We start from the raw sequence: 57,671 nt of genomic DNA, 5'->3' as shown, positions 1-57,671 counted from the left end.
CTGGCTGCGCGACAAATATATCATTAGATCAACAGGATGTAATTTAACATAAATAATTCAGTGGCGCAGTTATATCAGAGCAAGCCATCAAGGGCATGATCGGAGAATTTGTGGGCGTCATCGAAGTACTCCTGCAGGGTTCGCATATCCTTGTGGCGCGTCACCTCGATGATCTTGTTCATCGGCTTGCCGGCTGTTACCGCCGAGGTGATAAATCCGCGCCGCAGGCTGTGGCCACTGACGTAAAGATCGTCGATGGTTTGGCCGGTTCGGCGCTTGATCATCAGATTGATGCCCTGGGGGCCGAGTGGTTCGGCCATCAGTTGACCCCAGCGGTTCATGCGCCGAAATAGCGGCCCCTCGCTGATCCGGCTTTTGCTCAGCCAGTTTTGCAGTGCCGACACAGGACAATAGTGCTTGCCCGGGATCAGGGCGATCTCGGTCTCATGGAGTTGATGCTTGCTAGGTTTGAGGCGAAGGCGGATCCCCTGCCCCATAAAATCGAGGTCGCTCACCTCAATTCGGGCCGCTTCCGAACGGCGCAAGGCGCCACTGAACATCAGCAGTAGCAGGGTGTGATCACGCAAACCCGCGAGGTCACTGGTGTCGATGCCATCGAGCACCTGGGTCAAAGGCTGCAGCGTCAGGGCACCGGTTTTGCGCTTGCGGTTATCCCCCAACCTGACAATACCGCGCATCATCTCCTTGATTTCGGGATGTTCGGTGGGCATGGGGTGAATTCCTTTCTGCTTGAAGGCATAACGGATCCCGGCAAGCCTGCGTACCAGAGTTGCCGGTTTACGCGGTTCACCATTACGCAGCTCTCCTCTCCCTTCTTCTTTATTGAGCCATACCCAGTCAGCCAGTACCCCGTCGGCCTGATCTGCCAGAAAGTTCATGATGTCGTGATGAGTGGTTTGTAGCGGATCCAACCCGTGCAATTGGCACCAGAAGACAAAAATACGGGTGTCCGCCTGATAGGCATTGAGGGTGGAATCCGCTTTTGCACTGCGCAAAAAGCGGCGTGCCCGACTATTTAGCTGTGCATCGAAAACAGTCTGTAGTGACTTATGAGCCGGATTGGACAAGGATGGATATGCCACAGAACTCTATGATTCATATGAAGTTTGAGAGGATCTTACAGGATCCTTCTCATACATCAAGTATCGATAATGAATATTATCGATACTTATAGCCTGATGTTTTTTTTTATACCCTTTGGCCTCATTTGATAAACGAAACATCGGAATATCATTCGACTCCAGTTTGTATGTATGAACAGGTTACATTGGCCGGAAAAAAGTGAGAGATAACGCAAGGCGGTGTTGATATTCAGGTGGGTAATCAGCTTGGTATTTGAAATATAAAAAGCCCCGAGCAACGGGGCTTCTGTGTTATTTTTTCGCCAGTTTGAATAGTTCAAAGAAATTCCGGCTAGTGGCTTCTGCCAATTCGTTAAGCGGAATATGACGTAGGTCAGCAATAAACTGCGCAACGTCTCGCACAAAGGCGGGTTCGTTCTCCCTCCCCCGATGCGGAACGGGAGCAAGATAGGGCGAGTCGGTCTCGACCAGCAATCGGTCGAGGGGCAGTGCCTTGACCACCTCTTGCAGGGCGGACGCATTTTTGAAGGTGGCGATCCCGGAGATGGAGATATAGAACCCCATCGCCATCGCCGCTTTTGCCATCTCGAGGGATTCGGTGAAGCAGTGCAGCACACCGCCAACCTGATCCGCGCCCTCTTCACGCATGATCTGCAAGGTATCTTGCTGGGCATCGCGAGTGTGGATGATCAGCGGCTTGTTCAGGGCGCGGGCAACCCGGATATGTTCGCGGAAAGAGGCTTGCTGCACCTCTTTGTTCTCGGGGGAGTAGAAGTAGTCGAGACCGGTCTCGCCGATGGCGATTACTCTCTCATCTGCCGCCTGGGTCAGCAACAGGGCGGCATCCACACCGGGTTCCTGATTGAGCGGGTGTACCCCGCAAGAGGCAAACACCTGGGGATAGGGGGCAATCGCCTCGAGCATGGTCGGAAATTGTGCCTGAGTGACACTGACACAGAGAAAATATCCCACATCCAGTTTCGCGGCCTTGGCCAGTACATCGGCCATGCTGGTCTGCTTGCTGCCATAGCTGAGGCGATCGAGATGACAGTGGGAATCAACGAGTAACATATAAAACCTTTCTGCTTGTCGGTACTTATAACCAGCGACTGAGCCAGTTCATCAAATGGATGGTGGGATTGGAGAGCTGCCCCGGCTGGCAAGCGGCCTTGAGGGCAACCAACTGCTGCTCCGCTTCGAGCAGTTTTTCGCTGGAGTGCTGCTCCGCCAGCCGCTGACTCAAGATTGCCAGATCCGGCATAGCCAGCTGATGGTGACCACATCCGGCCTGAGTTTTCAGGGCATCGCACAAGAAGAGCTGCAACCAGTGCAACCTGACCTGCGTCTCCTGACCCAGCTGGCTGCACAGTGCAGTCGCCTTGACCGGACTTTGACTCAGAGCGACAAACTGTTCCAGCAGTTCGCGGCGAGTACCGTCCTGTTGCTGCTCGATATAGTCGAGTACCCGCAGCGGGGCCCCCTGACAGATCCGCACCTGAGCCAACGTGGCCTGATGACCCTGCTCGGCCAGCCAGCGTACCGTTTCCCCTTCCGCAGGCAACTGACAGACATGTTTATGACAGCGACTGAGAATGGTGGGGAGCAGCCGCGAAACCTGGGAGGCAATCAGCAACAGCAAGCTGTCGCCGGCCGGCTCTTCCAGGGTTTTCAGCAAGGCGTTGGCCGCCGATTCGGTCATCCGCTCCGCATCAGGAATGATCACCACCTTGCCGCGGCCGAGCTGGGCAGAGCCCTGCAGCCGGGTGCAGATCTCGCGAATGGCTTCGACCCCGATGGTCTTGCTATCGCGTGTGATGGTGCCGAGATCCGGGTGGTTGCCCTTGTCAAACAGCTGGCAAGAGTGGCAGTGACCGCAGGGTTCTCCGCGATCAGGCTGCTGACAAAGGTGCAAGCGCGCCAACCGCTCGGCCAGTTGCTCCTTGCCAAGACCGGGATCGCCGAGCAGCAACCAGGCGTGGCCGAGACGACCTGACTGGGCCGTCAGGCTCAGGGCATGCCAGTCGGGGATCAGCCAGGGATACATAGCGGCTCGTTCGACAGATAGTGATCCAATGCACGCTCGATGGCTGTTTTGACCAGATCCGGCGTTTGCGCCGCATCGATCACCACAATGGAATCATCCTCGGCGGCCAGTTCGAGATAACGCGCTCGGGTACGCTCGAAGAAGCTCAGTTGCTCCAGTTCGATGCGATCCAGCTCGCCACGATGGCGAGCGCGCTGCAAGCCAAGGGCGGGATCGATATCGAGATAGAGGGTGAGATCCGGCTTGAAGTTGCCGAGCACTGCCTGCTTGATGGCACCGATGAGCTGGGCATCGATACCGCGACCACCGCCCTGATACGCCTGGGAGGAGAGATCGTGGCGATCTCCCACCACCCAGACACCATCGGCCAGCGCGGGCTTGATGCGGGTCTCCACCAGTTGTACCCGGGAGGCATACATCAGTAGCAGCTCGGCTTCGATGGTGAGACGCTCGTCGTGCACCTCTTTGACGATGGCACGCATCCGCTCGGCCAGCGGCGTACCACCCGGCTCGCGGGTGCACTCGATCCGGTCGATGCCGTGGTGTTGCAGATAGTCTGTGACGTAACGTACGGCAGAGCTCTTCCCTGCCCCTTCCAAACCTTCAATAACAATAAATTTAGACATCAGGATTTCTTCAATATGTATTCGCGAACCGCCCGATTGTGTTCATCGAGGGTCTTGGAGAAATAGTGGGCACCGCCCCCCTTGGCGACAAAGTAGAGATAGTCAGTCGATTTGGGGTTGAGCGCTGCTTCGATGGATGCCTTGCCCGGCATGGCGATAGGCGTGGGCGGCAGACCGTCGATCACATAGGTGTTGTAGGGATTCTTGTCGGTCAGATCACTGCGGCGAATGTTGCCATCGTAGCGATCCTTCACCCCGTAAATGACGGTTGGATCAGTCTGCAACTTCATGCCCAAACGCAGACGGTTGACGAATACGGAGGCGATCTGCGCCCTCTCGTCCGGCTGGCCGGTCTCTTTCTCGATAATAGAAGCCATGATCAACGCCTCATAGGGCGTTTTGTAAGGCAGGTTGGCCTGACGTTTCTCCCAGCTCTGCTGCAGGAAAGTCTCCATATCCTGATGGGCGCGGCGCAAGATCGAGAGATCGCTGGCATGGGTGGTATAAGCGTAAGTTTCCGGCAGGAACCACCCCTCCAGCTTGCCATTCTCGATGCCGAGTTCCTGTGCCAGATCGGCTTCGGATTGCTCAACGGTCAACCGCTCGAGATAAGGGGCGCTGGCGAGCTGCTTCTGCCAATCCTCGAAACGGGAGCCTTCAACGAAGGTGAGGCTGAAGTGAAACTCCTTGCCCGATGCGAACAGAGAGAGGGTCTCCTTGAGGGGGGCCCCTTCCTTGATCTCGTAGGTGCCCGATTTGATGGCCACCAGTTCGGGATGGCCGCGCAGCCAGAGCCGCACCGCCCACGGGCTAGTTTCTCCCTCCCCCAGTTCGGCGATCAGGCGCGCCGCATGGGCGCCTTTCTCCACCGTATAGAGTCGGGTCGGCCCCTTGTTGGTGAGCGTCTCCACCTGTTGCCATTTGTGATATACATAGCCCCCGGCGACGGCCACAGTCAGTGCCGCCCCCGCGAGCAGGGTGTAAAGCCGATTAAACTTCAATGACCAAACGCTCCTGTAAACGGCGACTCAATACCGCTGCGGGATAATGAATATCCTCGATGCCGTTGACCGGCACCACCCCCATCAGGGTATTGGTGAGCCACACCTCTTCCGCCTGCCATAGTGACTCCAGCGGAGCCTCTACCACACGCAACTCAATACTCATCTGTTTCAGCATCGCCATCACCTGGCGGCGCATGATGCCATCGACACCACCGCGGGCCAGATCCGGCGTAAACACCGTCTTGCCCCGACGCCAAAACAGATTGGCACTGACCCCTTCGGTCAGAAAACCGCGGCTGTTAAGCACTATCCCTTCGACTGCATCACGGCTGACAAGTTCGCTTTTCAGCAACACCTGCTCCAGACGATTCAAGGTTTTAAGCCCGGCCAGCATGGGCGCATCGCCGATCCGCTGGCGGCACACCACCATCTCAATACCCTGCTGTTGCCACTGGCCATAGTGGGTAGGAAATGGCGCCAGGCTGACAATGCGGGTCGAGTGCTGACATCCGCTGCCATCATAGCCCCTGCCACCCTCGCCGCGGGTCAGGATCACCTTGGCCACGCATTGTGGCTGGTTGGCCACCATCTCTTCAACCTCCTGGCTCAACAGATCCCAGTCAGGATCAGCCAATCCCAGCCGGTTGTTGGCCTGCTGCAGCCGTGCCAGATGGGCAGGCCACTGCAACACACGACCATCCCTGACCGCCATGGTGGTGAAATGACCGTCACCATAGGCCAGCCCCCGATCATGAGCCGAGATGGAATCAAGCTTCATTCCATTGATAAGCAAAGGGATCCCTCCGATAAAAAAGGCCCGATACCGGCAGTATCGGGCCTGTGTCTTTGCCCTGCGGCAAATTATACGCGTTTGAAGATCAGCGAGCCATTGGTGCCGCCAAATCCAAACGAGTTGGAGAGGGCGTACTCGAAGCTACCTGACTTGGCCACGTGGGGCACCAGATCCAGATCGCACTCTTCATCCGGGTTGTCCAGGTTGATGGTGGGCGGTGCCACCTGATCACGCAGGGCCAACACTGTGATGATCGCCTCGATGGCACCGGCGGCGCCCAGCAGGTGACCGGTCATGGACTTGGTGGAGCTGATCATCAGGGATTTGGCGTGCTCGCCAAACACCGACTTCATGCCACGCAGTTCGGCCACGTCACCCAGCGGGGTGGAGGTGCCGTGGGCGTTGATGTAACCAATCTGCTCGGGGGCAATACCGGCATCCTTGATGGCATTTTTCATGGCGCGGGCGCCACCGTTGCCATCAGCGGGAGGCGCAGTCATGTGGTAGGCGTCGCCACTCATGCCAAAACCGACCAGCTCGGCGTAAATCTTGGCGCCACGGGCCTTGGCATGTTCGTACTCTTCCAGCACCAGTACACCGGCACCGTCACCCAGCACAAAACCGTCGCGATCCTTGTCCCACGGACGGCTCGCCTTTTGCGGCTCGTCATTGCGGTTGGAGAGCGCCTTGGCCGCGGCAAAACCGCCCATCCCCATCGGGGTGGAGGCTTTCTCAGTACCGCCGGCCACCATCACGTCCGCATCACCGTAAGCGATCATCCGACCCGCCATGCCGATGGCATGGGTACCGGTGGTACAGGCGGTGGTCACGGCAATGTTCGGCCCTTGCAGACCTTTCATGATGGAGAGATGACCGGACACCATATTGATGATGGTGGACGGTACGAAGAAGGGGCTCAGCTTACGCGGACCACCGTTGATCAGGCTGCTGTGGTTCTGTTCAATCAGACCCAGACCGCCGATACCGGAGCCAATCGCCACGCCGACACGCTCGGCATTCTCTTCATTGACGGTCAGGCCGGAATCATCCAGCGCCTGGATCCCCGCCGCCACGCCGTACTGGATAAAGAGATCCATCTTGCGGGCTTCTTTGCGGTTGATGCCGTATTGCTCGGGATCGAAATCTTTGACCAGACCTGCGAAGCGGGTTGCGAACTCGCTGGCATCAAAGTGATCGATAAGGGAAATGCCGCTCTGCCCGTTGAGCAGTGCTTGCCAGCTGGATTCGGCAGTGTTACCCACCGGGGAAAGCATCCCCAAGCCGGTCACCACGACTCTGCGTTTTGACACTGAGGTAGTCTCCGAGAGGTGATTTGAAAGGAAACAAATACAAAAGAAGCGGCCCTTGGGCCGCTTCTTTCAGAACAGGAACTTATTCCTGATTAGCGGTGATGTAATCGATAGCCGCTTGAACAGTGGTGATCTTCTCGGCTTCTTCATCAGGAATTTCGGTATCGAATTCTTCTTCCAGCGCCATTACCAGTTCAACGGTATCCAAAGAGTCAGCGCCCAGGTCGTCGACGAAGGAGGCAGCGTTCTTGACGTCTTCTTCTTTAACACCCAGTTGTTCGATGATGATTTTCTTTACGCGTTCTTCGATGTTGCTCATGACCTGAATTTTCCTTTAAAAATACGCTATTTGCGTCTGGTTGGGGTAGTTTATTCAATTGACGTGAGTTTGCAAGTAGCTTGCCGCTGGTCAAACCACGAAATGTGCCAAACTTCGGCGTACTATCGCAAATTTGAACAGATCTCACGACAAATTGATTACACCATGTACATCCCGCCATTAACATGCAGGGTTTCGCCGGTGATATAGGCTGCTTCATCAGAAGCCAAGAATACCACAGCTGCGGCAATTTCTTTTGGATCACCCAAACGGGCGGCAGGCACCTGACTCATGATGCCGGCACGTTGATCGTCATTCAGGGCACGGGTCATGTCGGTTTCGATGAAACCGGGGGCAACCGCATTCACTGTGATACCACGGGATGCCACTTCCCGCGCCAACGATTTGGTAAAACCAACCAGACCCGCCTTGGCGGCAGCATAGTTGACCTGACCCGCATTGCCCATGGTGCCTACCACGGAACCAATGCTGATGATACGACCGTGACGTTTCTTCATCATGGCACGCAACACCGGTTTGCTCAGACGGTAGAGCGAGGTCAGATTGGTATCGATGATCTCGTTCCACTCATCATCTTTCATCCGCATCAACAGGTTGTCACGGGTGATCCCCGCGTTGTTGATCAGAATGTCGATGTCGCCAAAGCGCGCCTTGATGGCGGCAAAGACGGCTTCGATGGATTCCTGGCTGGTCACGTTCAGCGCCATGCCGCAACCCTGTTCACCCAGATAGGCGCTGATCGCCTCGGCACCGCTCTCGCTGGTCGCCGTACCAACCACTTTCGCGCCACGGGCCGCAAATGTTTCGGCAATCGCACGGCCGATGCCACGACTGGCACCTGTCACCAACACAACCTTATCGGTAAAACTCATCACTTGCTCCTGTTTACTTGATCTGGGCCAGCGCCTGCTCGAAAGAGGCGGCATCGTTGGCGTGAATACCTTCCACGCGCTTGTCGATGCGCTTGGCGAGCCCGGTCAACACTTTGCCCGGTCCCATCTCGATCTCGAGGGTAACGCCCTCATTGGCCATCCGCTCGACAGTCTCGGTCCAACGAACCGGGCTGAACAGCTGACGTACCAGCGCTTGCTTGATGGCGGCCGGATCCTGTTCACAGGATACGTCGACATTATTGATGACCGCGATGGTTGGAACCTTGATCTCGATCCCGTCCAGCGCAGCTGCCAGTTTTTCTGCAGCAGGTTTCATCAGCGCGCAGTGAGACGGCACGGAGACCGGCAGCGGCAATGCACGCTTGGCGCCCGACTCTTTCATCAGTACGTTGGCACGTTCAACGGCCTCTTTGTGACCGGCGATAACCACCTGGCCCGGGGAGTTGAAGTTGACCGGAGAGACCACCTGCCCTTGCGCTGCTTTTTCGCAGTTGGCGGCGATGGATTCGTTGTCCAGACCGATGATGGCAGCCATGGCGCCGGTGCCTTCCGGTACGGCTTCCTGCATGGCCAGGCCACGCAGCTCGACCAGTTTGATCGCATCTGCAAAATCGAGTGCGCCGCTGCAAACCAGCGCGGAGTACTCACCCAGGCTGTGGCCCGCCATCAGAGACGGCGTTGCCCCACCCTGCTGTTGCCACAGACGCCACAGGGCGACAGAGGCGGTCAGCAGCGCAGGCTGGGTGCGCCAGGTTTTGTTCAGATCTTCAACCGGACCATCCATCACCAGGGCAAACAGGTCATAACCCAGCACCTGGCTCGCCTCGGCGAAGGTCTCCTTGATCACGGCATGTTGTTCGGCCAGCTCGGCCAGCATGCCAACGGACTGGGAACCTTGTCCCGGGAAGGCAATGGCAAATTGGGTCATCATTGATTCCTTTTAGATAAGACAAAAATGAAATCGGTGACGGGATGATGGGCACACCATCCCGCCGAAGATCAGAGGCGAACCAGCGCCGAGCCCCAGGCAAAACCGCCGCCAAAGGCTTCCAGCAGTACCAGCTGACCCGGTTTGATCCGGCCATCCCGAACCCCTTCGTCGAAGGCAACCGGAACGGAAGCGGCTGAGGTATTGCCGTGCTTGTCGAGGGTCAGCACCACTTTATCGAGGCTCATGCCGAGCTTCTTGGCGGTGGCACTGATGATGCGGAAGTTGGCCTGATGAGGCACCAGCCAGTCCAGCTCGCTCGGTTCGATACCGGCAGCGGCCAACGTTTCGGTGACGATCTCGCTCAGACGGGTAACCGCCACCTTGAAGACATCGTTGCCCTTCATATACATGTAGGCTTCGAGCTCGGCACCCGGCATGCCGCGACGGGGGTGAGGCAGCTTGAGCAGCTCGCCATAACGGCCATCGGCATGGAGATGGGTAGAGAGGATGCCCGGCGTCTCGCTGGCACCGACAATCACAGCCCCAGCCCCGTCACCAAACAGGATGATGGTGCCGCGATCTTGCGGATCGCACATGCGGGAGAGCACATCGGCCCCGACGACCAGCACATGGCGGGCGGCGCCGGATTTGACGAACTGATCGGCAATGGAGAGTGCGTAGGTGAAACCGGCACAGGCCGCAGCCACGTCAAAGGCAGGAATGCCCGGTACGCCGAGCAACCCCTGCAGCTCGCAGGCAGCAGCCGGGAAGGCATTTTCAGCACTGGTGGTGGCCAGCACTATCATATCGAGATCGGCAGCGGTCAGACCGGCTGCTTCCAGGGCCCGCAGGGCGGCCTGGTAAGAGAGGGTGGCAACGGTTTCGTCAGCCCCGGCAATACGGCGCTCACGGATACCGGTGCGTTCCACAATCCACTCATCACTGGTCTCAACCATCTGCTCGAGATCGGCGTTGGTACGCACTGAACTCGGCAGGTAGCTGCCAGTACCCAGAATTTTGCTATGCATAGAGTTCTTATAGATCCCTGTCAGAGAAGACAGCTTCAAGGCGATCTGCTATTTGCAGTGGAAGTTGATGTTTGGCCTCTTGTGCGGCCAGCAGGATCGCATTACACAGGGCGCGCCGTTCGGCCCGCCCATGACTTTTTACCACAATGCCGCGCAATCCTAACAGACTTGCCCCGTTATACTGGTCGGGGTTCAGGTAAGAAAAACGCCGTTTGAACATAAATCCGGCGATCCGGCCAAGAAAACTGCGTTTCTTGCGGGGATATCCGGCCAGCTGGGCCATCATCCGCACTACCCCTTCTGCCGTCTTGAGGGCGACATTGCCGACAAAACCGTCACAGACAATCACGTCGCTGTCACCGCTGAATATGCGATCCCCTTCGACGAACCCGACATAATTGAGCGCGTGGCACTGGCGCAACAATTCGGCGCTGTGACGCACCAGATCGTTGCCCTTGATCTCCTCCTCGCCGATGTTGAGCAAGGCAACACGGGGTGACGCAATGCCTTCGACCTTTTCGGCCACGACGGAGCCCATCACGGCAAACTGCAGCAAGGTATCCGCATCGCAACTGACATTGGCGCCGAGATCCAGCATCACGGTGCGTTTGCCGCTCAAGGTCGGTAACGCCTTGATGAGGGCGGGTCTGTCTACCCCGGGCAGGGATTTGAGCACGCACTTGGCCATCGCCATCAGCGCGCCGGTATTGCCGGCACTGACGCAGGCATCGGCCTCACCGGCTTTCACCAGATTGAGCACCACCCGCATGGAGGAGTCTTTCAGAGTACGCAACGCCACGATCGGTTTATCGCCCATGCCAACCACCTGGGATGCATGTACGAAACGAACGCGGGGATGATTCAGCAAGCCATGTTGCTGCAGCAAAGAAGAGGTCTGGTGCTGGTCGCCGACCAGGATCAGTTTTAGCTGGGGTAAAAGAGACAGTGCCTGCACGGCGGCAGGCACTGTTTCCGAGGGGCCAATATCTCCCCCCATGATGTCTAGCGCGACAGTTTGCGTAGACAAAGGCAATCCTTAAGCGATTACCTTTTTACCGCGGTAGAAACCATCGGCAGTCACGTGGTGACGACGATGAATTTCGCCACTGGTCTGATCAACAGTCAGGGCAGCGGTGGTCAGCGCATCGTGGGAACGACGCATGCCACGCTTGGCACGGGTTTTACGGTTCTGTTGTACGGCCATTGTAGGCTAACTCCTAAATTCACTTACGTTTAAGCTCTTCAAGAACTGCAAAGGGATTCGGCCGCTCATCAGCAGGTTCGATTTCACCCCACGTCATCTCCATGTTTCCTCTCGGGCAGGCATCCATAGGATGCATTGCGACTTGAGGCAACGAGAGGATAAGTTCATCCTCTAGGATTTTATGAAGATCTATCTCGCCGTTTTCGTCCAACTCAATGGGCTCATAAGCTTCCGGCAGTTCTTCCTCGTTTGTTCTTTCGAACAGCGGAGTGTAGATAAATTCAGCTTCACAGAGGTGTTCGAATGTCTCTCCGCAACGTTGGCAAACCAGGTCAACCTTGGCATGGGCAGTGCCTTTCATAACGGTCAACTTCTGGACATCTTTGCCAAAGTGCAGTGATACATCGATATCACTCTGCAAGCCAGCGGTTGATTCCTCCAGCCTGGGCATCTGCGACTTTTCCACTATCCCGATGTAATCGAGCAGCTTCAAGGCACTACGGACTGGATCAACCTTAACGGGCAACTTCACCTTTTGCATAGGGCGCGAATAATATAGGTCCAACAACTGATAGTCAAAGGAAAAAGTCCTTACCGCCGATGATTTTAACGTCACAAGTCCCTAGAATGCCGGTACTCGCTTTCATCGGTATTCGGATTATGCCACAGAATCTTATCCTCGCCTCAACTTCTCGCTATCGCAAAGCCCTGCTGGAGAAGCTTGGCCTCCCCTTTGAATGTGCCTCGCCCGATGTGGATGAGCGCCCGCTGGCTGGCGAATCTGCCGACGCGCTGGTAGCCCGACTGGCCCGTGCCAAGGCTGATGCCATCGCCGGGCAACGTGATCACGGCTTGATCATCGGTTCTGATCAGGTGTGTGTTTGCGATGGTCGCATCCTCGGCAAACCTGGCACCATCGACAATGCCATCGCCCAGCTGATGGCAGCCCAGGGGCGCATCGTCACCTTCTATACCGGTCTGTGCGTAGTGAATGCCGCAACCGGGGAGGCTCATCAACTGGTGGAACCCTTCACCGTCCATTTTCGCAACCTCGATGAAGCCGCCGTGCGCCGCTATGTAGAAGCAGAATTGCCCCTCGATTGTGCCGGCAGCTTCAAATGTGAAGGGATGGGGATCGTGCTGTTCAAAGGGCTGGAGGGGCGTGACCCCAATGCCTTGATCGGTCTGCCACTGATCGGCCTGATCGAGCTGCTGGATCGCCACTGCATCGCCCTGCCCTGATGTTCGGTTTGTCGACAACCCGCCGTCTCGCTGAGATGCCTGCCGGACAAGTGCTTATGACGGGTGGCGCACTGGTGCGCCGCTTCAACCCTATCAACCAGGATCCGGATTGTGCGTATAGATGATTTGAGGCTTTTTCTCTCTGTGGTCGAACTGGGCAACTTTGCTGCCGTGGCGCACTCACTCGATGTGCCACGGGCCCAGGTCAGCCGACGCATCGGCGATCTGGAACATGCGCTGGGTTGCAAGCTGTTTACCCGCACCACCCGCAAGCTGACCCTGACGCCAGCCGGCACCGACTATTTTATGCAGTTGCAGGAGATCATTCCGCGACTCGAGACCCTTAACCAGAGCATCAAGAACCAGAGTTCGGCCCCCACCGGTTCGGTCAAGCTGGGGCTGATCGGGGATGCCGACATACTGGCCCACGACTTGCTGGTCAATTTTCTCGACAAGTATCCCCTCATCACCCTGGAGACCCACGTCAGCAACCTCGGTTATCACGACATCATGAACTACGGGCTCGATGCCTGCGTCCATATTGGCGAGATGAAAGAGAGCTCGTTTGTCGCCCGTCCTCTGACCACGGTCTCGCGCAAACTCTACGCCAGCCCGGCCTATGTGGCCGCCCACGGCATGCCGCAACAACTTGACGATCTTCATCAACACGCCCTGCTGATCCATCGCCTGGCCAGCGGCGAGCTGGAGGATTGCTGGAACTTCAATACCGGCCCGCTCAAGGTCAGCAGCCGGCTCATCTCCAACAGCAGCCACTATATCCGCTACGCAGTGCTCAAGGGGGCCGGGATCAGCCTGCTGCCCGAGCTGAGTGTCAAAGCACAGGTCGCCAGTGGCGAATTGCTGGAGATCCTGCCGACCCACAAGGTCTATCTCGATGATGCCTGGCTGGTGTATCCCAGCCGCAAGGGAATGACCCATGCCGCCCGTCTGCTGATAGAGAGTCTGTTGGCTGAGTCGGCGTTGTTACTCGGCTGATTGTCACAAATTACGAGACATAGAAGCATTGATAGACGGGATTAATCACAAGAAGTGATTCAATTAGACTGACGCCATTTGATAACGCTTGTCTAAAGGAATCCTCTGATGACACCTCCCCGCTTCAAAACAACACTGCTCGGCAGCGCTATCCTGCTGCTGTTGAGCGGTTGTGGCGCCGACGCCACCACGCCAGCTGCGCCGCAACCACCGCAACTGCGCGCCGTCCAGGTCATGACCCTGAAAGCCCCCGTCGCCACCCGCCAGCACACCTTCAGCGGCGTGCTGAAATCGGCCCGCACCACCGATCTGTCGTTCCGGGTACATGGAATGTTGCAGGAGCTGGTGGTGACCGAGGGGACACGGGTCAACAAGGGGGCGCTGCTTGCCCGCCTCGATCCCCACGATTTCCAGGTCTCTGTCACTCAGGGAGAGGCCCAGCTGGCCGAAGCCCGTGCGGCCCATCGGCTGGCGCGCATTGAGCTGCAACGGATCAGGCAGGCCACCGCCGACAACGCCATCGCTGATGTCAATCTTGATCGGGCCATCAGTGCCGAAGCACGCGCCGGCGCGGCGGTCGAGATGGCCAGCCAGGGACTGCAAAAAGCCCGCGATGCGCTGACCTACAGCGAGCTGCGCGCTCCCTTTGACGGAGTGATCGGCAAGCGACACATCGATAATCACGAGTTTGTGCTGCCCGGCGTCAAGGTGCTGACCCTGCACCAGCCGGAGCGGCTCAATGTGGTGATCGACGTACCGGAGCGCCAGGTTGCCAGGATCACGCCCGGCCTGCCTGGCCACCTCGCCTGGGGTCAGCGCCAGCAAAATATCGCGGTGACGGTGACCGATATCGCCTCCATCCCCGCCCCGCTCAAACGCACCTACGAGGTGACGCTCTCCCTGCCGCGGGCTCAGAACAATCTGGTGGCGGGCAAGTCGGTCAATGTTAGCCTCGACCTGCCGCAGCAAGCGGACACCCGCCTCTTCTGTCTGCCCGCCATGGCTGTCAACAGTCAGGATCGCCAGTGGCATGTCTGGCGGGTGGATGCGGATCGGGTGGTCCGGGTGCCGGTGTCGCTTCATGGCCAGCAGCGGGATGCCCTCTGTGTCAGCGGTGAGCTGGCAACGGGCGATCAGCTGGTAGTGGCAGGCAGCGCCTTTGTCAGCGAGGGTGAACAGGTCGCCATCATGGCAGACCTGTCGCTGGAACGGGTGGCCAAATCATGAATCTCTCAACCTTTGTACTGCGCCAGAAGACCTTCGTGATCTTCTTCACCCTGCTCTGCACCCTGGCCGGGCTGGTCTCCTACTTCCAGCTCGGCAAGCTGGAAGATCCTGCCTTCACGGTCAAGAGTGCGGTGATCGTGACCCTCTATCCCGGCGCTGATGCCGGTGAGGTGGAGCGGCTGGTCACCGATCCCATCGAAACCAGATTGCAGGAGATGGAAAATCTGTGGAAGCTGCGCTCTCTCTCCCGTCCCGGCAGCTCGATGATCTTTGTCGATCTGCAGGAGCAGGTGAACTCGGCCGAACTGCCCCAGCAGTGGGATCTGCTGCGCCGCAAAGTCAATGACGTCAAGCTCTCGCTGCCTCCCCAGGCCCAACTCACCATAGTGCAGGACGAATTTTCCGAAGTGTATGGCATGCTCTTCTCCCTCTATGGTGACAGTGTCGCCATGGCCGAGCTCAAGGATCACGCCCGCGAGCTGCAACGCCGGCTCAAGGCCATCGAGGGAGTGAAAAAGATACAACTGCACGGTATTCAGGAGCAGGTGATCAACATCGATGTCGATGATGAGCGACTGGCACAGGCCACCCTGACCACCCTGCAGTTGTTCGAACAGCTGGGTAGCCAGAACCTGCCGCTGCACAGCGGCGATTTCGCCATGGGCATCGAGCAGATCCGCGTCGAACAGGCCGGGGCGTTCGGCAGTGTGGAAGATATCCAGAACCTCAGCATCAAAACCGGCATCAATGGTCTGGAAAGCGCTACCGTGCGGCTGGGTGATATCGCCAACGTCTACCTCGACTATCAGGATCCCGCCATGACTCTGAGCCGTTTCAACGGCCAGCAGGCGATCACCCTGGCAGTCAGCCCGGTCAACGGCATCAACGTGGTCAGCATTGGCGATACCCTCCGCCAGGAGTTGGCACAATTCGAAGCCACTCTCCCGGAAGGGGTTCATGTCGGCGTCGTCGCCTATCAACCGGAAGAGGTAGCCAAGTCCGTCAACAACTTCATCATCAACCTGGCCGAGAGCGTGATCATCGTGGTGATCGTGCTGCTGATCTTCATGGGTTGGCGCAGTGCCGCCATCGTCGGGGTCAGCCTGTTGCTGACCATCCTCTTTACCCTGATCTACCTCAACCTGACCCAGGTTGATCTGCAGCGGGTCTCGCTCGGTTCATTTATCCTGGCGCTGGGTATGCTGGTGGATAACGCCATCGTCATCGTCGATCTCGTTGAGGCCAAATTGCGTCAGGGGATTGCCCGCAATCAGGCGGTGAGCGACAGCATCCGCGAAATGGCACTGCCGCTGTTGGCGGCGACCCTGATCGCCGCGCTGGGTACGGCGCCCGTGCTCTTCTCCCAGACCGATGCGGCCGAATTCGCCCTCTCGATTGTGCAGGTGCTGTGCAGCTCGCTGCTGCTCTCCTGGCTCATCGCCATGACGGTCACCCCGCTGCTCTGCTGGTATTTCATTCCCGCACCGACCCAAACCGATGAGCCGATCCCGCCTTCACGGCTGGCAGCGCTCTACCAAAAAGCGGTGTGCTGGTCGGTGGATAACCCGGTCAAACTGCTGCTCGGGGTCGCCCCGGTACTGCTGCTGACCCTGGCGATCATTCCGTTGCTGCAGGTCAACTTCATGCCCTCCTCCGATCGCCCCATGCTGTTTCTCGACTACTGGCTGCCCAACGGCGGGCGGATTGCCCAGACCTCGGCCGACATGCACAAGATTGAGCAGTGGTTGCTGCGCCAGCCACAGGTGACCAGCCTCTCCAGCCATATCGGCGAGAGTGCCCCCCGTTTCTCGGTCACGGTAGAGCCGGAGCCCTTCGACAGCAGTTATGGCCAGATCCTGATCAACACCCGCAGCTATGAGGATATTGCCACCCTGACGGCGGCAGGCGATGCCTGGTTGCAGGCCGAATTTCCCTACGCCGAGCCCAGATTCCGCCCGCTCAAGCTGGCCACCAAGGACAAATTTGCCATCGAGGCACGCTTCGTCGGACCGGATCCGCAACAGCTGCATCGGCTCGCCAATGAGGCCAAACGGCGGCTGGCCGCCAACCCTCACCTCATCTATATCCGGGATAACTGGCGCCAGGAGAGCAAGGTGCTGGTGCCCCTCATCAATCAGGATGCGGCGAGGATCGCCGGCATCAATCGCGCCGACATCGCCAACGCCATTACCCGGGCAACCGATGGCAACCTGATTGGCCAGATGCGCCGTGATGATGATCTCATCCCCATCAAGCTGCGCAGCAGCAATGCCAACCTGGCCCAGTTTGACAATATTCCGGTGCGCTCCCTGCTCGGCAGCCACAGCGTGCCGATGGGACAGGTGGTCGATGGCATCGAGTTCAAGGGAGAAGAGAGCATGCGTTGGCGCTACAACCGCCAGCCTGCCATCACGGTGCAGGCAGACGTGAGGGGCGATACCCCCTCCAATGTGCGCAAGGCGATTGCCCGCGAACTGGAGGCGATTCCCCTGCCCCCCGGCTACACCATGGCGTGGGGCGGTGAATATTATGACGAGAAGCGCTCGGTCGATGATCTGATGACCCAGACCCCCAAGGCGATGGTGCTGATGACCATCATTCTGATCGCCATGTTCAGTGCCTACCGTCAGCCGTTTATCATTCTGGTGACGCTGCCGCTGGCCTCTATCGGCATTGTCTGGAGCCTGTTGCTGCTGGACAAACCGTTCGGCTTTATGGCGATTGTCGGCATGATCTGCCTCAGTGGCATGATCATCAAAAACGGCATCGTGCTGATCGACCAGATCGAACTGGAGCGCAAGGGGGGCCGGGCGCTGGCGGATGCGGTCAAGAGAGCGACCCTCAACCGTACCATGGCCATCTCGATGGCGGCGCTCACGACGGTGCTCGGGATGATCCCGCTGCTGACCGACCGGCTGTTTGATCAGATGGCCGCGACCATTGTTGGCGGGCTCTCGGCCGCCTCCTTTCTCTCCCTCTTCGTGATGCCAGCGCTCTATCAGCTGCTCTATCGGCACGAAGCGCAAGGCGCACTCATCCCTTCCCGCAGCAAGGAGCCATGCCATGACTGATCTTCGACTCACTCTGGTGGCCACGGCTCTGCTGCTGGCCGGTTGCAGCATGACCCCTGACTATGAGGTGCCACAGGTGGCCGTGGGGAGTGTCTATCTCAACGCCAGCCGTGCCGAGGGGATCAGTGAGGCCAAACCGGAGCCCGGACGACTCTGGTGGCAACAGTTCAATGATCCGCAGCTCGATCGGCTGGTCATGGCGGCCCAGCAGCAGAATATCCCCATCAGGATGGCCAGCGAGCGCATCAAAGCGGCGCAATCCTACCAGGCCGCGGTCTCCTCGCTGAAGGTGCCCACCATCTCCCTCAACACGGGTTATGTGGATATGCGGCTGAGCGAAAATGGCCCGCTAAGTGGCCCCGCCGTTGCCGAGTTCACCCTGCCGCCCCAACTCGGGGGGAGCAGCCTCAGTGTTCTGGATCGTGATAACCAAACCCATCTGGCCAGTGCCACCATCGGCTGGGAGGCAGATCTGTTTGGCCGGATCGATGCCCTGAGTCAGGCGGCCAGCATTCGGGTAGAGCAAGCCGAACTGCTGCAGCGCAATCTCACTACCCTGATGACCGCCGAGGTGATCAACAACTATCTGCAATACCGTGCCGCCGGGGAGCGCGTCGCCATCACCAGACAGATCATCACCGAGCAGCAACAGGTGTTGACGCTGGTGCAGTCGCTGCATCGTCATGGCTATGGCTCCGAGCTGGATCTGGCCAATGCCCGCGCCGCCCAGGCCGCGACAGAGGCCATGCTGCCGATGCTCGACAGTGCGCGCGCCGCCCATCTCGGCCGGCTGGCCATCCTGCTCGGAGAGACCACGACGCAGACCCGCAACCGGCTCGGCGAGGGCGAGTTGCCACAGATGTCTGGCCTGATCCCGGTGGGGTTGCCTTCTGAACTGCTGAACCGGCGCTTTGATATCGCGCTGGCCGAGCGGGAGATGGCGGCACGCAACCAGCAACTGGGCGCTGCCATCGCCAACCGCTATCCGAAACTGGTATTGACCGGTACCCCCGGCGTGTCGGCCCGCGATCTCGACGATCTGCTCTCCTCCGGTTCAGTGGGCTGGTCCCTCGGCGCAGGCATAAGCTGGAACCTGTTCGATGGTGGGCGGGGAGCCGCCATGGTGGATCTGCAGCAAGCGGGGTTCAGGGAGTCGGCCCTCGCCTACCAGCAGGTGGTGAATGGCGCCTTCAACGAGGTCGATACGGTGTTGAGGGCCTATGCAAACAGCCAGCAGTATCAACAGTTGATCGCCCGGGCCGACGATCAGGCTCAGATAGCCGTCGACAAGGCGACCAGCCTCTACCGGGCGGGGCTCGAAAACCACCTGAGCGTGCTCAATGCCCAGCGTGTCAGCAACAACCTGCAGGATGCCCGGGTACAGGCCCGCCTCAATAGCGCCACCACAGTGGTACTGCTGCACAAGGCGCTGGGTGGCGAGTGGCGAGTGCCACAGGACGCGCCTCAAGAAGATGGGGCGTTAACCGGAGAGGCAACATAGCAATGAGCCCGGCCAATTGGCCGGGCTCATTTTTTTTCAATCAGCACCCTGTTGCTCGCAAGGAGAGGGTCACAACAGCGCTCTGAGCGCCGCCATGGAGTCCACCACCGCCACAGGCCCGTGACGACCGAGGGCATCACGACTATCTACCCCCCAGGTGACGCCAATGCGCGGCATGGCGATCACCTCGGCCATCGCCATATCGTGCACGGAGTCACCGATCATCACCGCCTGCCGGGGTGACAGCCCCAGCTCGGCCAGGATCTGCTCAAGCATCAACGGATCGGGTTTGGAGTTGGCCTCATCTGCGCCGCGACTGGTGGCAAACAGCGGGCGCAGTCCGGTCTCATCCAATACCCGATCCAGCCCTCGGCGTGATTTGCCGGTGGCGACCGCCAGTTGCAGCCCCTGTGACTGCCAGTCATGCAGCAACTTCCCTGCCCCGGCGAACAGCGGGCTGGGGGTAGCATCGTGCAGATAGTGATGACGATAGCGATCGATGAGTGCGGCAATCTGGCGCTCATCGCTGGTAGCGCCACTGTCACTGCATAAGGGGAACAGACGGGACATGGCGACATCGAGGCTCAATCCGATGATCTGCCGGATCCGGGCTGGCGTAGGCACCGCCAGTTCACAATCTCTGGCGGCTCCTTGCACACAAGCAACAATCCGGCCCACCGAATCCATCAGGGTACCGTCCCAATCGAAAATGGCGAGCCGGATATCTTGCATTAGTGCGCCAGCTTTTCCAGGAAACCGTCAAGCTCGGGTGCAAGGGGGGCTTCTACTTGCATCTCGCGACCATCGGCCGGATGAGTGAAGCTGAGCTTCCAGGCATGCAAAAAGAGTCGTTTCAGTCCTTGGCTGCGCATTTTCTCGTCAAACGCCGCTTCACCGTACTTATCGTCACAGGCGATCGGGTGACCGGCATGCAGGGTATGCACGCGGATCTGGTGGGTACGGCCGGTGATGGGGCTGCACTCGACCAGGGTCGCTTCGGCAAATTGACGCACGATGCGGAACCGGGTTTCGGAGGGCTTGCCATCGGCACTGACCCGCACTACCCGTTCACCGGATTGCAGATCGTTCTTGCGCAGCGGGGCGTTGACCACCTTGACGTGAGCCTGCCACTTGCCACGCACCAGCGCCAGATACTGCTTGCGCATGGTCTTGACGCGCAGCTGCTCATGCAGGCTGCGCAGGGCGCTGCGCTTTTTGGCGACCAGCAGCACGCCGGAGGTGTCACGGTCGAGTCGGTGCACCAGTTCGAGGAAGCGGGCTTCCGGACGCAGGGCGCGCAGCCCTTCGATGACGCCAAAGCTCAGCCCGCTGCCACCGTGCACGGCCATGCCGGAGGGCTTGTTCAGCACGATCATGGCATCGTCTTCGAACAGGATCTGACTCTCCAGACGCTGGATAACCCCGAGGTTGGCCGATGGCAACTCATTCTTCTCGGCAACACGTACGGGAGGAACCCGCACCTCGTCACCCGCGCAGAGTTTGTACTCCGGTTTGATGCGCTTTTTGTTTACCCGCACTTCGCCTTTGCGAAGGATGCGATAGATCAGGCTCTTGGGGACGCCCTTTAGCTGAGTCTTGAGAAAATTGTCGATGCGCTGCCCTTCATGCTCAGCTTCGATGGTGAGCAGCTGCACTTGTTGTTGTATCTGTGTCATGGCGCGGATTTTAACACTGCGAGCGCCCCTTGGCTGCATGGTTTGTTGAAAAATGGCGCCTTGCTATAAAAGAGGTTTAAATGGGATAATAAACAAGGTTTTGTCATTGTGTTCAAGCCTTGTACTAAGTGGCCAAAAAGTATGCCACCCAATCCCGAAACACCGTGTATACAAGAACATGACGGTTCCCGGGTGCGAGGTACAACGCATGGAGAACACAAACATTACCGTTTATTTGTCTCCATTTCGGCATCCTTATTCATCCCTTCTCGAGAAGTGATGACCAGAGCGCCCTTAGTTTGCGCCTCATGCATACCCCAACCGGGAGGTTGCCCCAGTATGCTGAAGACCCGAGGTCGGCGCCGGCAGGACCCCAGATGGAGGAAATCAAAATGACACAATAATGAGAACTCAATGAAAAGAATGCTTATCAACGCAACTCAAGAAGAGGAGTTGCGCGTAGCGCTGGTTGACGGACAACAGCTCTACGATTTGGATATTGAAAGTCCGGGACACGAGCAGAAGAAAGCGAACATTTACAAGGGTAAGATCACCCGCGTAGAACCCAGCCTTGAAGCTGCTTTTGTTGACTACGGCGCCGAGCGCCACGGTTTCCTGCCGTTGAAGGAGATCGCCCGCAATTACTTCCCCTCCGGTTACTCCTATCAGGGTCGTCCCAACATCAAAGAAGTGGTCCGCGAAGGTCAGGAAGTTATCGTCCAGATCGACAAGGAAGAGCGTGGCACCAAGGGTGCAGCCCTCACCACTTTTATCAGTCTGGCCGGTAGCTACCTGGTGCTGATGCCCAACAACCCCCGTGCCGGTGGTATCTCCCGCCGTATCGAGGGTGATGAGCGGACCGAACTGAAAGAAGCCCTGAGCGGATTGACCGTGCCGGAAGGCATGGGCCTGATCGTGCGTACCGCCGGTGTGGGCAAGTCTCCGGAAGAGCTGGAGTGGGATCTGAACGTCCTGCTCAACCACTGGGACTCCATCCACAAGGCGTCACAAGAGCGTACCGCTCCCGTGCTGATCCACCAGGAAAGCAACGTGATCGTGCGCGCTATCCGTGACTATCTGCGTCGCGATGTGGGCGAGATCCTGATCGACGATCCGGTGATTTTCGAACGCGCCAGAGCCCATATCGAGCTGGTTCGCCCCGATTTCCTCAACCGTGTGAAGCTGTACAAGGGTGAAGTTGCCCTGTTCAACCACTTCCAGATTGAGAGCCAAATCGAGTCTGCCTTCCAGCGTGAAGTGCGCCTCCCCTCCGGTGGCAGCATCGTTATCGATCCGACCGAAGCCCTGACCTCCATCGATATCAACTCCTCCCGCGCCACCAAGGGCGGCGATATCGAAGAGACTGCGCTGCAAACCAACCTGGAAGCGGCCGACGAAATTGCCCGTCAATTGCGTCTGCGCGACTTGGGCGGCCTGATCGTTATCGACTTCATCGACATGACCCCGGTTCGCCATCAGCGCGAAGTGGAAAACCGTCTGCGTGAAGCGGTGCATCAGGACCGGGCCCGCATTCAGCTGGGCCGGATCTCCCGTTTCGGTCTGCTGGAGATGTCTCGCCAACGTCTGCGTCCCTCCCTCAACGAGTCCAGCAGCCATATCTGCCCCCGTTGCCAGGGTCAAGGGGTTATCCGTGACAACGAATCTCTCGCCCTGTCCATCCTGCGTCTCATCGAAGAAGAGGCCATGAAGGACAACACCGAGCAGGTTCACGGCCAGGTGCCTGTGGATGTTGCCGCCTATCTGCTTAACGAGAAGCGTGCCGCCATCGCCAGTCTGGAACAGCGCAATGATGTCCGTGTTTACATCATTCCGAACCAGCATCTGGAAACCCCGCACTACGAAGTGACTCGCATTCGTCAGAACGAGATCCCGGAAGCGGCCAGCTACGAGCTGAAAACCGAAATTGCCAAGCCGACCTACCAGCCGAAACAGGCCCAGGTGATCGAGCGTGAGCAACCGCTGTTGCAAGGCTTTGCCCAACCGGTACAACCGGCCCCTGTTGCCCCGCAACAGCCGGTGGCGCCCGTTGCTGCAGCCCCTGCCGAAGCCGGTTTCTTCAGCAAGCTGATCAAAGGCATTAGCGGTCTGTTCAGCAGTGATAGCGCACCTGCCGAAGTGAAAGCGCCCGCCGAGAAACCGGCAGCGCGGGAAGCTCGCAAGGATGAAGGTCATCGTCACCAGCGTGATGAGACCCGCGCCCGTGGCCAGCGTCCCCGTCGTGACGACAATCGCAACAACCGCAACAATGCGGAAGCTGGCGAGAAGCGTGAAGGTGGCAACCGCGAAGCCGGTGAAAACCGCAATCGCCGTCCCCGCAAAGAGCGTGAGCCCCGTCAGGAACGTGAAGCCCGTAGCGAGACCCGTGGTGAAGTGCGCAGCGAACAGCGCATGGAACGTGAACCTCGTCAGGAGCGCGAGCCTCGCGAACCTCGTCAAGAGCGTGCGCCACGTCCAGCCCGTGAACCGCGTGCTCCCCGTGAGCCGCGCGCCGAGGTCGTTGTTGAAGCGGTAGAAGCCGTTGATGCAGTCGCCATCGAGCCGCGTCAGGAGAAAGAGCAGAAAGTGGCCGAGCGCCGTGAACGTCGCCAACTGCGCAAGCAGATCCGCGTCGATGTCGCCGCTGCTGACACCCCTGCCCTGCCGGTTGACGATGCAGCAGTGCAAGCTGAGGTAATCGATGCAGTGGGTAACGAGCAGGAAGAGCAGAGTGAAGGGCAACGCCGTTCACGTCGCACTCCGCGTACCCAGCGTATCGAAGGCCAGCGTCGCAAGCGCATCAACGAAGATGCCCGCAGCCAGCGTGATGAAGAGCAACCAGCAACAGAGAGCCAGCTCACTACCGCTGCCCAGGCTGATGCTGCCAAGGTAAAAGCCGAAGAGCCGGTAGTACCCGTGGTCACCATCCCGAGCGCGGAAGCCATTGCTGCCGCCCTGCAGGCCTCTTCCGCGCTGACCGAGCACGTCGTTGCTGAAGCCATTGCCGAAGAAGCTGCCGAGCAGGCCACTGCCCTGGTTGCAGCAACTCAAGCCGATGTTGCTACCAGCCCGGTTGTCGAAGCTGTCGCTGAGGTTGTCGTTGCCGCAGAGCCAGAAGTAGCCGTTGTCACTGCGCCGGTTGCCGAAGTGGTCACCGCCACCGTAGTTGAAATTGCACACGTTGTTGAAACGGCTCCGGTTGTTGAAGAAGCCCCGGCCGTAACAGCCCCTGTTGTGGAAGCCACACCTGTCGCCGCTGTTGTTGAAACACCAGCTCCTGCTGCTGTCATCGAAACCCCGGCTGCCGTGGCTACGGTAGTGGTGGAAGAGGCGCCGGTTGTCACCAAACAGGTAGTACACGGTGCTGGCTTGCTGGCTCGTGCTCGCAAGGCATCAGCGCCGATGGCAACGCCTGCCGAAGCCCCTGCCCTGCCTGCTCGTGAGCCGGTTAACCACCCGCCGCTGGTACGCAACGAGGTGAGCACATCCGGTCGCCATGGTGGTAGCACAGCTGCCGTCAACGTGGCTACCAGCCCTGCCGGTCGTCCGTAACCGATCCGGGTTAGCCCGTTAATCAAAGCCACACCAATCGGTGTGGCTTTTTTATTTCTCTCTTCCCTGTTGCACTCTCATTGACACAGCGCAACCCTCTGCGAGACTCACGCCCTCCCTCTGTTATTTGTTTTTCGCTATTCCCAGCCCCCTCTCGTGCTTGCGCCTTGGATATTTCTGAGAGAGCCCATTCAAAGCGCTCATGTTCAGTATCATGCCAATTGATATTGTTAGCGCAGATTCTTGCTTGTTGGCATACAGCAATCATTCGGATGACCGTTTTAAAGATTGAATTCAATGAAACCACGCATGACGGCAGACTTGGTGGTGGTTGCTGTTTGGTCTAATCATCCCGGACACCATTTTAGGTGGTACAGTCGCCACCAGACCAATTAAGAGAGCAAGCTCCCATCACCCTGGTCTGCTGTGCTTTCGGTGTTCCAACATCCTGTTTTTACGACTATCTGGCTCGCAAGCGGACGATTAACCGTGAGCGGATACAGCAACGCAGCGAGTTGCGCCGGTCATACCTGGCGGGTCGCCGGCTGGGCGATGTCTGACAAACCTGATGCAGAGTTGGCAATCAAAGCACTGGAGATGGCCTATCAGGCGTGCTGTTTCACTCCGAGTAGGGTAGCCAATACGGCAGTCGGGCATTTCGGCAACGACTGTGGCGCTATCTGAGTCGCCGTGGTAACTGTTGGGATAACGCCCCGATGGAGCGGTTGTTCAGAAGCCTGAAGTCAGAGTAGCTCCGGCAACGGGATACATTGGTCTGTGGGAAGCAATGCGGGATATCAGTTATTACCTGATGGATTACTACAACTGGCAGCGTCCACATCGCCACAATGACGGGATGCCGCCAGCAAAAGTCGATACTAGGCCTAACCAAGTGTCCGAATTTAGTTGACCACTACAGCCGTCGGTAGATATTGAAAGGCTGTTTATTTTTCAGCAAAAGAGTGTCTAGAAAACCAGAGGTGATTCAATCGCAGATATGAAAAAAGGGCCCGCAGGCCCTTTAAAAAAAAGTAACGATGTTATCCACCAAACAGATGATGGCTGACGATGAACAGGCCGCCGGAGAGCAGCATGGTCAGCGGCAGGGTCAGCACCCAGGCCATCAGGATGGTCTTGATGGTCTGGCTCTGCAGGCCGGATTTGTTGGCAATCATGGTACCCGCCACCGCAGAAGAGAGGATGTGGGTGGTGGACACCGGCATACCGGTCAGACTGGCAACCCCGATGGAAGTTGCAGCCGTGATCTGAGCCGCGATGCCCTGACTGTAAGTCATACCGGTGGTACCGATCTTCTCGCCCACGGTATGGACGATACGACGCCAGCCCACCATGGTGCCGCAACCCAGCGCCAGTGCGATGGAGACGATCACCCAGGTCGGTGCGTATTCAGCAGTCGCGGTCAGATCCTTGCGCCATTTGGCCAGATCGGTCAGCTCCTTGGCAGGCAGCGGCAGCTTGGCAGCCTTGCGGGCAGTGTCATCGATACAGAGCAGCAGACGACGCACTTCACGGCGATCAGTCAGGCTCATCTGATCATAAGTACGCACGGCAGCCAGACGGGCATCCAGGGTAGCCATCGCCTGCAGCACGCCATCGGCGGAGCAGTGGGTCATCAGCTCTTCCTGAGCCGTTACCGGTGCAGAGAAGTTGATAACGCCAGAGAGAGCTGACTGGTTGCGCTGGTAGATCTCCATGATGCGCTGGTTGGCATCCTGGGTCCGGTCCAGATCATAGGAGCGGCTGCTCATGTCCAGCGCGAAATAGGCGGGCGCCATGCAGATCAGCACCAGCATCACCAGACCGATGCCCTTCTGGCCATCGTTGGAGCCGTGCACGAAGCTGACGCCCATGGCAGAAGCCACCAGGGTCAAACGTGCCCAAAACGGCGGGTGTTTCTTGCCATCCACCAGCTGACGCTCTTCCGGCGTTTTGTGGATCTTGTTGCTGGTCCAGATCCGCTTCATCGCCAGCAGCAGCAGCGCCGCGATGATGAAACCGATGGTGGGAGAGATAATGAGGGAAAGCATGATGTCGATCGCTTTGCCCACGTTGATCCCCTCGGTCACCGGTTTATGGGTGATCCAGGCATAGGCGCCGCCTACCCCCAGAATGGAACCGATCAAGGTATGTGAACTGGAGGCCGGGATCCCGAAGAACCAGGTACCCAGGTTCCACACGATGGCGGAAAACAGCAAGGAGAAGACCATGATCAACCCTTGGGTGGAATCCATCCCAAGCAGCAGGTCGATGGGCAGCAGATGGACAATGGCATAGGCCACACCCAAACCGCCGAACATGACGCCGAAAAAGTTGAAGATCCCCGATGCGACCACCGCCAGGTGAGCCGGCATCGCCTTGGTATAGATAACCGTTGCTACCGCGTTGGCGGTATCGTGAAAGCCGTTGATAAATTCATAGGCAAGCACAAAAAAAACGGCCAATACCAAACCGATTGACCACCACAAACCCAAACCACTAAACATTTCAAACATAAAAAAAAGCCTGTTTATGAGTTGCGGCGGATTATGCCAGATGGCGGCCAACACCATAGCCACCATTGAAATATTTCAGCCATAAAAAAAAAGAGCTTTTTGGTAAAAAATATCCTAGAGCCAGTCTGTATGCGGCTTGCCATTGATTAATTAAAGCCATCAATGATTGCGCGAAAGGGCAAAAATAGCTGATATTTAAGCCAATAATTTCATTTTTATGACGTTTTTATGACAGAAAAAAGGGCAAAAATGGTGATAAAACACCCCTTCCCTGCCAATCTCATCCGACCAGCACCTCAAACCCCATACCCGTTTGATTCCAGATGCAAAAAGGGAGCACCTTGTGCTCCCTTGAATCGTTGCAGTACGACCTGTTATCAGTCCTGATTGATGCGGCTGGCAACGGCGCCCTGCTGGCTCTTGTACTTGGCATTTTCCCGCTTGTTGTACGGACGGGCGGCGGCGCCGGAGAGCATCTCGAAGTTCAAGGCACCGATCTTCATCTTCGGGCGCAGCGCCAGCGGCAGTTTGCCGCCGTTGTAGAACTCCAGCACGATGCGACCGGACCAGCCCGGATCGATGCGGTGCGCGGTCACATGCACCATCAGACCCAGGCGCGCCAATGACGAGCGGCCATCCAGCCAGCCGACGATATCAGCAGGCAGAGTGACGGATTCATAGGTCACCGCCAGTGCCAACTGGCCCGGGTGCAGATAGAAGGCTTCACCATCGGGGACGTGGATTTCGTCACTCATCACCCGATCGATGGCATCGGCCATCTCGCTGCTCGGACCGCTCAGATCAATATAGGGAGCGGTATGATCGCGAAACACCCGAAACTCGTTACCCAGCAGCACATCGACACTGACACCACTGATCCGCTCTACTCCGGGCCGTGGCTCAATGACGATCTTGCCTTCATCCAGATGGCGTTCAATATCGGTATCACACAGACGCATTGGGCGACTCTCCTGACAAATTGTGCTTTTAAAAAAGCCGGGCATCACCCGGCTTGTTTCATCTTAACCAATCAACATGTGGCGAATACGCGCCTTGAGCATGTCGATGGCGATGCGGTTCTTGCCCCCACGGGGCACGATCACATCGGCATACTGTTTGGACGGCTCGATAAACTGCAGGAACATCGGACGCACCGTCTTCTGATACTGCTTGAGCACGGAGTCCATGGTACGGCCACGCTCCTGCACGTCACGCACCAGACGGCGCAGCAGGCAGATGTCGAGCGGGGTATCCATGAAGATGGAGGCATCCATCAGATCGCGCAGACGGCTGTCGGTCAGCAGCAGGATCCCTTCCAGAATGATCACCCGGCGCGGCGCAAACGGGGTCACTTCGCTCATCCGGGTATGTTCGGTGTAGGAGTACTGGGGAATGGCGACAGCATCACCTTTGACCAGCTGGCTCAGGTGCTGTACCAGCAGGTCGTGGTCCAGCGCATTGGGGTGGTCATAGTTGGTCTTGACCCGTTCTTCCATGGTCAGGTGGGTCTGATCACGGTAGTAGCAATCTTCGGTGATCACACCAATCTGACCTGCGCCCAGTTCGGCCACCAGCTCTTCATAAATGGTCTGGGCGATAAGACTTTTGCCAGACGCAGATGCGCCCGCAATACCGATGATCACACACGAATGTTGAGTATCAGACATGACAAATACCTAAAAGAGAAGAGCAGTGGGGATGGTTTAAACCGATCCATTATATAAAAAAGGGTGGGTCATGCCCACCCTCAATTCCCTTTCAAGTGACCGATAGCCGATTATTCATCCAGTGCCATGGCATAGAGGGGGGTCGCAATCGGTTTTGCGCTGAAAAAGAGTTCAGCCCCTACCCTGCGCGCCAGTTTCAAATAGGCCTGAGCCAGGCTCCCTTCCGGTGCGCCGAACACCGTCGGGCAGCCATCATCCATGTGCTGGCGGATATCGATGTGCAGCGGCAGCTGGCCAAGCAGCGCCACTTGATACTGCTCTGCCATCTTCTGGCCACCACCGGTACCAAACAGCGGTTCATGGTGACCGCAGGCGCTGCAGACGTGGTAACTCATGTTCTCGATGATGCCGAGCACCGGCACATTGACCTTGTTGAACATGGCGATCCCCTTGCGGGCATCGGCCAGCGCCACATCTTGCGGGGTTGTGACGATCACTGCCGCCGAAGTGGGCACCTGCTGGGCCATGGTGAGCTGGATGTCGCCGGTGCCCGGCGGCATGTCCACCACCAGATAATCCACTTCACCCCAACGGGTTTCATGGAGGATCTGCGCCAGCGCCTTGCTCGCCATCGGGCCACGCCAGATGGTGGCATCCTGCTCGGAGACCAGATAGCCGATGCTGTTGCTCTTGAGGCCGCAGGCCATCACCGGCTCCATCAGCTTGCCGTCATGACTGACCGGGCGCTCCTTGAGGGTGCCCATCATGGTGGGAATGGAGGGGCCATAGATATCGGCATCGAGAATGGCGACTCGCGCCCCCTCTTTTTGCAGGGCCAGCGCCAGATTGACCGCGGTGGTGGACTTGCCCACCCCCCCCTTGCCAGAGGCAACCACGATGATGTTGCGAATGCCCTGCACAGCATTGAGCCCTTGCGCCCGTGGCATGCTGGCGACGTCAATCTCCAGTGCCCAGTCGATACGGGCGGCGCCGGTGGCGCTGCGCAGCCTGGCATCGTAGTTCTCTTTGAGCTGATCGAGTAGCGAGAGACCGGCAAACGGCAATACCAGCCGGATAGTAAGCCCCTGACCCTGATTGATGATCTCGCGAACGAATCCGGCATCCACCAGATCCTTGTGCCAGCTTGCTGGCTTAAATTCGGCGAGGATCTGTTTTACTGAATCAATCACCATTAACTCCTCATTATCTTGTCTTTATCTTGAGGTGAACGGTTACCGCACACAAATCAGTGGCTTGCCTGCCATCGTCACGACAGGTTCTGCCAAGGTCGGCACAGCCACAACCCTAGGCAGGCTACCCCCAATTCGGGTAACATGCACGGCACTCTATCATCCCAACAAGCACATCAAGAACGTAATATGGCAACTGATCCTCGTAAAATGCTGGTAACCTGCGCCCTCCCCTATGCCAATGGCTCCATCCATCTTGGCCACATGCTGGAACACATCCAGGCCGATATCTGGGTTCGTTATCAGCGAATGCGCGGTCATCAGGTGCACTTCATCTGTGCCGATGATGCCCACGGCACCCCGATCATGCTCAAAGCGCAACAGATGGGGATCACCCCGGAAGAGATGATTGCGGCCGTCTCCAAGGAGCACCAGACCGACTTCGCCGGTTTCAACATCAGCTTTGACAACTATCACTCCACCCACAGCGACGAAAACCGCGAGCTGGCGGAACTGATCTACGGTCGTCTGAAAGACGGTGGCTTTATCAAGGGCCGCACCATTACCCAGCTGTTCGATCCGGAAAAGTCCATGTTCCTGCCGGACCGTTTCGTCAAGGGCACCTGCCCCAAGTGCAAATCCCCGGATCAGTACGGTGACAACTGCGACAGCTGCGGCGCCACCTACAGCCCGACCGAGCTGATTGATCCGAAATCTGCCGTCTCCGGTGCCACTCCGGTGATGAAGGATTCCGAGCACTTCTTCTTCGACCTGCCGCAATTTGAAAAATGGCTCTCTGAGTGGGTGCGCGGCTCCGGCGCCATTCAGGAAGAGATGGCCAACAAGATGCAGGAGTGGTTCGAGAGCGGCCTGCAGCAGTGGGACATCACCCGTGACGCCCCCTACTTCGGTTTCGAAATCCCGGGCGCGCCGGGCAAGTTCTTCTACGTCTGGCTCGATGCCCCCATCGGCTATATGGCCTCCTTCAAGAACCTGTGCAACAAGCGCGGTGACATCGACTTTGACAGCTACTGGAGCAAAGACTCCAGCGCCGAGCTGTACCACTTCATCGGTAAAGATATCGCCTACTTCCACTGCCTGTTCTGGCCATCCATGCTGGAAGGTGCCAACTTCCGCAAGCCAACCAAGGTCAACGTGCACGGCTATGTGACCGTCAACGGCGCCAAGATGTCCAAATCCAAGGGCACCTTCATCAAGGCATCCACCTACCTGAACCACCTGGATCCGGAGTGCCTGCGCTACTACTACGCTGCCAAGCTCAACAGCCGCATCGACGATCTGGACCTGAACCTCGATGACTTCGTGGCTCGCGTCAACGCCGACGTGGTCAACAAGCTGGTCAACCTCGCCTCCCGCAACGCCGGCTTTATCGCCAAGCGTTTCGACGGCAAGCTGGCGGCCAGCTGCGCCGAGCCAGAGCTCTACGCCGAATTCGCCAACGCCCGCACCACCATCGCCGAGGCCTATGAGGCACGCGAATTCAGCCGCGCCATCCGCGAAATCATGGCGCTGGCCGACAAAGCCAACCGCTACGTGGATGACAAGGCCCCCTGGGTGATTGCCAAACAGGAAGGGGCTGACACCCAGTTGCAGGAAGTTTGCTCCGTCGGTATCAACCTGTTCCGCGTGCTGATGGCTTACCTCAAGCCGGTGATGCCGCTGCTCGCCGAGCGCGCCGAAGCCTTCCTGGGTGAAACCCTCTCCTGGGATGGCGTGGCCCTGCCGCTAACCAACCATCAGCTGACCCCGTTCAAGGCGCTGTTCTCCCGCATCGAGCCCGCCAAGGTAGAAGCCATGGTGGAAGCCTCCAAGGAAGATCTGGCCAAAGAGCAGGCACCGAAAGTGACCGGCCCGCTGGCAGACGATCCCATCAGCGAGACCATCAGCTATGACGACTTTGCCAAGATTGACCTGCGCGTCGCGCTGATCAAGAAGGCCGAAGCGGTACCGGAAGCCGAGAAGCTGCTCAAGCTGCAACTGGATATCGGCGGCGAGACCCGTCAGGTGTTTGCCGGTATCAAGTCCGCCTACAACCCGGAAGATCTGGAAGGCAAGCTGACCGTGATGGTGGCCAACCTGGCGCCGCGCAAGATGCGTTTCGGCATGTCCGAAGGCATGGTGCTGGCCGCAGGCCCGGGCGGCAAGGATCTCTGGATCCTGGAGCCGCAGGAAGGCGCCCAGCCTGGCATGCGCGTCAAGTAAGCGTATCGCTGCGACATACATAACCAAATAGAGAAGAGAGGCCAAACGGCCTCTCTTTTTTTGTCTCACATCTTTGGCTTGGATTGTATTTGTAGATGCTGGTCGCGAATGGCTGCCTCAGATTGCGACCTCGGGGCTATCCACCGCTGGCCTTGGCGGGCGATACATTTTGTCCTAAATACCTGACCACCCGACTGGGCATCTTATCCCTGTTGTGAGCCTGCCAGCATCTCCAGTTTGAGCGCCACCAGCTCCGCCTGCTGGCACTCCAGTAGACGCAAACGGGCGGTGACCTTCCCCTTCAACTGCTGCTGCAGTTTCGTCTGCTTGTGGGGGCGTCCCTGCTCTGCTCTCAATGCCCGCCGCCATTGACGCCAATCCTGCAACTGGCCGAGTCGCTCCTGCCAATGCGTCAGGGTGGCCAACCAGCCCGGATCCCCTCCCCCCAGCGCCTGCAGCAGCTCAACGCCATAACGGACCTGCTTGATCTCGAGGCGCAGCCGATGCCAGCGGCGCAACTGTTGACGACGGGAGTGGGCCGATTTCCTGGTAGAGAGAGGATGTTCATCGAGGGCGCACTGCGCCTCATCAAGCCGCAGGGCCAGATGTTGCTGATAGAGCGGCACCAGTGCCCACGAATCCGGCACCTGCGCCACCGCCACGAGCCAGCGGGCCAGTCGCCGCGACAACAGGGGCACGCGGCAGGTCGATTTGTGGGTATCAACAGTGCTGGCGGGCGGCTTGCCAAAACGCTCGGTGTAGACCTGCGCATCGCGCAAGGCCGAGAGCCGCCCGACCGAGCGCAGCAGATACCGCTCCAGTTCGGGGTGATAGATGAGTGGCCGCCACAGGGCGAGCAGCGCCAGCAGGCGGCGCGCCGCGATACGGTAGCCATGAACGGTCGGTTCGCTGGCCTCTTCACGCACCGCCCGCGCCGCCTCCTGATAGCGGGCGACCCAGACTTTTGCCTGAGTCAGCAACAGACATTCCTTGTCAGCGTCCATCTCGCCCCTGCCGCTTCAGTTGGTGTGAAAGCCCTGACCGGTGGGCGGCAGCGCCTCTTCATACTCCATCCGGGTCACTCTGGCGGTGCGCGGGCCATGCTCCAGCCACCCCAGCATCATCTGCACCCCCTGCGCGGGGCCGCTGATCAGGATCTCCACCGAGCCATCTTCGAGATTGTAGGCATGGCCCCGCAAACCCAGTTGCAGCGCCCGCTCACGGGTGAAATAACGAAATCCCACCCCCTGCACCTGCCCCCACACCCGAATGACAAACGATTGCTCTCCCATTTCTCGCACCTTCCACTTAAGAAAAAATTTCCCGCGACGATAATGTGCCCGACACTCTATCTTCTGCAGGATGCAGCTCCATTATGAAAGAAGTTAAATTCCGGTGGGTTGACCGCTATCTCATTCACCTCACCATCAGTGAAAAATTCCATATCGCGTTCTGGTTACCGCTCTTCATCATCGCCTTTCTCAGCTGGTACATGCTAGCAGCCAGCCATCAGCAGGAGATCTCCCTGCGGGTAGCGCAGTTGCAGCAACGGGTCGAGACCACGGCGCAGTTGATCAGCCAGCAGCCCACCTTGGTGTTACCTGCCGATCTGCGTCTGACCACGCAAGGCAGCAGCGGGTTGCAGCAGCAAGGGGCTCACTACCTGTTTACCGCGCCAGCGGGTCAGGCGGGCTACGTCACCGGCGATCTCGATACCGGCAACCTCTCCATGTGGGACGGCCAAGGCTCGACCCTAACCCTGATCGCCGCACTGGCCACCCTGATGGCGCTGGTGATCCACTACATGATGACCTTTGTCTCCGGTGCGCTCTACTCCACCAACAAGGCGCTGCAAACCGTGGCGGACGGGGATCTCACTTTCCGGCTCAACTTCTTCCCGGTGCGCGACGAGTTCTCCACCCTGGCGGGCAGCATCGACCGCTTTACCGACCGCCAGCACCAGATCGTCAAACTGGTGGAGGAGTCTGCCGAAGCGCTGACCATGGCCGCCGACGAGTTTCGTGACCATGCCAGCGAAGGCGAGAGCATGGCGCGCTCCCAGCGCCAGCACATGGATTCACTGGCTACCGCCATGGAGCAGATGTCGGCGGCGATCCGCGAAGTGGCGCGCAATGCCAACGACACCCTGCAGCAGACCCGCCAGTCGAGTGAAGAGGCGGCCAATGGCGCAAACCGGGTAGCCCGTACCATCGAGGCGATCCGCACCCTGGCCGACGAGATTGGCAACGCCTCCGGCGCGGTCGAGCGGCTCACCCACAACGCCAACCGGATCAACGAAGTGGTCAACGTTATCAACGCCATCTCCCAGCAAACCAACCTGCTGGCCCTCAACGCCGCCATCGAAGCGGCCCGTGCCGGTGAGCAGGGTCGCGGCTTTGCGGTGGTGGCCGACGAGGTGCGCACCCTCGCCAGCCGTACCCAGCAGGCGACGGTGGAGATCCAGCAGATGATCGAGGAGCTGCAGACCGGTACCGGCGCCCTCAACGAGATCATGGAGAAGACAGTTGGCCGCGCCGCCAGTAGCCAGCAGCTCATCAGCGAGGTGGGGCTGGATATCGAAAAACTGAGCAACCACAGCGATGCGGTGCTGGAGATGAGCACCCAGATCGCTACCTCGAGCGAGGAGCAGAGCTCGGTCGCCGCCGAGATCACCCACAATCTCGATCAGGTACGCCATGAAGCGGCGCAGGTGGAAGAGTCTGCCAGCGCCTCGGTAGCCGGTACTCAGGGACTGAAAGCCACCGCCACCGAGCTGACCCAGGCACTCAAGGGGATTAAGATCTGACCATTCGCGGAGCCAGATCAGCGCAATCCGCTTCATTACACCGGGTTGTTTGAGTTTTACCTGCGGGCCACATAGAATGTGGCCCCTTTTCTTTCTACCATCGGCAAACACCCATGAGCGTTTTCATCTATCTCGTCAAAGGCCGCGAAAAATCCCTGCTGCGCCGTCACCCCTGGATCTTCTCCAAGGGGATTGAGCGGGTTGAAGGCAACCCCGTTGACGGCGACACCGTCGAGATCTATGCCAACGATGGCAAGTGGCTCGCCCGTGGTGCCTGGTCAGGCAGCTCCCAGATCCGTTCGCGGGTCTGGACCTTCGATAAAGAGGAGACCATCGATCTCGACTTCTTTATCCGTCGCCTCAAATATGCCCAGGAGTCTCGCGATCCGCTGATCAAGCGTCAGGGTCTCACCGGCTACCGCCTGTGCGCCGCTGAATCCGATGGTCTGCCGGGTCTGACCATCGACCGTTATGCCGATTTTCTGGTATGCCAGATCCTCTCTGCCGGTGCCGAGTTCCAGCGCGAGCTGATAACGCAAGCGCTGCGTACCCTCTACCCCGAGTGCAGCATCTATGAGCGCTCCGACGTGGCAGTACGCAAGAAGGAAGGGCTGAAAGAGCGCACCGGCGTCATCTATGGCGAGACGCCGAACGAGCCGGTGGTGATCGAAGAGAACGGCGTGAAGATCCTGGTGGATATCCGCAATGGCCACAAGACCGGTTTCTATCTGGATCAGCGGGACAACCGTCAGGCGGCCGCCAAATACACCGAAGGCAAGCGGGTGCTCAACTGCTTCAGCTATACCGGTGGTTTTGGCGTTTATGCCCTCAAGGGCGGTGCCAAAGAGCTGGTCAACGTCGATCTCTCCCAGAATGCGCTGGATATCGCCCGCCAGAATGCCGAGCTGAACGGGCTGGATACCAGCAATACCCAGTTTATCCGTCACGACGTGTTCAAGCTGCTGCGTGAATACCGCGAGAAGGGCGAGAAGTTCGACGTCATCGTACTGGATCCGCCCAAGTTCGCCGAGAGCAAGGCCCAACTGCTGGGTGCCTGCCGCGGCTACAAGGACATCAACATGCTGGCGTTCCAGCTGTTGGCGCCGGGTGGCGTGCTGCTGACCTACTCCTGCTCCGGTCTGATGGAGCAGAGCCTGTTCCAGAAGATCGTTGCCGATGCGGCGCTCGATGCCGGTCGCGATGCCCAGATCCTGGAGCTGCTCTCCCAGGCCTCCGATCACCCCATCGGTACCGCCTATCCGGAAGGCTTCTACCTCAAGGGTCTGGTGGTACGCGCCCGCTGATCGGCCGTCATCTTCCCTTGTGATCAATCAGGCCCCTTACGGGCCTGATTGTTTTGCATTGCGCCGTATAAACCTGAGCCTGACGCTCGCCCCGATAACCAACCTCTCTGCTTTATTCGTGTTCCCTCTCCTCCTCTTTCCGAGCCTGCGTCCCACGTCTTTATCTGTTTAAATTTTTTTGCACAATAACTGCGCATTTATGATTTAAATCACACCCGTATGACTCTCTTTCCCGTAGTGTGATCCCGCCTGCGGCAGCCGAGCCAGGGCAGCCGCACCGTCAGGATTGATGGGCGGCCCAACAACAAAAATCGATGTCAGGCCAAGCTGAACATCACAAGGGATCCCTTTATGAATCAATCATTGCCGCTGTTAACGCCGCTGCGGGGCATCGCTGCCCTGATGGTGGTGCTGTTCCATGCCCGCTTGCTGCTCTTTCCCCAGTGGATGGAGTCGATCGCAGGCCACACCCAACTCATCGAGAATGGCTACCTCTGGGTCGATCTGTTCTTTATTTTGAGCGGCGTGGTGCTGGCCCATGTCTATGGGGAGGCCTTCACCCGCACGCCCCGCACCGTGGGCTATGGCCGCTTTCTCTGGCTGCGGCTGAGCCGCGTCTACCCACTCTATCTGGTGACCCTGCTGCTGCTGGTTGGCTGGGAACTTTACAAGGCGCAGCACGGGGTGGGCTTCTACGCCGGCCCCTTGTTCAAGATGTGGGAGTGGGAAGGGATGCCGCCCTTCGGTTCACCCTTCACCCCGGCCGAAGCGCTGCCCAGCGCCTTCCTGCTGCTGCAGGTGGTGACCGATCATGGGCTGACCTGGAACTTCGCCGCCTGGTCCCTCAGCGTAGAGTGGATCAGCTACCTGCTATTCCCGCTGCTTATTCCGTTGGCAGTGACCCGCAGTCGCTGGAGCCATCTTGCCCCCCTGCTGGCACTGACCATGCTGGCCTTTATCGTGCACAGTCGCGGCACGCTGGATGTCACCAGCGGCGCGCTGGCGGTGGGACGCGGGGTAAGTGAATTTGTGCTCGGCCTCTGGCTGCTGCCGAGGGTCAAGGCCGCTAAAGGCTTGCCCATGATGAAGCATGATCTGCCGCTGCTGGTCGCCTTTGTGCTGCCCTTCGCGCTGATGCAGTTCGCCATGACACCGCAGCTGACCCTGCTGCTGATCGGCTCCTACGTGTTGCTGATCTGGATTTCAGCTGCGCAAGGAGAACGCCAGAGCCCGCTGCTGCGCTTGCTGGATAACCGCTTCACCAACTGGCTGGGAGATCTCTCCTACTCCATCTACCTGCTCCATGCGCTGGTACTGCTCACCGGCTGCGAGCTCATCCACTATCTGGCGCCTGGGCTCACCGAGTGGTGGTATGGCCAGACCAACCCGCTGCTGGGGGTAGTGGCAACCTTGCTGATGCTGGCGGTGCTGATCGGCCTCTCGGCATTGAGCTACCACCTGCTGGAGCGGCCACTGCAACGGCGCCTGCGCCGCTGGGGCAAGGCGCGGCAACCGGCGCTGGAGCAAGCCGGATAAGTTAACCCCACCCTGTCTGGATGAGTTGACGGGTTTTATGTCAACTCATCCAGCACCAGTTCATCCAGACTGCTCATTACCCAGGCACTCGGGTGCTGGCTAAATCCGAGCTTGGGGTAGTACGCCACCGCCTGCGGCGCAGCCAGCAGGATCAGCTTGCAACCCGGCTGCAATTGCAAAAACGTCTCGCGAATAAGCGCTTTGCCAATCCCCTGCCCCTGCACTGACTCGGCCACCGCCAGATCCGAGAGGTAGCAACAAAAATGAAAATCGGTCACCGAGCGGGCCACCCCGACCAGGGTCTCACCCTGCCAGGCGGTGATCAGCAGATTGGCGTTATCCAGCATGCCCTGCAGGGTGGCCGGATGGTCCAGCGGACGTCTCGCCCCCAGCGAGGTCTGCGCCAACAGCGCCGCAAACTGCGCCGTGGTAATGGGGTGGTTAACCAAAAACGTGGTGGTCACTAAGTTCTCCTCCTGATGGCGCAGTGGTTGCGTGCGATATTGCTCTCAATTGACGTTCTCTTGGCTGCATCTGTACTGCAATCAAGCAGTGCGCGGCGGTTCCAGCCCGATGACAAGCAAGTGCGGGCAATTCCCTGCTGTTTATGTGAATTCCTGTTCGAACCCCAAGGGGCAGATGTGGCATAATGCTCCGTCCTGTGGCCCTTGGCGGGGCTGCGCTGGCGCACCTTGTCGCCCTCTTGTTCCCCGTCCGGCCTGGCGGTCCTCCATAACTGCCAGTCATCGCTGCCCCTGCTGGCACCGAGGCCACCCATATTTGCGGCTTCTTGTCTTCCAATCTACAAGGCCGCCCATTGACCAAGACGGCTCCACAGAGCCTCTGCATAAGGGGTAAGTATGTCTTCCATTCGTCTGACCCAATACAGCCACGGCGCTGGCTGCGGCTGCAAAATCTCTCCCAAGGTACTCGACACCATCCTCAAGAGCCAGATCCCGGGCTTCAACGACCCGACCCTGATCGTTGGCAACAGCAGCAAGGATGACGCGGCCGTGGTCGATATCGGCAACGGTCAGGGCATTGTCTCCACCACCGACTTCTTCATGCCCATCGTCGATGACCCCTTCACCTTTGGCCGCATCGCCGCCACCAACGCCATCAGCGACATCTACGCCATGGGCGGCAAGCCTATCGTTGCCATCGCCATCCTCGGCTGGCCCATCAATACCCTGCCCGCCGAAGTGGCCCAGCAGGTGATCGACGGCGGCCGTCAGGTGTGCCATGAGGCGGGGATTTCGCTGGCCGGTGGTCACAGCATCGATGCCCCCGAGCCCATCTTCGGCCTCGCGGTCACCGGTATCGTACCGCTGGATGCCATCAAGCAGAACGACACCGCCAAGGTGGGTGACACCCTCTATCTGACCAAGCCTATCGGTATCGGCATCCTCACCACCGCCCAGAAGAAGAGCAAGCTCAAGCCCGAACATGAGCAACTGGCCCCCAACGCCATGTGCACCCTCAACAAGATCGGTCAGCGTTTTGCCGAGCTGCCGGGTGTGCACGCCATGACCGACGTCACCGGCTTTGGTCTCGCCGGTCATCTGCTGGAGATGTGTGAAGGATCTGGCGTCAGTGCCCGCCTCGACTTCAAGGCGCTGCCACTGCTGGACGAGGTGGATTACTACCTCGCCGAGGGCTGCGTACCGGGCGGCACCCTGCGCAACCACGACTCCTACGGCCACAAGCTGGATGCCATGGACGATCGCACCCGCAACATCATGTGCGATCCACAAACCAGTGGCGGCCTGCTGGTCGCCGTGGGTAAAGAGAGCGAAGCCGAGTTGCTCGCCATCGCGCGCGAAGCTGGGCTAGAACTCTCGCCCATCGGCCAGATCAAGCCCCTTGAGGGCGCCCGCTTTATCGAGATTGTCCAATGAGTGAATTGCCACTGGCCACGGACTACGCCCGGATTTTTTTAGGCGATGTGCCGTTGATTGATGTGCGCGCCCCCATCGAGTTCAAGGAGGGGGCCTTCCCCTGCTCGACCAATCTGCCCTTGATGACAGACGATGAGCGCGCCCAGGTGGGGACCTGCTTCAAGAAGCAGGGTCAGGCCGCCGCCATTGAGCTTGGACACAAGCTGGTGGGGGGAGCAGTACGCGCCGAGCGCATCGAAGGCTGGCTGGCGCAGTTGCGCCAGCAGCCCGATGCCCTGCTCTACTGCTTTCGCGGCGGCCTGCGCTCACAAACCGTACAACTGTGGCTGCATGAAGCAGGGGTCACTCGCCCCCGCGTCGCCGGTGGCTACAAGGAGCTGCGTCGCTTTTTGATCGACACCCAGGACAAGGCCTCTGCCGAGTGCCACTGGACGGTGTTGACCGGCATGACCGGTTCCGGCAAGACCCATATGCTGGACCATGTGGCCCAGGCGCTCGATCTCGAAGGACACGCCCATCACAGGGGCTCCTCCTTCGGTCAACTGCCCGGCGGCCAGCCCAGCAACATCAACTTTGAAAACAACATGGCCATCGAGCTGCTCAAGCGCCGCCATCGGGGCGAACACGCCTTTGTGGTGGAGGACGAGAGCCGCCTCATCGGTCGCTGCTGCCTCCCGCTCTCTCTCCATGAGGCCATGAGTCAGGCGCCGCTGGTGGTGGTGGATGTACCGCAGGAACAGCGAGCCGAGCAGATCCGTGAAGATTACGTGCACGATCTCTGGCTGCGCTATCAAGCCATGTATGGTCAGGAAGCCGGTTGGCCGCTGTTTGCCGCCTACCTCACCGATGCGTTGGCACGTCTCAAGCGCCGTCTCGGCGATCAGGCCCACCGCGAGCTGGATGCCCTGATGCAGACCGCCCTCACCGAGCAGGCCAACAGCGGCTCCACCGAGCTGCATCTGGCCTGGATCACCCTGCTGCTGACCCGCTACTACGATCCCATGTATCTCTACCAGCTTGGCAACAAGCAGGAGCGCATCGTATTTCGCGGTGACAAGCAAGCCTGTCTCGACTATTTCGCCGAGCAGCGCGCCAATGGGCAACAGGGCTGACTCCGTCACCGTTCCAACAAGAGGACCCCACATGTTGAAATTCGAGGTGATCCCGGTCACCCAGTTCGCCCAGAACAGCTCCCTCATCTGGTGTGACGAGACCCATCAGGCGGCGCTGATCGACCCGGGCGGCGAAGCAGACAAGCTGCTGGCGGCCATCGCCAAGCGCGGGCTGACCCTGACCCACATCCTGCTGACCCACGGTCATCTGGACCATGTGGGTGCCGCGGCAGAGTTGCGGGAAAAGACCGGTGTCGCCATTACCGGCCCCCATAAGGAAGACGCCTTCTGGCTCAACATGCTGCCCCAGCAGAGCCAGATGTTCGGCTTCGCCCATACCCCCGCCTTCACGCCGGATCGCTGGCTTGAACAGGGCGACAAGGTGCAAGTTGGCCAGTGCGAGCTGGAGGTCTACTTCTGCCCCGGCCACACCCCGGGTCATATCGTGCTGCTCTCCCGGGCCGAAAAACTTGCCTGGGTCGGCGATGTGCTGTTTGCCGGCAGCATCGGCCGCACCGACTTCCCCCGTGGCGATCACGGGATGCTGATCAAGTCGATCACCGAAACCCTGCTGCCGCTCGGCGACGAGATCGTCTTTATCCCGGGCCACGGCCCCAGCTCCACCTTCGGTCGCGAGAAGGTGAGCAATCCCTACCTGACCCAGCCTATCTGGTGATCAAAAAAGGCAGCGGTGTTAGCCGCTGCCTTTTCTCTCTTTTTTGTATTCTCAATTCCGGGCCAACCACGCCCCCCCTGCGTTCCCCAATTCGGCATGTCCGGTGTTACCTTTCGCCCAATAAAAATCCCCACCCTGGGGTGAGGATTGATTTATCGGTGCAACACTCTGGTGGCTTATTGTGCCAGCAGGTGACCTACCAGCTCATGACGCCACCCTTGCAGCAGCATCGGCTTGTCGCTGCGGGCCCGCTCTTCGTCGTTCATCCGCCAGCTCCAGGTGAAGTACTGGTGAATGATCTTCTTGCTGGCAATCAGCTCGGGCGGAATGTTGCTGGCCTTGGCCTTCTCTTCCACCATGGCCTTGATGCGCTTGAGCTCGGCCTTGTATTGGGGGAAGTCCACCAGCCGGCGAATGGGCTCGGGCCAGCAGTCAGGATCGCTCTGCTGGGCGCGGGCGACGATATCGAGCATCCGCTTGCCATGGATCTTGATCTCGATGGGGGCCAGTCCCAGTTCGTTGAGGTCGCGCATGGAGGTCGGACGACGCTCCGCCACCTTGAACAGGTGCAGCTCCTTGACCACGAAGTTGAGGGCCAGATCGCGGCGTACCGCCTCTTGTTGGCGCCAGGTGGCCAACTCGCGCAGGATGGCAAGCTCGCGGCGACCCAGTTGCCAGGCGTTGACGATTTCAAGATAAGCCTGACGGGGATCACTACCCTGGGTCTTGCGGGCGGAGTGGTTCTGACACTCCTGCTCGAACCAGGCAAACTTGCCGCTTTCCCGCAGCTTGGCCATCACCTTCTCGTAGAGCGGCATCAGGTAGAACACATCCGCCGCCGCGTATTCGAGCTGACGTTCTGTGAGCGGACGAGCCAGCCAGTCGGTGCGCGCCTGATCTTTTTCCAGCTCGACCCCGAGAAATTCGTTAACCAGCGCGCCAAAACCGACCGAGACGCCGTAACCGAGGAAGGCGGTGGCCAGCTGGGTATCGTGCATCTGGTTGGGCAGGTGGCCCGCCTGATGCTGGATAAGCTCCAGATCTTCGCCAGAGGCGTGCAGGATGGCGATCTGCCCTTCCCGGCCCAGTCGCTGCCAGAGGGCGGAGAGATCCAGCGTCAGCGGATCCAGCAACGCCAGATGCTCGCCGTCATAGATCTGGAACAAGCCAAGCTGGGGGTAGTAGGTACGGGTGCGAACGAATTCAGTATCGATAGCCAGGGGAACGTCGGCCAGAGAAGCGAGATAGTGCTCAAAGTCGGCTTGCTGAGTGATAAGTTGATATTGCATCTGTGCCTGCGCGGTTGATCAGGGCCAAAAAGAAAAAACCGTGGGATGACCCACGGTTTTGCATAACGACGGTATTGGTGTGCAGAGGGTTCTGCAGCCGCAGTCCGGTTATTGCTTGGCAATCTCCTCGTCGCGCAGTACGCGGCGCAGGATCTTGCCCACATTGGTCTTGGGAAGTTCGTCACGAAATTCTACCAGTTTCGGCACCTTATAGGCAGTCAGATGTTTGCGGCAGTGGGCAATAATCTCGTCCTCCTGCAATTTTGCATCTTTCTTGACCACAAAGATCTTCACCAGCTCGCCGGAGACCTTGTGCGGCACGCCGACGGCAGCCACTTCCAGCACTTTCGGGTGCAGGGCAACGACATCTTCGATCTCGTTCGGATAGACGTTGAAACCGGAGACCAGGATCATGTCCTTCTTGCGGTCAACAATCTTGAAGAAGCCCTGCTCATCGCACACGGCGATATCACCGGTACAGAGCCAGCCATCCTGCATCACTTCGGCGGTCGCCTCGGGGCGCTGCCAGTAACCCACCATCACCTGCGGGCCGCGAACCTGCATCTCGCCCGGGGTGCCGAGGGCGTGAACCACCTGGCCGCTGTCATCTACCAGACGGATCTCGGTAGAGCAGACCGGCAGACCGATGGAGCCGTTGTAGTCGGTCAGATCGTAGGGGCAGACGCTCACCAGTGGCGAACACTCGGTCAGGCCATAGCCTTCCAGCAGCGGGGTATCGGTCAGTGTCTTCCACTTCTCCGCAACCGCGCGCTGCACCGCCATGCCGCCGCCGATGGTCAGCTTGAGCTTGTCAAAGGCGATCCCCTGAAACTCTTCGTTGTTGACCAGCGCATTGAACAGGGTGTTGACCCCGGTAATACAGGTGAAGGGGTACTTCTTGATCTCTTTGACAAAACCCGGGATATCGCGCGGGTTGCTGATCAGCAGGTTATAACCGCCGATGCGCATAAAGAGCAGGCAGTTTACGGTAAGCGCAAAGACGTGATAGAGGGGCAATGCGGTGACCACGAACTCCTTGCCGCGCTCCAGCATGGGACCATAGACGCCGAGGCACTGCTCGACGTTGGCAATCATGTTGCGATGGGTCAGCATGGCCCCTTTGGAGAGGCCGGTGGTGCCACCGGTGTACTGCAGGAAGGCGAGATCGTCATTGGTGATCTCCGGCTTGATGTACTGCAGGAAACGTCCCTTGGAGAGGGCCTGACGCATGGTGGTGGCATCGGGCAGATTGTATTTCGGCACTAGCTTTTTGACATACTTGACCACGAAGTTGACCAGAGTGCCTTTGGCAAGACCCAGGTTGTCCCCCATCCGGGTCAGGATAACGTGCTTGATCGGGGTGTCGTAGACCACTTTTTCCAGGGTATGGGCAAAGTTGGAGACGATAACGATGGCCTTGGCACCGGAGTCTTTGAGCTGATGCTCCAGCTCGCGCGGGGTGTAGAGCGGGTTGACGTTGACCACGATCATGCCGGCACGCAGGATGCCGAACACGGCGATGGGATATTGCAGCAGGTTCGGCATCATCACCGCGACCCGATCGCCCTTCTCCAGCTTCAGCTCGTTTTGCAGATAGGCAGCAAAGGCGCGGGACTGCTCTTCCAAGCGGCGATAGGTGATGGTCTGTCCCATGTTGACGAAGGCGGGCTGGTCGGCAAACTGGGTCACCGAGGATTCGAACATCTCAACCAGAGAGCCGTACTGGTCTGGATTGATCTCGGCGGGAACCCCTTCCGGATAACGCTTCAGCCAGACTTTTTCCACGAACTTCTCCTGCATAACTAACACCTGTGCGCTCACTGTGTTGCCTCCGTCCCTGTTCACATCCATTTTAATCGATCGTTTTAAGCTGATGCTCTAATGCCGCCATATTTACACAGCGCAACATCAATTAACAGCAAATTAACAACAGAAAAATGTGAGGGAGAAAACAAACATGGAATTATTGAAAGCTGGCGATTCTACCGAACTTGACAAAACTTTACGATACAAACGGCCGTATCAACCGAATTTTCCATGTGAAAATGGTGGTTTCCACCCAATATGACCCGCTCGATCTGCTGGAAGGCATCCTGACGCGACTGCCATTGGGTTTCCAGCGCAGCAAAGCCCTGCTCCCCCTGAATAAACAGCACCGGACAGCGGATAGCCGCCATCAGCGCCCGGGCCTGCCCTTCGCTCATTCTAAGGGGCGAAAGATCCCGCAAGCGGGGGTCGCTACGCCAGTGCCAGCGCCCTGCCCGCTCTTCAAGCTGCCGCTCACAGATAAAGCGCGCCGCCTGCGGCGTGATATCCGCCACTTTGCAACGGGCGAGCACCGCTTCATCGATGGAGGAAAAACCGTTGGTACTGCGTTCCCGGGTGCGACTGCGGTTTAAAATCGCACGTCGCAGCTGGGCGGGCACCTCCTCATCGGGCTGGCTGAGCGGCCCCATCCCCTCCAGCATGATCAGCCGCTCCACCTGCTCGGGAAAGACTCCGGCATAGGCCGAAGCGATCAGTGCCCCGAGGGAGTGGCCGAGCAGAGTGAAACGCGACCAGCCTGCGGCCTGAGCGATCTGGTAGAGATCGTCCAGCCAGTCAACAAAGACATAGGGAGTGGTTTTGTGATCGGAGTGACCGTGCCCCGGCAGATCGACACAGATGAGATGAAAATCCCCCAGATGCGGCGCCAGCGGCAAGAAGCTGGCACTGTTGTCGAGCCAGCCATGCAGGGCGATCAGCAGGGGTTTGCCCTGCTGATCATGCTCAGCGGGTTGATTCTCCAGCAGGGCCACCTGCCGACCATCCGCCAGAGTGAGCAGACGTTCGTGCAGAGTGCTCTTTATGCTGTTGATCATGGCGAGCCTTAGCGACGCAGCGGCCGTCTCGGCCAGAAGGGATCATAGAAGGGGTCGTAGAAGTAGGGGTCCATATAGCGCACCTCTACCTCCTTGACTGGCGGCCACAGCTTGCTGCCCGTCACATTGAGCACCGAGAAGCGGTACTTGTGCTCGCCAATCTGGCTATCCACCGGTTGGCCTATGGTGCCAAGCACCGTCAGGCTACGCCCCTTGGCATAGAGAGTCGGATCGACAAAGCCCTTCATAATGGCCAGAAAGCGACCCGGGCTCTGCTCGGTCTGCTCCGGCACGCCGTTGGACTTGAGCGGCAAATAGACCACTTCAATGACGCTCTGATCCGCCTTGTTGTGCACCGCCGAGATGACGCCGCTCCAGCGGGCCGGTTTGCCCTCCATTCCGCCAAGGGCGGGTTGATAGGCCACCAGCTGGTTTTCGGGTTCATAAGCCAGCTCCTTGGGGACCGAGCTGCAGGCCCCGAGTAGCAGGGCCAGCACCCCGACCACCATTGTGCGTTTCATCATGTCGCTTCTGGTCTTACGCATCATGTCACTCTCCTGTTGCCAGCATGGCCCGTCGGGCCATCCGCTTGTGTTGCAGCTGATGAGCGGCAAGAGCGACATGCTGTCAGTGCTCCTGCCCTTATTCGCGACCCGGCAGTTTTTTCCAGGTCACCTTGTCACGCAAATAGACCGGCGTCGCCTGCTCCACCGGCACCGCCTCCCCCGCCAGCCAGGCGGCGCGGGCCAGCGGCAACATATCTTCTGCCGCCGGGAAGCGTACCTGACTCACCGCCAGCTCATCGGCCAGACCACTCAAGATCTCGCCATAGGTCTCAAAACCGGTACCAACGCAGGTCAGACGACCCGTCAGCTTGCCACGGACGTCAACCAGTGCCGCAGGATCGCTCACCACCTCGTCGCCCACCAGCTGCATGCGGCCATCGTTCAGCGCATAGCGGCCAAAATAGACCTCGTTCATCCGCGCATCGATGGCGGTCAGCACCTGCTCGGCGCCGTCCAGTCGATAGGCACCTTGCGCCATGGCGGCCAGGGTCGAGATGCCAATCAGCGGCACACCCGCACCAAACGCCAGCCCTTGCGCAACGCCAATACCGATCCGCACGCCGGTAAAGGAGCCCGGGCCGCGACCGAACGCGATGGCGTCAAGATCACTCAACGTTATCCCGGCATCCTCTAACACAGCCTGAACCATGGGCAGGATTTTTCGGGTGTGATCCCGTGGCGCCTCCTCCCAGCGGGAGAACAGCTTGTCACCCACCAGCAAGGCAGCGGAGCAGGCTTCGGTGGCGGTATCTACGGCCAGGATCTTCAACTCGTTCATGCTTTCCAATCTCTATAAAATCAGTCAATTACATAACCGGCAAGCGAGATATGCTCACCCGTTGTTCAAATCTGTTAGCTGGCGGCACACTTATTCACCGCGATCGAAAAAGCTCCCCAGCGTCCCCAACTCCCGGGTACGGGGGATGGCGGGCAGACTCTTGATAAAGGTGGCGCAGTAAGGTTTGTTGACCATCCGTGGATCACAGATCACCAGCACCCCGTGATCACTGCGATCACGAATAAGCCGCCCCACCCCCTGTTTGAGGGCAATCACCGCCTTGGGCAACTGCAGCTCGGCGAAGGGATCACCCCCCTTGAGCTTGCAATCATCGACCCGCGCCTTGAGCAGCGGATCATCGGGGCTGGCAAACGGCAGCTTGTCGATAATAACACACGACAACGCAGCCCCTCGCACGTCGATACCCTCCCAAAAACTGCTGGTCGCCACCAGCACGGCGCGGCCATTCTCGACAAATTCCTTGAGCAACCGTTGCTTGTTGTCTTCCCCCTGCAGCAGCACGGTGCGGCCAATCTCCCGGCGCAGCACCTCGGCCACCTGACGCATCACCTGATGGCTGGTGCAGAGGAAGAAACAGCCCCCCGGCGTCTTGTTGATAAGCGGGATCATCAGATTGGCCAGCTGCTCGCCACGGCCAAAGGCGTTGGGCTCGGGCAAATAGCGGGGCACACAGAGCCGCGCCTGCTCGGCATAGTCGAACGGACTGTCGAGGATCAGCTCGGCACTGCCCGCCAGCCCCAACTCAGCCTTGAAGTGATCAAAACGCATATCCACCGTCAGGGTGGCGGAGGTAAAGACCCAGGCCACCTCCGGCTTTTGCACCTCGGCACTGAATCGCTCGGCCACCGAGAGCGGCGTCAAATTGAGGGAAAAATGGAGCCGCGAGCAGTCATACCAGTAGGAGAAACCGGTCTGGTTGACCGCCAGCACCTCGCCAAGGCGGGTGCGCAGCTCGCAGATCCGCTCGAACGCGTGATCCAGCTGCTCGCCACGGCCGAGCGCGAGTTTGAGCACCTCGTAGCAGAGCCCGATGGCGTCGTTGAGACGAGCCAACGCCTGGCCCCAGAGCGATTGGCGCAGCATGTCACGGGTATTGCCGCGACCACCATCCACCCCGAAGGCCAGACGCAGATCCTGGCTGGCGATGGAGAGCCGGTCCGCCGCCTTGCCAAGCTGGGCCATATCGTGGGCCTCGGCGCGATAGGCCAGCTGGATATCCTGCGCCAGATCCTGGATGGTTCGGCTGCCCACCGACTTGCCGAAGTAGTTGGTGGCGATCTCCGGCAGCTGGTGTGCCTCGTCAAAGACATAGACTTGTGCTTCTGGCACTAACTCGCCAAATCCGGTGTCTTTCACCGCCATATCGGCGAAGAAGAGGTGGTGGTTGATCACCACCACCTGGGCATCCATGGCGCGGCGTCGGGCCACCACCAGATGGCAGTCGTCGTAATAGGGGCAGTCGCGACCGAGGCAGTTGTCGTTGGTGCTGGTGACGTGAGCCAGGATCTCGGCGTTCTCCTGCAATCCCGGAATATCCCCCACATCGCCGTTATCGGTGGCGGTAGACCAGGACTTGACCTTCACCAGATCGTTCAGGATTTCAGGCTTTTGCAGATGGGATTCACTCAAGAGCCGGTTCATCCGCTCGATGCAGAGATAGTTGCTGCGACCCTTGAGCAAGGCCACCGGCGGGGTGTAGGAGAGCGCGCCTGTGATGGTCGGGAGATCCCGATAGAAAAGCTGCTCCTGCAGGTTCTTGGAGCCGGTGCTGATCACCACCCGTTTGCCGGACTCCAGCGCAGGAACCAGATAAGCATAGGTCTTGCCGGTGCCCGTTCCCGCCTCCACCAACAGACGGCCACCACTCTTGATGGCGCGCGCGACCGCTTCGGCCATCTCCAGTTGGGGAGCGCGGGCTTTGAAACCGTCGATATGGCTGGCCAGAGGGCCATCTGGCTTGAACAGGGTCTGGATGGTCAAAAGGGCGTCCCGCAGCAAAAGCGGCCATTATGCCAAAAGCGCGGCAAAAGCGGGACAGATAATCTGTTCAGACGAACAGATCGATCTGATGGTCGGGATCCGGTTTGTGATCGCCCTCTTCCGCCTTTGGCTGATCACGCTTGGCGGGCGTGCTATACGCCTGCTGGCGCTGCTGGGAGTCACTGTTGTCAGTGCTGGTCTTGCGCAGCTGGTGCTTTTTGCTGATCTGGTTCACTTCCCGCTTGATCTCTTCGCTGCCGGGCGCAGCGGGTGCCCGGGGCAAAATGGGGAACAACAGGTCCTGGCTGGGCATGATGGCGACTCCTGCAAGGGGTTATTGTCTAGTTATCGACCAGAAAACCGTTTTCTCAACTTTAATCGATCAAATCACAATTTCGGGTTGCATTTTCTGTCAAGGCAGGTAGTTTAAATCAGGCGTCAACTACGACATCTTATTTTGTAAAGGATTGATTACATGAAGTTCACCACCCTGAAGACTCATCACCACCATCATCATCCCGACTAGTCTTTCAGGAGGTTGACTGCTGGAAGACACTTAACTGGTGACTTCCAAAAGGACCGCAAGATTCATAAACCCTCGGAAGCACACACTTCCGAGGGTTTTTTCGTTTTTGACTAGAAGGAAATCGAGCAAATGGAAACACAACGTCTGCGTATCGCCATGCAAAAGTCCGGTCGTCTGAGCCAGGACTCCCAAGCCCTGTTCAAGAGCTGCGGCCTCAAGATCAACCTGCGCGAGCAGCGCCTTATCGCCCATGTCGAGAACATGCCCATCGATATCCTGCGGGTGCGTGATGACGACATCCCTGGATTGGTGATGGAAGGGGTGGTCGACCTTGGCATCATCGGCGAAAACGTGCTGGAAGAGGTGCAGCTTATTCGTGCCTCCCAAGGCCTCCCCTTCGAGGTCAAAACCCTCAAGCAGCTGGACTTTGGTGGCTGCCGCCTCTCGCTGGCGGTGCCGGAAGATGTGACCTACACAGGGCCAGAGAGCTTGGCCGGCAAGCGCATCGCCACCTCCTACCCCGGGCTGCTCAAGCGCTTCTTTGACGAAAAGGGTCTTGGCTTCAAGAGCGTGATGCTGGGCGGCTCGGTGGAAGTGGCACCCCGTGCGGGCCTGGCTGATGCCATCTGCGATCTGGTCTCCACCGGCGCGACGCTGGAAGCCAATGGCCTGAAAGAGGTGGAGGTGATCTACCGCTCCAAGGCGGTGCTGGTACAGGCCCCCAACCCCCTGTCCGATGCCAAGCAGAAGCTGATCGACAAACTGCTGCCCCGCATTCAGGGGATGCAGCAGGCCCGCGAGAGCAAATACATCATGCTGCACGCCCCCAAAGACAAGCTCGATGCCATCACCGATCTGCTGCCGGGTGCCGAGCGCCCCACCATCATGCAGCTGGCCGGTGACACCAATCAGGTGGCCCTGCACGTCGTCTCTAGCGAGACCCTGTTCTGGGAGACCATGGAACAGCTCAAGGCCCTCGGTGCCAGCTCCATTCTGGTGCTGCCCATCGAGAAGATGATGGAATAAGGAAGAGACATCATGCAGACCCTGATCTGGAAGACCCTCTCTCCCGCCCAGCAGGCCGACGTGCTGACCCGGCCCGCCCTCAATGACGAGGCCGATATCGGCGTCGTGGTGCGGGATATCATCACTGCGGTGCGCAGCCGGGGCGATGAGGCGCTGCGTGAGCTGAGCCTGCGCTTCGAGCGCGCCCCCCGTGAGCAGTTGCGCGTCAGCGAGGCCGAAATTGAAGCGGCCTGCGCGCGACTGGATGACGACATCAAAAACGCCATCGAAGCGGCCATTGCCAATATTCGCACCTTCCACGCCGCGCAAGTGCAGCCGGTAGTGCGGGTGGAAACCCAGCCCGGGGTGGTGTGCGAGCTACGCACCCAGCCCATCAGCCGGGTTGGCCTCTATGTGCCGGGGGGTAGCGCGTCGCTCCCCTCCACCGTGATGATGCTGGCCATTCCGGCACGCCTGGCCGGTTGCCGTGAAGTGGTGCTCTGCACCCCGTCCCCCGCCAGCGACGAAATTCTGTTTGCCGCCCGTGCCTGCGGGGTCGAGAAGGTGTTCGCCATCGGCGGTGCCCAGGCCATCGCCGCCATGGCGTACGGCACAGAAAGCATTCCCAAGGTGGACAAGATCTTCGGCCCGGGCAACGCCTATGTGACCGAAGCCAAGGGGCAGGTTTCGCGCGACTGGCGCGGCGCTGCCATCGATATGCCCGCCGGCCCCTCCGAGGTGCTGGTGATCGCCGACGAGAGCGCCAACCCCGCCTTCGTGGCGGCGGATCTGCTCTCCCAGGCCGAGCATGGCCCCGACAGCCAGGTGGTGCTGGTGACCACCTCCCCCCTGCTGGCCGATGCCATCGCAGGGGAAATAAAGAGCCAGCTGGCCAAGTTGAGCCGCCGCGATATCGCCGCGCAGGCGCTCGGCAGCAGTCTGGTGATCCTCTGTGACGATCTGGCCGAGGCGTGCGCCATCTCCAACGCCTATGCGCCGGAACACCTGATCGTGCAGACCCGAGCCCCGCGCGATCTGCTGGATAAACTCGAGAACGCCGGTTCCATCTTTCTGGGAGCATGGACCCCCGAGTCGGTCGGCGATTACGCCAGCGGCACCAACCACACGCTGCCTACCTATGGCTATGCCCGCACCTGCTCGAGCCTTGGCCTCGCCGATTATCAGCGCCGCTATACGGTGCAGGAGCTGAGCGCCGAAGGTATTCGCGGCCTTGGCCCCATCGTCGAGCGCATCGCAGAGGCCGAAGGGCTCGATGGCCACAAGAACGCTGTCACCCTCAGATTGAACGCCCTGGCCGCCGCGCCCCAACCAACAGCACAGCAGAAGGATTTGTCATGAGCATTGCCAATCTGGCGCGCCGCGTGGTGCGGGCCCTCACCCCTTATCAATCCGCCCGCCGCATCGGCGGCAAGGGCCACGTCTGGCTCAATGCCAACGAGGCGCCGCAGGCCTATCCCTTTACCATCGAGGGGAGCCGCCTCAACCGCTACCCCGAGTGCCAACCGGCCGAGGTGGTGAACGGCTATGCCGCCTACGCCGGGGTTAATCCCGATCAGGTGCTGGTGAGCCGCGGCGCCGACGAGGCCATCGAGCTGCTTATTCGCACCTTCTGCGAAGCGGGTGAGGATCAGATCCTCATCTGCCCGCCCACCTACGGCATGTACGCCATCAGCGCCGAGACCTGTGGCGTTGGCATCGTCGAACAGCCGCTGACCGCCAGCCGCCAACCGGACTGGCCCGCCATTGCCGATCGCCTGTCCGACGTGAAACTGGTGTTTCTCTGCTCCCCCAACAACCCCACCGGGGATCTGGTGGGACGCGACGGCCTTATCGCCCTGCTGGAAAAAGCTCGGGATCGCGCCATCGTGGTGGTGGACGAAGCCTATATCGAGTTCTGCCCCGAGGCGTCCGTGGTGGACCTGCTGGCCCGCTTCCCCAATCTGGTGGTGACCCGCACCCTCTCCAAGGCTTTTGCGCTGGCGGGGATCCGCTGCGGCTTTACGCTGGCAAGCCCCGAGGTGATCGCCATGCTGGCCAAGGTGATCGCCCCCTATCCCATCCCCGAGCCCATCGCCCAGATCGCAGCGCAGGCACTCTCCCCCATGGGGCTGGAGTTGATGCAGGAGCGAGTGATGGAGCTCAACAAGCAAAAAGCCGCCTTCAAGGCAGAGCTGGCAACGCTTGCCTGCGTGAAGGAAGTATTCGAAGACAAGGGCAACTTCGTGCTGGTGCGCTTTGTGGATGGCGCCGCCGTCTTTGCTGCCATGAAGGCCGCCGGCATCATACTGCGAGATTTCTCGACCAAACCCGGTCTTGATAACAGCGTTCGCGTCACCATCAGCTATCAGGGCGAGATGGATGCCGTGCTGGCCGTGCTGCGTGATCTGCCCTCTCCCCCTTTGTAAGACAAGGATGTAGCGATGAATACCCCGTTTTTGTTTATCGACCGTGACGGCACCCTGATTGAAGAGCCGGTGACCGACAAGCAGGTTGATAGCCTCGCCAAACTGCGCTTCGAGCCCATGGTCATTCCGGTGCTGCGCGAGTTGCAGGCCGCCGGCTATGTGCTGGTGATGGTGACCAACCAGGATGGGTTGGGCACCGCCAGCCTGCCGCTGGAGAACTTCCAGCCACCCCACGACCTGATGATGCACCTGTTTGAATCGCAAGGGGTGAAGTGGGAACAGGTGCTGATCTGCCCGCACTTTCCCACGGACGGCTGCAGCTGCCGCAAGCCCCACCTCGGGCTGGTAAAGGAGTATCTCGCCTCCGGTCGTATCGACTTTGCCAACTCCTTCGTGATTGGCGATCGCCAGACCGATCTGCAGCTGGCCGAGAATATGGGCATTGGCGGTATTCGCTACCACCCACAGGATCACGACTGGCTCGCCATCCGTGATCAGCTGTTGTCCAAGGGGCGCGTAGCCTCGGTGGAGCGTAACACCAAGGAGACCCGCATTCAGGTAGCGGTAGATTTGGACAAGAGCGGTGGCAACCAGATCGCCACCGGCATCGGCTTCTTTGATCACATGCTGGATCAGATAGCGACCCACGCCGGTTTCCAGCTCAAGCTGAACGTCAGCGGTGATCTGCATATCGACGATCACCACACGGTGGAAGACGTCGGTCTGGCCCTCGGTCAGGCGCTGCGTCAAGCCCTTGGCAACAAGCGCGGTATCGGCCGTTTCGGCTTCGTGCTGGCGATGGACGAGGTGCAGGCAGTGATCGATGCGCGCCCGCTGACCGAGCAGGAGGTGAGCACAGCGCTGGATCTCAGCGGTCGCCCCTACTTCGTGTTTGATTGCCCGAGCGGATTTGGCCGCGACAGCGTGGGCGAGATGGCTACCGAGATGGTGCCCCACTTCTTCCGCTCGCTGTCGGATGCCATGGCCATCACATTGCAGATGAAGGTGGGCAGCGGCAACACCCACCATCAGGTGGAGGCGCTGTTCAAAGGCTTTGGCCGCGCCCTGCGTCAGGCCATTCGGGTGGAAGGGAGCGAGCTTCCCTCCAGCAAGGGAGTGCTGTGATGGATGTGAGCAAGCAGAAGCTGGTCATCATCGACACCGGCTGCGCCAATCTGGCCTCGGTCAGAATGGCGTTCGAGCGCCTCGGCGTACAGCCGCTGGTCTCCAGCCTGGCTGCCGATATCGAGCAGGCGGACAAGCTGATCCTGCCCGGTGTCGGCACTGCGGTGGCCGCCATGAAAAACCTCAACGAGCGCGGGCTGGTGCCCCTTATTCGCGCCGCCAAGCAGCCGCTGCTGGGCTTTTGCCTCGGCATGCAGATGCTGGCAGAGGCCTCCGAAGAGAGCATGGGTACGGATGACTCGTCAGAGCGGCTTATCGACTGCCTTGGCATAGTGCCGGGCAAGATCCGCCTGATGGAGGTGGGTAATCTGCGCCTGCCCCATATGGGTTGGAACCAGATTGAGCATGACGAGACCCATCCTCTGCTCAAGGGGATCCCGAGCGGCAGCTACTTCTACTTCGTGCACTCCTATGCGCTGGAGGTGACCGAGGCGACGCTGGCGACCTGCGACTACGGCAAGCCTTTTACCGCGATTGTCGCCCGTGACAACTTCTTTGGCGCCCAATTCCACCCGGAGCGCTCAGGCGCAGCCGGTGCCCGTTTGCTGCAAAATTTTCTGGAGCTATGAATGATCATTCCCGCAATTGACCTTATCAACGGTCAGGTGGTTCGCCTCTATCAGGGGGACTACGACCAGAAGACCGAATACAGCAGCAGCCCGCAGGCCCGCTTCGATGAATATGTCTCCCAGGGGGCGGTGCAGCTCCATCTGGTAGATCTGGACGGAGCCAAGGATGCCAAGGCGCGCCAGCTGCCCCTGCTGACCCAACTGCTGTCAGCCACCGAAGCGCCAGTGCAGGTCGGCGGCGGCGTGCGTACCGAACAGGATGTGGCGGATCTGCTGGCCGCCGGTGCCAGCCGGGTGGTGATTGGCTCCACCGCCGTCAAATCCCCGGATCTGGTGGCGAGCTGGATGGAGAAATATGGCCCCGAGCAGATCGTGCTGGCGCTGGACGTCAATATCGATGAGCAGGGCAATCGCCATATCGCGGTGGCAGGCTGGCAGGAGAACAGCGGTGTGACCATCGAGGAGCTGATCGAGCGCTTCCTTCCCGCCGGGCTCAAGCATGTGCTCTGCACCGACATCAGCCGTGACGGCACCCTGGCTGGCACCAACGTCGAACTCTATCGGGATCTCTGTGCCCGCTACCCGAGCGTCGCCTTTCAGGCCTCCGGCGGCATTGGCGGCATCGAGGATATCGAGGCGCTCAAGGGCTCCGGCGTCAAGGGGATCATCCTTGGCCGCGCTCTGCTGGAGGGCAAATTCTCGGTGGGGGACGCCATCGCCTGCTGGCAAGCCCCCGCGGCCGTTACCACAGGAGGCAACTGATGCTGGCAAGACGCATTATCCCCTGCCTCGACGTGAAAGATGGCGTGGTGGTCAAAGGGGTGCAGTTTCGCAATCACGAGGTGATGGGTGGTATTGTCGAGTTGGCCCGCCGCTACGCCGAAGAGGGCGCTGACGAGCTGGTGTTCTATGACATCACAGCCTCCAGCGATGCGCGGGTAGTGGACAAGAGCTGGGTCAGCCGGGTAGCGGAGGTGATCGATATCCCCTTCTGCGTCGCCGGTGGCATCAAGAGCGTCGAAGACGCCCGCCAGATCCTTGAATTTGGCGCCGACAAGGTCTCCATCAACTCCCCTGCGCTGGCCGACCCGACCCTGATCAGCCGACTGGCCGAGCGCTTTGGCGTGCAGTGCGTGGTGGTGGGCATTGACTCCTACTTTGACGCCGACACGGGCCACTATCAGGTCAAACAGTTTACCGGTGACGAGAGTCGCACCCGCACCACCGCCTGGCACACACTCGACTGGGTGCAGGAGGTGCAAAAGCGCGGCGCGGGCGAAATCGTGCTGAACGTGATGAATCAGGACGGCATGCGTCAGGGTTATGATCTCGACCAGCTCAAGCTGGTGCGCAGCGTCTGCAAGGTACCGCTGATCGCCTCCGGCGGCGCCGGTGCCATGGAACATTTTCGCGATGCCTTTACCCTCGCCGATGTGGACGGAGCGCTGGCCGCCTCGGTGTTCCACAAGGGCCTTATTCCCATTCCCGAATTGAAACGCTGGCTGAAAAATGAAGGAGTCGCCATCCGTGAATAATCAAGATATTGCAAACCCGATCCCGCTCGTGGAGCGGCTCGACTGGGAAAAGTGCAAATGCGCCATGATCCCCCGCCCTGAGTGCCGGTCTGATAATAAAGGAGCCGATTCCCGTGCATAATTCCAGCTTATTAATTGAACAGCTCGACTGGGCTAAGTGCGACGGCATGATCCCCGCCATCGTCCAGCACGCCGCCAGCGGTGAGGTGCTGATGCAGGGCTTTATGACCCGCGAGGCGCTGGAAAAGACCCAGACCACCGGTCAGGTCACCTTCTTTAGCCGCAGCAAACAGCGGCTCTGGACCAAGGGTGAAAGCTCGGGCAACGTGCTCAAACTCGTGGCCATCAGCACCGACTGCGATCAGGATTCCCTGCTGATTGCTGCCAACCCCGTCGGCCCCACCTGCCACAAGGGCACAGCATCCTGCTTTAATGGCCACCCGCTGCCACCGCTCGGTTTTCTGGCGGAGCTGGAGCAGATCCTGGCGGCCCGCAAAGGGGCCGATCCGGCCACCAGCTACACCGCCAGCCTCTATGGCAAAGGCACCAAGCGCATCGCCCAGAAGGTCGGTGAAGAAGGTGTCGAGGTAGCGCTGGCCGCCATGGCCAAGGATCGGGAGGAGCTCATCAACGAATCCGCCGATCTGCTCTACCACCTGACCGTACTGCTGCAAAACGAAGGGCTGGGATTACAGGATGTCGTTCAGCGACTTTACGAGCGACATAATAAATAAGTTGATAGTAAAGCCGGGTTATCCCGGCTTTACTTAATCAAGATGGACAGCCAATTCTACTAAGTTTTTATATAACGAAAGATTACTCTCCAACAAAGAGATTTCCTTCTTAGCTAAAATAGAATTTTCCTGCGCACTTAGAGGTTTATTATCCTCATATTTTCTAGTTATCCCTCGTAGTTCATGGTCATCTTTATGATTGTATTTATCATCCAACATGAACTGATACGAAAACTTTATTGTTTCACGAAGAGACACCTTGTACAACCCATCCTCAAATGGGTTAGTCATATCAGCATTGTTAGGTACACTACAAATAACATTACCTATTTCAGTGCTAGCTTTTATATACACATCCATAATCACATCTTTCTTAAGATTAATATTATATGCGATGGATTTTTCATTGGATATGTCATGTGTGTGTAACAACACCCCATCAGCAACACCAGAATATAATTGATAATCTTTTTCATGCAGTGCAAAAAGATACATAAGAAAAATAAGGTTAACTTTTCTCCTCCTAGGTTTGGATATAACAAAAAGCAAACGATCTATGATTTGTTCTGTTTGTCTTAAACTTAACTCTAAACTATCACTGACCGCAGTAACTACCTCCAGTAAGGCTCGCGGATTGTTTAATGTAGGCCATACCACAGGGCGAGATCGTGAACATTTTGTTAAAAATTAAAAATAGTTTTTTGCCTACAAAACAAATACTTATAGGCCTGTG

General features: G+C 58.9%; 52 protein-coding genes, 1 pseudogene and 1 other annotated feature. Of the genes and pseudogenes, 22 read left to right on the top strand and 31 right to left on the bottom strand.

What is annotated here, in order from left to right; all coding sequences use genetic code 11:
• Positions 1-74: 74 nt before the first annotated feature.
• The 14 genes from OKC40_RS06920 to yceD form a co-directional block, all read right to left on the bottom strand.
• Positions 75-1,016, bottom strand: coding sequence for a tyrosine-type recombinase/integrase (locus OKC40_RS06920; protein ID WP_270794599.1), 942 nt, complete (start codon positions 1,014-1,016; stop codon positions 75-77).
• Positions 1,017-1,394: 378 nt separating this feature from the next.
• Positions 1,395-2,174, bottom strand: a complete 780-nt coding sequence (locus OKC40_RS06915) for a TatD family hydrolase (protein WP_270794598.1) — start codon at positions 2,172-2,174, stop codon at positions 1,395-1,397.
• 25 nt (positions 2,175-2,199) lie between these two features.
• Positions 2,200-3,147: a DNA polymerase III subunit delta' gene (holB, locus tag OKC40_RS06910; RefSeq protein WP_270794597.1), complete on the bottom strand. Its 948-nt coding sequence runs from the start codon at positions 3,145-3,147 to the stop codon at positions 2,200-2,202.
• A complete protein-coding gene (tmk, locus tag OKC40_RS06905) occupies positions 3,132-3,773 on the bottom strand; it encodes a dTMP kinase (RefSeq protein ID WP_270794595.1) in 642 nt (213 codons plus the stop codon). Before tmk ends, holB begins: the two co-directional genes overlap by 16 nt.
• Positions 3,773-4,774 (bottom strand): endolytic transglycosylase MltG, encoded by a 1,002-nt coding sequence (gene mltG / locus OKC40_RS06900; protein ID WP_042062905.1) that lies wholly within the window; start codon positions 4,772-4,774, stop codon positions 3,773-3,775. The genes tmk and mltG overlap by 1 nt, the downstream gene beginning before the upstream one ends.
• Positions 4,764-5,570 (bottom strand): aminodeoxychorismate lyase, encoded by an 807-nt coding sequence (gene pabC / locus OKC40_RS06895; protein ID WP_270794594.1) that lies wholly within the window; start codon positions 5,568-5,570, stop codon positions 4,764-4,766. The genes mltG and pabC overlap by 11 nt, the downstream gene beginning before the upstream one ends.
• A 68-nt stretch (positions 5,571-5,638) precedes the next feature.
• A complete protein-coding gene (fabF, locus tag OKC40_RS06890) occupies positions 5,639-6,880 on the bottom strand; it encodes a beta-ketoacyl-ACP synthase II (RefSeq protein WP_270794592.1) in 1,242 nt (413 codons plus the stop codon).
• Between the two features lie 82 nt (positions 6,881-6,962).
• Positions 6,963-7,199, bottom strand: coding sequence for an acyl carrier protein (gene acpP, locus OKC40_RS06885; RefSeq protein WP_005300909.1), 237 nt, complete (start codon positions 7,197-7,199; stop codon positions 6,963-6,965).
• A gap of 158 nt (positions 7,200-7,357) precedes the next feature.
• Positions 7,358-8,092, bottom strand: coding sequence for a 3-oxoacyl-ACP reductase FabG (gene fabG, locus OKC40_RS06880; protein ID WP_005345545.1), 735 nt, complete (start codon positions 8,090-8,092; stop codon positions 7,358-7,360).
• Between the two features lie 13 nt (positions 8,093-8,105).
• Complete coding sequence (gene fabD, locus OKC40_RS06875; protein ID WP_270794627.1) at positions 8,106-9,041, bottom strand: ACP S-malonyltransferase; 936 nt, start codon at positions 9,039-9,041, stop codon at positions 8,106-8,108.
• A 71-nt stretch (positions 9,042-9,112) separates the two neighbouring features.
• Positions 9,113-10,072 (bottom strand): beta-ketoacyl-ACP synthase III, encoded by a 960-nt coding sequence (locus OKC40_RS06870; protein ID WP_042655782.1) that lies wholly within the window; start codon positions 10,070-10,072, stop codon positions 9,113-9,115.
• A gap of 7 nt (positions 10,073-10,079) precedes the next feature.
• The gene (plsX, locus tag OKC40_RS06865) at positions 10,080-11,099 is read right to left on the bottom strand and encodes a phosphate acyltransferase PlsX (protein ID WP_042062911.1); all 1,020 of its coding nucleotides are present in this window, start codon (positions 11,097-11,099) and stop codon (positions 10,080-10,082) included.
• Positions 11,100-11,108: 9 nt separating this feature from the next.
• On the bottom strand, positions 11,109-11,276 hold the full coding sequence (rpmF, locus tag OKC40_RS06860; RefSeq protein ID WP_005300935.1) for a 50S ribosomal protein L32: 168 nt from the start codon (positions 11,274-11,276) through the stop codon (positions 11,109-11,111).
• A gap of 19 nt (positions 11,277-11,295) precedes the next feature.
• Complete coding sequence (yceD, locus tag OKC40_RS06855; RefSeq protein WP_042655813.1) at positions 11,296-11,817, bottom strand: 23S rRNA accumulation protein YceD; 522 nt, start codon at positions 11,815-11,817, stop codon at positions 11,296-11,298.
• A 119-nt stretch (positions 11,818-11,936) separates the two neighbouring features.
• Here yceD and OKC40_RS06850 point away from each other — a divergent pair, with 119 nt between their 5' ends.
• The 5 genes from OKC40_RS06850 to OKC40_RS06830 all read left to right on the top strand — a co-directional run bounded on the left by OKC40_RS06850 (position 11,937) and on the right by OKC40_RS06830 (position 19,313).
• Entirely contained in the window at positions 11,937-12,518 is a 582-nt protein-coding gene (locus OKC40_RS06850; RefSeq protein WP_270794590.1) for a Maf family protein, read from the top strand.
• Positions 12,519-12,629: 111 nt separating this feature from the next.
• Positions 12,630-13,514, top strand: a complete 885-nt coding sequence (locus OKC40_RS06845) for a LysR family transcriptional regulator (RefSeq protein WP_058051949.1) — start codon at positions 12,630-12,632, stop codon at positions 13,512-13,514.
• Between the two features lie 108 nt (positions 13,515-13,622).
• Positions 13,623-14,741 (top strand): efflux RND transporter periplasmic adaptor subunit, encoded by a 1,119-nt coding sequence (locus OKC40_RS06840; RefSeq protein WP_270794588.1) that lies wholly within the window; start codon positions 13,623-13,625, stop codon positions 14,739-14,741.
• Positions 14,738-17,812: an efflux RND transporter permease subunit gene (locus OKC40_RS06835; protein ID WP_270794587.1), complete on the top strand. Its 3,075-nt coding sequence runs from the start codon at positions 14,738-14,740 to the stop codon at positions 17,810-17,812. The genes OKC40_RS06840 and OKC40_RS06835 overlap by 4 nt, the downstream gene beginning before the upstream one ends.
• Positions 17,805-19,313: an efflux transporter outer membrane subunit gene (locus OKC40_RS06830; RefSeq protein ID WP_270794585.1), complete on the top strand. Its 1,509-nt coding sequence runs from the start codon at positions 17,805-17,807 to the stop codon at positions 19,311-19,313. The genes OKC40_RS06835 and OKC40_RS06830 overlap by 8 nt, the downstream gene beginning before the upstream one ends.
• A 69-nt stretch (positions 19,314-19,382) precedes the next feature.
• Here the strand turns inward: OKC40_RS06830 and OKC40_RS06825 are convergent, their stop codons facing one another.
• Positions 19,383-20,045: an HAD family hydrolase gene (locus tag OKC40_RS06825; protein WP_270794583.1), complete on the bottom strand. Its 663-nt coding sequence runs from the start codon at positions 20,043-20,045 to the stop codon at positions 19,383-19,385.
• Complete coding sequence (gene rluC / locus OKC40_RS06820; protein ID WP_204356693.1) at positions 20,045-20,989, bottom strand: 23S rRNA pseudouridine(955/2504/2580) synthase RluC; 945 nt, start codon at positions 20,987-20,989, stop codon at positions 20,045-20,047. Before rluC ends, OKC40_RS06825 begins: the two co-directional genes overlap by 1 nt.
• Before the next feature lie 414 nt (positions 20,990-21,403).
• Here rluC and rne point away from each other — a divergent pair, with 414 nt between their 5' ends.
• The gene (gene rne / locus OKC40_RS06815) at positions 21,404-24,538 is read left to right on the top strand and encodes a ribonuclease E (protein WP_270794580.1); all 3,135 of its coding nucleotides are present in this window, start codon (positions 21,404-21,406) and stop codon (positions 24,536-24,538) included.
• A gap of 386 nt (positions 24,539-24,924) precedes the next feature.
• Positions 24,925-25,448: pseudogene (locus OKC40_RS06810) on the top strand (integrase core domain-containing protein); the annotation flags it as partial.
• 130 nt (positions 25,449-25,578) lie between these two features.
• Here OKC40_RS06810 and OKC40_RS06805 read toward each other — a convergent pair.
• The 4 genes from OKC40_RS06805 to apbC all read right to left on the bottom strand — a co-directional run bounded on the left by OKC40_RS06805 (position 25,579) and on the right by apbC (position 29,911).
• Positions 25,579-27,051, bottom strand: coding sequence for an inorganic phosphate transporter (locus OKC40_RS06805; protein WP_075113455.1), 1,473 nt, complete (start codon positions 27,049-27,051; stop codon positions 25,579-25,581).
• Positions 27,052-27,428: 377 nt separating this feature from the next.
• Positions 27,429-28,010 (bottom strand): dCTP deaminase, encoded by a 582-nt coding sequence (gene dcd, locus OKC40_RS06800; RefSeq protein ID WP_042061717.1) that lies wholly within the window; start codon positions 28,008-28,010, stop codon positions 27,429-27,431.
• Positions 28,011-28,073: 63 nt separating this feature from the next.
• Positions 28,074-28,718: a uridine kinase gene (gene udk / locus OKC40_RS06795; protein WP_005345570.1), complete on the bottom strand. Its 645-nt coding sequence runs from the start codon at positions 28,716-28,718 to the stop codon at positions 28,074-28,076.
• A 110-nt stretch (positions 28,719-28,828) separates the two neighbouring features.
• Positions 28,829-29,911 (bottom strand): iron-sulfur cluster carrier protein ApbC, encoded by a 1,083-nt coding sequence (gene apbC, locus OKC40_RS06790; protein WP_182969010.1) that lies wholly within the window; start codon positions 29,909-29,911, stop codon positions 28,829-28,831.
• 186 nt (positions 29,912-30,097) lie between these two features.
• Between apbC and metG the strand changes: the two genes are divergently transcribed.
• A complete protein-coding gene (gene metG, locus OKC40_RS06785; RefSeq protein WP_182969011.1) occupies positions 30,098-32,131 on the top strand; it encodes a methionine--tRNA ligase in 2,034 nt (677 codons plus the stop codon).
• 203 nt (positions 32,132-32,334) lie between these two features.
• Here the strand turns inward: metG and OKC40_RS06780 are convergent, their stop codons facing one another.
• Together OKC40_RS06780 and OKC40_RS06775 are read right to left on the bottom strand one after the other, a co-directional pair.
• A complete protein-coding gene (locus OKC40_RS06780; RefSeq protein WP_232099054.1) occupies positions 32,335-33,135 on the bottom strand; it encodes a CHAD domain-containing protein in 801 nt (266 codons plus the stop codon).
• Positions 33,136-33,150: 15 nt separating this feature from the next.
• A complete protein-coding gene (locus tag OKC40_RS06775) occupies positions 33,151-33,423 on the bottom strand; it encodes an acylphosphatase (protein WP_005345583.1) in 273 nt (90 codons plus the stop codon).
• Positions 33,424-33,506: 83 nt separating this feature from the next.
• Here OKC40_RS06775 and OKC40_RS06770 point away from each other — a divergent pair, with 83 nt between their 5' ends.
• The 3 genes from OKC40_RS06770 (at position 33,507) to OKC40_RS06760 (ending at position 37,777) form a co-directional block, all read left to right on the top strand.
• A complete protein-coding gene (locus OKC40_RS06770) occupies positions 33,507-34,937 on the top strand; it encodes a methyl-accepting chemotaxis protein (protein WP_182969012.1) in 1,431 nt (476 codons plus the stop codon).
• Positions 34,938-35,050: 113 nt separating this feature from the next.
• Positions 35,051-36,241, top strand: a complete 1,191-nt coding sequence (locus OKC40_RS06765; protein ID WP_182969013.1) for a class I SAM-dependent methyltransferase — start codon at positions 35,051-35,053, stop codon at positions 36,239-36,241.
• Positions 36,242-36,592: 351 nt separating this feature from the next.
• Complete coding sequence (locus OKC40_RS06760; RefSeq protein ID WP_182969014.1) at positions 36,593-37,777, top strand: acyltransferase family protein; 1,185 nt, start codon at positions 36,593-36,595, stop codon at positions 37,775-37,777.
• A gap of 35 nt (positions 37,778-37,812) precedes the next feature.
• Here OKC40_RS06760 and OKC40_RS06755 read toward each other — a convergent pair whose 3' ends face one another.
• Positions 37,813-38,241 (bottom strand): GNAT family N-acetyltransferase, encoded by a 429-nt coding sequence (locus OKC40_RS06755; protein ID WP_182969015.1) that lies wholly within the window; start codon positions 38,239-38,241, stop codon positions 37,813-37,815.
• A 396-nt stretch (positions 38,242-38,637) separates the two neighbouring features.
• On the opposite strand from OKC40_RS06755, the gene selD reads away from it, so the two are divergent.
• Genes selD through OKC40_RS06740 form a run of 3 tightly spaced genes read left to right on the top strand, consistent with a single transcriptional unit; the run spans position 38,638 to position 41,463 of the window.
• On the top strand, positions 38,638-39,675 hold the full coding sequence (gene selD / locus OKC40_RS06750) for a selenide, water dikinase SelD (RefSeq protein ID WP_182969016.1): 1,038 nt from the start codon (positions 38,638-38,640) through the stop codon (positions 39,673-39,675).
• On the top strand, positions 39,672-40,787 hold the full coding sequence (gene mnmH / locus OKC40_RS06745) for a tRNA 2-selenouridine(34) synthase MnmH (protein ID WP_270794573.1): 1,116 nt from the start codon (positions 39,672-39,674) through the stop codon (positions 40,785-40,787). The genes selD and mnmH overlap by 4 nt, the downstream gene beginning before the upstream one ends.
• 31 nt (positions 40,788-40,818) lie before the next feature.
• On the top strand, positions 40,819-41,463 hold the full coding sequence (locus OKC40_RS06740) for an MBL fold metallo-hydrolase (RefSeq protein WP_270794572.1): 645 nt from the start codon (positions 40,819-40,821) through the stop codon (positions 41,461-41,463).
• Positions 41,464-41,639: 176 nt separating this feature from the next.
• Here the strand turns inward: OKC40_RS06740 and rnd are convergent, their stop codons facing one another.
• From rnd to OKC40_RS06705, 7 genes are all read right to left on the bottom strand, one after another.
• Positions 41,640-42,752 (bottom strand): ribonuclease D, encoded by a 1,113-nt coding sequence (gene rnd, locus OKC40_RS06735; RefSeq protein WP_234602422.1) that lies wholly within the window; start codon positions 42,750-42,752, stop codon positions 41,640-41,642.
• A gap of 108 nt (positions 42,753-42,860) precedes the next feature.
• Positions 42,861-44,537, bottom strand: a complete 1,677-nt coding sequence (gene fadD / locus OKC40_RS06730; RefSeq protein ID WP_270794625.1) for a long-chain-fatty-acid--CoA ligase FadD — start codon at positions 44,535-44,537, stop codon at positions 42,861-42,863.
• 197 nt (positions 44,538-44,734) lie between these two features.
• Positions 44,735-45,613: an alpha/beta fold hydrolase gene (locus OKC40_RS06725; protein ID WP_270794570.1), complete on the bottom strand. Its 879-nt coding sequence runs from the start codon at positions 45,611-45,613 to the stop codon at positions 44,735-44,737.
• An 8-nt stretch (positions 45,614-45,621) separates the two neighbouring features.
• Positions 45,622-46,137, bottom strand: a complete 516-nt coding sequence (locus OKC40_RS06720; protein ID WP_111901496.1) for a Slp family lipoprotein — start codon at positions 46,135-46,137, stop codon at positions 45,622-45,624.
• Between the two features lie 118 nt (positions 46,138-46,255).
• Entirely contained in the window at positions 46,256-46,957 is a 702-nt protein-coding gene (gene tsaB, locus OKC40_RS06715; RefSeq protein ID WP_270794569.1) for a tRNA (adenosine(37)-N6)-threonylcarbamoyltransferase complex dimerization subunit type 1 TsaB, read from the bottom strand.
• A gap of 90 nt (positions 46,958-47,047) precedes the next feature.
• Complete coding sequence (locus OKC40_RS06710) at positions 47,048-48,958, bottom strand: ATP-dependent DNA helicase (RefSeq protein WP_270794567.1); 1,911 nt, start codon at positions 48,956-48,958, stop codon at positions 47,048-47,050.
• Between the two features lie 67 nt (positions 48,959-49,025).
• Complete coding sequence (locus tag OKC40_RS06705; RefSeq protein ID WP_163128445.1) at positions 49,026-49,271, bottom strand: hypothetical protein; 246 nt, start codon at positions 49,269-49,271, stop codon at positions 49,026-49,028.
• A 188-nt stretch (positions 49,272-49,459) separates the two neighbouring features.
• Positions 49,460-49,588 (top strand) — a sequence feature (His leader region).
• A 25-nt stretch (positions 49,589-49,613) separates the two neighbouring features.
• Here OKC40_RS06705 and hisG point away from each other — a divergent pair.
• The 8 genes from hisG to hisIE all read left to right on the top strand — a co-directional run bounded on the left by hisG (position 49,614) and on the right by hisIE (position 56,938).
• Positions 49,614-50,510 (top strand): ATP phosphoribosyltransferase, encoded by an 897-nt coding sequence (gene hisG, locus OKC40_RS06700; RefSeq protein ID WP_071910208.1) that lies wholly within the window; start codon positions 49,614-49,616, stop codon positions 50,508-50,510.
• Between the two features lie 12 nt (positions 50,511-50,522).
• Positions 50,523-51,848 carry a histidinol dehydrogenase gene (hisD, locus tag OKC40_RS06695; RefSeq protein ID WP_270794564.1) on the top strand — a complete coding sequence of 442 codons (1,326 nt, stop codon included), beginning with the start codon at positions 50,523-50,525 and terminating at the stop codon, positions 51,846-51,848.
• The gene (gene hisC, locus OKC40_RS06690; RefSeq protein ID WP_182969023.1) at positions 51,845-52,915 is read left to right on the top strand and encodes a histidinol-phosphate transaminase; all 1,071 of its coding nucleotides are present in this window, start codon (positions 51,845-51,847) and stop codon (positions 52,913-52,915) included. The genes hisD and hisC overlap by 4 nt, the downstream gene beginning before the upstream one ends.
• A gap of 15 nt (positions 52,916-52,930) precedes the next feature.
• The gene (gene hisB / locus OKC40_RS06685) at positions 52,931-54,040 is read left to right on the top strand and encodes a bifunctional histidinol-phosphatase/imidazoleglycerol-phosphate dehydratase HisB (protein ID WP_182969024.1); all 1,110 of its coding nucleotides are present in this window, start codon (positions 52,931-52,933) and stop codon (positions 54,038-54,040) included.
• Positions 54,040-54,669, top strand: coding sequence for an imidazole glycerol phosphate synthase subunit HisH (hisH, locus tag OKC40_RS06680; RefSeq protein WP_182969025.1), 630 nt, complete (start codon positions 54,040-54,042; stop codon positions 54,667-54,669). The genes hisB and hisH overlap by 1 nt, the downstream gene beginning before the upstream one ends.
• Positions 54,670-55,431, top strand: coding sequence for a 1-(5-phosphoribosyl)-5-[(5-phosphoribosylamino)methylideneamino]imidazole-4-carboxamide isomerase (hisA, locus tag OKC40_RS06675; protein WP_182969026.1), 762 nt, complete (start codon positions 54,670-54,672; stop codon positions 55,429-55,431).
• Positions 55,431-56,204 carry an imidazole glycerol phosphate synthase subunit HisF gene (gene hisF / locus OKC40_RS06670; RefSeq protein ID WP_204479346.1) on the top strand — a complete coding sequence of 258 codons (774 nt, stop codon included), beginning with the start codon at positions 55,431-55,433 and terminating at the stop codon, positions 56,202-56,204. The genes hisA and hisF overlap by 1 nt, the downstream gene beginning before the upstream one ends.
• A 113-nt stretch (positions 56,205-56,317) precedes the next feature.
• Positions 56,318-56,938 carry a bifunctional phosphoribosyl-AMP cyclohydrolase/phosphoribosyl-ATP diphosphatase HisIE gene (gene hisIE / locus OKC40_RS06665; protein WP_270794559.1) on the top strand — a complete coding sequence of 207 codons (621 nt, stop codon included), beginning with the start codon at positions 56,318-56,320 and terminating at the stop codon, positions 56,936-56,938.
• A 33-nt stretch (positions 56,939-56,971) separates the two neighbouring features.
• On the opposite strand, the gene OKC40_RS06660 is transcribed toward hisIE, so the two are convergent.
• Entirely contained in the window at positions 56,972-57,595 is a 624-nt protein-coding gene (locus OKC40_RS06660) for a hypothetical protein (protein ID WP_270794557.1), read from the bottom strand.
• Positions 57,596-57,671 lie beyond the last annotated feature (76 nt).

Origin of the sequence: Aeromonas sp. QDB11 (genome assembly GCF_027705265.1) — a bacterium.
Lineage (GTDB): Bacteria > Pseudomonadota > Gammaproteobacteria > Enterobacterales > Aeromonadaceae > Aeromonas > Aeromonas allosaccharophila.
The sequence above is the reverse complement of the archived record's forward strand: the minus strand, read 5'-3'. Positions and strand labels throughout refer to the sequence as shown.

What these genes read in the sequence shown, in the direction of transcription:
- OKC40_RS06915 (WP_270794598.1), bottom strand. Translation starts at nt 2,174, where the DNA reads ATGTTACTCGTTGATTCCCACTGTCATCTCGATCGCCTCAGCTATGGC.
- holB (WP_270794597.1), bottom strand. Translation starts at nt 3,147, where the DNA reads ATGTATCCCTGGCTGATCCCCGACTGGCATGCCCTGAGCCTGACGGCC.
- tmk (WP_270794595.1), bottom strand. Translation starts at nt 3,773, where the DNA reads ATGTCTAAATTTATTGTTATTGAAGGTTTGGAAGGGGCAGGGAAGAGC.
- acpP (WP_005300909.1), bottom strand. Translation starts at nt 7,199, where the DNA reads ATGAGCAACATCGAAGAACGCGTAAAGAAAATCATCATCGAACAACTG.
- fabG (WP_005345545.1), bottom strand. Translation starts at nt 8,092, where the DNA reads ATGAGTTTTACCGATAAGGTTGTGTTGGTGACAGGTGCCAGTCGTGGC.
- fabD (WP_270794627.1), bottom strand. Translation starts at nt 9,041, where the DNA reads ATGACCCAATTTGCCATTGCCTTCCCGGGACAAGGTTCCCAGTCCGTT.
- OKC40_RS06870 (WP_042655782.1), bottom strand. Translation starts at nt 10,072, where the DNA reads ATGCATAGCAAAATTCTGGGTACTGGCAGCTACCTGCCGAGTTCAGTG.
- rpmF (WP_005300935.1), bottom strand. Translation starts at nt 11,276, where the DNA reads ATGGCCGTACAACAGAACCGTAAAACCCGTGCCAAGCGTGGCATGCGT.
- yceD (WP_042655813.1), bottom strand. Translation starts at nt 11,817, where the DNA reads ATGCAAAAGGTGAAGTTGCCCGTTAAGGTTGATCCAGTCCGTAGTGCC.
- OKC40_RS06850 (WP_270794590.1), top strand. Translation starts at nt 11,937, where the DNA reads ATGCCACAGAATCTTATCCTCGCCTCAACTTCTCGCTATCGCAAAGCC.
- OKC40_RS06840 (WP_270794588.1), top strand. Translation starts at nt 13,623, where the DNA reads ATGACACCTCCCCGCTTCAAAACAACACTGCTCGGCAGCGCTATCCTG.
- OKC40_RS06835 (WP_270794587.1), top strand. Translation starts at nt 14,738, where the DNA reads ATGAATCTCTCAACCTTTGTACTGCGCCAGAAGACCTTCGTGATCTTC.
- OKC40_RS06830 (WP_270794585.1), top strand. Translation starts at nt 17,805, where the DNA reads ATGACTGATCTTCGACTCACTCTGGTGGCCACGGCTCTGCTGCTGGCC.
- OKC40_RS06825 (WP_270794583.1), bottom strand. Translation starts at nt 20,045, where the DNA reads ATGCAAGATATCCGGCTCGCCATTTTCGATTGGGACGGTACCCTGATG.
- rluC (WP_204356693.1), bottom strand. Translation starts at nt 20,989, where the DNA reads ATGACACAGATACAACAACAAGTGCAGCTGCTCACCATCGAAGCTGAG.
- rne (WP_270794580.1), top strand. Translation starts at nt 21,404, where the DNA reads ATGAAAAGAATGCTTATCAACGCAACTCAAGAAGAGGAGTTGCGCGTA.
- OKC40_RS06805 (WP_075113455.1), bottom strand. Translation starts at nt 27,051, where the DNA reads ATGTTTGAAATGTTTAGTGGTTTGGGTTTGTGGTGGTCAATCGGTTTG.
- dcd (WP_042061717.1), bottom strand. Translation starts at nt 28,010, where the DNA reads ATGCGTCTGTGTGATACCGATATTGAACGCCATCTGGATGAAGGCAAG.
- udk (WP_005345570.1), bottom strand. Translation starts at nt 28,718, where the DNA reads ATGTCTGATACTCAACATTCGTGTGTGATCATCGGTATTGCGGGCGCA.
- apbC (WP_182969010.1), bottom strand. Translation starts at nt 29,911, where the DNA reads ATGGTGATTGATTCAGTAAAACAGATCCTCGCCGAATTTAAGCCAGCA.
- metG (WP_182969011.1), top strand. Translation starts at nt 30,098, where the DNA reads ATGGCAACTGATCCTCGTAAAATGCTGGTAACCTGCGCCCTCCCCTAT.
- OKC40_RS06780 (WP_232099054.1), bottom strand. Translation starts at nt 33,135, where the DNA reads ATGGACGCTGACAAGGAATGTCTGTTGCTGACTCAGGCAAAAGTCTGG.
- OKC40_RS06775 (WP_005345583.1), bottom strand. Translation starts at nt 33,423, where the DNA reads ATGGGAGAGCAATCGTTTGTCATTCGGGTGTGGGGGCAGGTGCAGGGG.
- OKC40_RS06770 (WP_182969012.1), top strand. Translation starts at nt 33,507, where the DNA reads ATGAAAGAAGTTAAATTCCGGTGGGTTGACCGCTATCTCATTCACCTC.
- OKC40_RS06765 (WP_182969013.1), top strand. Translation starts at nt 35,051, where the DNA reads ATGAGCGTTTTCATCTATCTCGTCAAAGGCCGCGAAAAATCCCTGCTG.
- OKC40_RS06760 (WP_182969014.1), top strand. Translation starts at nt 36,593, where the DNA reads ATGAATCAATCATTGCCGCTGTTAACGCCGCTGCGGGGCATCGCTGCC.
- selD (WP_182969016.1), top strand. Translation starts at nt 38,638, where the DNA reads ATGTCTTCCATTCGTCTGACCCAATACAGCCACGGCGCTGGCTGCGGC.
- mnmH (WP_270794573.1), top strand. Translation starts at nt 39,672, where the DNA reads ATGAGTGAATTGCCACTGGCCACGGACTACGCCCGGATTTTTTTAGGC.
- OKC40_RS06740 (WP_270794572.1), top strand. Translation starts at nt 40,819, where the DNA reads ATGTTGAAATTCGAGGTGATCCCGGTCACCCAGTTCGCCCAGAACAGC.
- rnd (WP_234602422.1), bottom strand. Translation starts at nt 42,752, where the DNA reads ATGCAATATCAACTTATCACTCAGCAAGCCGACTTTGAGCACTATCTC.
- OKC40_RS06725 (WP_270794570.1), bottom strand. Translation starts at nt 45,613, where the DNA reads ATGATCAACAGCATAAAGAGCACTCTGCACGAACGTCTGCTCACTCTG.
- OKC40_RS06720 (WP_111901496.1), bottom strand. Translation starts at nt 46,137, where the DNA reads ATGATGAAACGCACAATGGTGGTCGGGGTGCTGGCCCTGCTACTCGGG.
- tsaB (WP_270794569.1), bottom strand. Translation starts at nt 46,957, where the DNA reads ATGAACGAGTTGAAGATCCTGGCCGTAGATACCGCCACCGAAGCCTGC.
- OKC40_RS06705 (WP_163128445.1), bottom strand. Translation starts at nt 49,271, where the DNA reads ATGCCCAGCCAGGACCTGTTGTTCCCCATTTTGCCCCGGGCACCCGCT.
- hisG (WP_071910208.1), top strand. Translation starts at nt 49,614, where the DNA reads ATGGAAACACAACGTCTGCGTATCGCCATGCAAAAGTCCGGTCGTCTG.
- hisD (WP_270794564.1), top strand. Translation starts at nt 50,523, where the DNA reads ATGCAGACCCTGATCTGGAAGACCCTCTCTCCCGCCCAGCAGGCCGAC.
- hisC (WP_182969023.1), top strand. Translation starts at nt 51,845, where the DNA reads ATGAGCATTGCCAATCTGGCGCGCCGCGTGGTGCGGGCCCTCACCCCT.
- hisB (WP_182969024.1), top strand. Translation starts at nt 52,931, where the DNA reads ATGAATACCCCGTTTTTGTTTATCGACCGTGACGGCACCCTGATTGAA.
- hisH (WP_182969025.1), top strand. Translation starts at nt 54,040, where the DNA reads ATGGATGTGAGCAAGCAGAAGCTGGTCATCATCGACACCGGCTGCGCC.
- hisA (WP_182969026.1), top strand. Translation starts at nt 54,670, where the DNA reads ATGATCATTCCCGCAATTGACCTTATCAACGGTCAGGTGGTTCGCCTC.
- hisF (WP_204479346.1), top strand. Translation starts at nt 55,431, where the DNA reads ATGCTGGCAAGACGCATTATCCCCTGCCTCGACGTGAAAGATGGCGTG.